Below are 53,827 nucleotides of genomic sequence, written 5' to 3'. Positions count from 1 at the left end.
GGCGAGATCGCGACGATCGACGAAATGTTGATTACCGCGCCGTGGCCACGGGCGACGAAGCCGGGCACGGCTGCATAGGTGAGGCGCGTGAGCGCGGTCACGTTCAGCTCGATCATCCGCGTCATCGCGTCTACGTCGCTGTCGAGCAGCGCGGCGTGCGTGCCGACACCCGCGTTGTTCACGAGGAGCGTGATGCTCGCGTCCTGCTTCAGCTTCGTTTCGACGGCGGCGAGCGCCGCGCGGTCGTTGAGGTCCGCGTCGACGATCTCGACGCTGCGCCGCGTGTCGTTCGTGATGCGCTCGGCGAGGGCGGCCAGCCGGTCGCGGTTGCGCGCGACCAGGATCAGGTCGTAGCCGCGGCGCGCGAGCCGGTCCGCGTAGATCGCGCCGATACCCGACGACGCGCCGGTAATGAGGGCGGTACCGCGATGTGCTTGAGTCATGATGTCGCTCCGTTTCGATGAAGGTGGCCGAATGGCGTGAATGCATTCTGGCTTCGAATCGCGGCGACACAAATGACGTAGATAGGTATGATTCAGGACATCGGGCCAAACGCACGCCCGGGACTGGAGAACACGCATGCACCGAATCGGCTTTCTGATCAGCGACGGTTTCCAGATCATGGCGCTCGCCGCGCAGTCGGTGTTCGAGTACGCGAACATGGGAGCTGGCGAGCCGTTCTACGTGATGGACAACTATTCGGTCGATGGCGGCGACGTGCGCTCGTCGCTCGGGCTGTCGGTCGCCACGCGCGCGCTGCGCGGGCGGATCGCCGTCGATACGTGGATCGTCGCGGGGGTCAACGATCCGCTCGCTGCGCCGGCGCCGGCCGGCGTGGTCGCGTTCCTGCGCCGCACGAACGTGCGCGCACGGCGGATCGCCGGCATTTGCACGGGCGCGTTCGTGCTGGCCGAGGCCGGGCTGCTTGCGCAGCGCCGCGCGACGACGCACTGGGCGTTCGGCCGCGACATGCAGCGGCACTACCCGGAGATTCGCGTCGAGGAAGACCGGATCTACATCGTCGACGGGCCGATCTGGACGTCGGCCGGGATGACGGCCGGCCTCGACCTCGCGCTCGCGATGGTGGAAAAGGATCTCGGCGCCGATGCCGCGCGCTCGGTCGCGCACAAGCTGGTGATGCACCAGCGTCGGGCCGGCGGCCAGTCGCAGCATTCGGAAATGCTGGAGCTCGCGCCGAAATCCGACCGGATCCAGAACGCGTTGAACTACGCGCGGCAGAACCTCGGCCGCGCGCTGACCGTCGAGGATCTGGCCGATGCCGTCCACCTGAGCCCGCGGCAGTTCAGCCGCGTGTTTACGCTCGAAACGGGGCAGTCGCCCGCGAAGGCGATCGAGCGGCTGCGGCTAGAGTCCGCGCGGCTGATGATCGAACAGAGTCGCCATCCGCTCGACGTGATCGCGAAGGAGAACGGTTTTCGTGATCGCCGCCATATGCGCGAGGCGTTCGTGCGCGGGTTCGGCGTGCCGCCGCAGGCGATGCGGCGCGATGCGCGCGCGGATGAGCGGGGAGGTCGCTAGGCCGGTGGTCGCCGCAGGCAGGGGCAGGCGGACGAATCGGGGCGGATCGGGCGGGCGTGAGGGTTGTTGCCGGTTGAATCCGCAACCCCGTCAGGCGCTGTCGCTTGATATTGGATCGGTATCGAATAGATCGGGGGCGCCGACGCCAGGCAGATCCTTCCTAGCGCTCGACGACCAACGAAGCATGCATGCCCATCGAATAATGACCTGGTCGATTGCAGATCAGTACGTATCGGCCGGGCGCCAGCTTCAGCGTAAGACGCTTGCTCGTCCCGGGCGCCACGTCCTCAACTTCTCCTATTTTCTTGAACTTGCTTTCCGCGACCGTCTCCTTTCGCACCGGCAGGCGATCGTGGGGTAAGTCTGTCTTCAGTACCACCAGTTCATGTGCCGTGTTGCCGTCCGCTGAACCGGTCACCTCGAACGTGACGGTTCCCGCCTTGACCGTGTCGGTATCGAGATGGATGGCGGTCGATGTCAGCTCGACTCGCAATGTCTCGCCTGCACTGACTTGCATCGAAGCAAGGCTGAACACAGCCGCACTCAAGAACACAGCGTGGCGTCTATTGATCATGATCGTTCCCCTCGAAAACGCGACTGGCATCCGGTCGTCGCTGGCCACCGGCGTTGCCGCGCCGACAAACCGTGCCCGCAACGTGGGCCTTTCCTACCGCTGAAGCTGGAGTATCCACACTCGTGAACGTATTCTGGCCGGGGCTGTAAGTGGGGAAAAGTAGGCGTGCCCGGCGAACGACATGGGTAAAGACCCGCTGCGTATCGACAACTGTGTGAGATGACAGGAAACCGCTGGCGGAGCGAAAAAGCCTGTGGCCAGGCTGCTGGAGCAAGCCGGCAAGGTCCGCGCAGGCGGGAAGCTCACTGTGAATATCGTCAAGGCACGGCGTGTCGAAATTGTCTGTTCACGAATTCCGGAAGCGGGCCGCTCGCGGCGGTCGCAATCGGTTAAACGCGACCGGCGGGTTTGGCACCGATGACCTGCCGAACGACTCGAAGGAATGAATGACCGCTGCACCCCTGAAAGCTGCCAATTAGGTAGCGCCTGATCCAGCGTCCGGACTGGGTCGCAATCCACCGGACGAAATTCCACACGCATTGCGCGAATCCCAGGCATCGAGACAGCGACCCATCCGACGCCACGCAAGCGCCGATACAGTGCCTCGGCACCGCCCACGGCAATGACGGCGATCAACCCGCGGCGAGCGCTCTAGCCAGCACGCGTGCGTACTCGGCGAACCGCTCGGCAACGGGGCTCCGTGTTCGGTTCCGCAGCGTGATCAGCATCGTCGGCACTGTCCAGGTCGGCAGATCGATCGGCAGCACCTTGATCCATTCCTGATCGGCGCCGAAGCGCAGCAGCGAGTGCGGCATGACCGTAACGAAACGCCCGGTGCGAAGCAACGTGCGCCGCAGATTCAGCGATCCGGTCAGCGCGCGGTTGGCGGAGCCGCGCCGATCGCCTGGAATGCTTCAACGATCGGCGAATGCAGCCCGACCTCGTTCGGCGACAGGATCCACGGTGCGTCGACAAGATCGGCGAGCGAGGGGCGGCGCCGTTTTCTGGCCCGTTCGCTGCGGTTCGACACGACGATCCGCAACTGTTCGCGAAACAGCGGTTCGCCGTTCATGTCCGGATCGGGTGCCGCAGCGAATGGCCTCGCAATCACCAGCTCGCAGCGTCGCTCGCGCAGGACATGGGCCTGCAGCACAGGCGCGTCGCCCGATGCGACCGAGAAATCCGCTTTCTGACATCCGCCGAGGCGACCGCGGTGCTGCGCAAGAAGGGGCTCGAGCGAACGACGCCATGACCGGCAGGCATCAACACGTCAATCCCGACCATCCGATTCGGTAATCGGCCACACGAAAGAAAACATCATCCGTTTTTCCCCGGTCCTGCACGCTCCGGCGCATGATGCGCCGGGACTTTGCCGAGACCCGGCGGGTGGTTCTTAACATGATCGATGAACGCGCGCAGCTTCGGCATGATCTGCCGACGGCCTGGATAGTAGAGAAACACGCCCGGCCTCACCGGCGCGAACGGCTCCAGCACGTGCACCAGGGTTCCCGCTTTCAGCGCTTCCGAGACCATGGGCTCAGGTAGCTGCGCGAGGCCCAGGCCTTCGACTGCCGCACCCAGTAGGGTGGGAAAATCATGCGCGATAAGCGGGCCCGATACGGCGACCTCGATCTCGCGGTCGTTGTCGTTGAATGACCACGGCGCGAGCGCACCGTTGGATCTCCGCCATCGCAAGCATGCATGTTCGCGCAGATCGTCCACGCGTTCGGGACGGCTGCGGCCTGCAAAGTAGGCCGGACTGCCGACGATGACGAGACGGAAAGGGGGCGTCAACGGCACCGCGACCATGTCGGCGGCGACGAACTGGCCCAGGCGGATGCCGGCGTCGAACCCTTCCGCCGCGAGATCGACCAGCGCCTCGTTTGCGGCAATCTCGACTTCGATCTCGGGATACGCCCGGCAGAAGGATGCAATCAGCGGTTCCAGCAGGATCGGCACCACCGCGCGCGGCACCGAAAGTCGCAACAGTCCGGTGGGCCGCTGGCCGAGACTGCGGGCTACCTCGCTGGCGGCGACGAGCTCTTCGAACGCTGGCTTGGCACGCGACAGAAATCGTTCGCCGGCTTCCGTCAGGCCGACACTGCGCGTGGTGCGGATGAAGAGTGCGGCGCCAATGCGTTCTTCAAGCATACGCACGGCCTGGCTGACGGCCGACGGCGTGACGCCGAGTTCGGCGGCTGCGCGGCGAAAACTGCGGTGCCGGGCAACGCTGAGGAACGCTTCCACACCATCGAGTGCGCCTTGCCTGACTGTGAAGTTCTGCTTCATGGCTCGTCAACATTGTGATGAATAGTCGCTCGCCAGCGGCCATGGTACACCTACGCATGCAGACGAGGCATCGCGCCGATTTCGGCACGCAAGCCCGGAACGATCTGCTCGAAACCATGGAGGAATCTCACCATGAACGATGCGCTTGATGGCGTGCGCGAGCACTATCGCGCGACCGGCCTGACCGAGCGGTTGAAAGCCGCACTCGCGGTGCTTGGACCGGAGGATCAACCGTTCGCACCGCGGCAACTGGACGCCGTCGACCAGTTTCACACCCGCGGGCTGGCTGCCACCGACGAGCTTGCCGAATTGGTCGGAATCACTGCCGACATGGCGGTGCTGGACGTCGGTTCGGGCATCGGCGGGCCGGCTCGCGTTCTGGCTGCAACCCGTGGCTGCCGGGTGACGGGCATCGACCTCAGCGAGCCGTTCGTGGATGCCGCGCGCTATCTCGCGCAGCGCACCGGACAGAGCGGGCAGGTGTCGTTTCGTACCGCCAGCGCGCTGGATCTTCCGTTCGACGACGGCCGTTTCGATGTCGTGCTGCTGCAGCATGTGGCGATGAACATCGCCGATCGAGCACGGCTTTATCGGGAGATCCGGCGCGTGCTGAAACCCGACGGCAAATTCGCGACGTACGACGTCGTCGCAAACGACAGCGAACTGCACTATCCCGTTCCGTGGGCGCGAACCCCGTCCACGAGCTTCCTGATGACGGCCGACGCAACACGCGAGGCCATCGAGGCAGCAGGTTTCCGCACACTGACATGGCAAGACGACACGGAGGCCGCAAAAGCGTGGATCGCCCAACGGCGCGCGTCCGGGCCGCCACCGTCGCCGAATCTCGGCATCGTGCTGGGGCCGGACTTCGCGCAACTGTTCGCGAACCTGGGACGCAATCTCGTCGAAGGCCGGATCGGCATTCTCACTGCGGTGTTCGAGGCCGACGCCACGAATACCCGGAACCGCATGGAGGCCCGCTGATGAAAGCCGCTCCTTTTCCTGCCGGTATCGTCCCGTCGAGTGCCGCCTGGCGCGGCCTGCTCTGGATCGCACCGCTGACGGTCTTGTGGATCGGCCTGATTTACTGGCAGCCGGCTATCCCGGCGAGCGGTGTTCCAGTCGCCGCTCACCAACTGGCGGTCCATGTCGTCGTCGCGATCGGTTTATGGCTCGGCCTCGAACGCACCGGCCTGACGCCGGGCCAACGCGGCACGACCTGGCTCGCGGTCATGATTCCGTACACGCTTTGGTTCGCTGTCGCGTGGAGCGCGGCCATCGATGGCACGTTCCGCGCGGGCACGCCGGACTCGCCGCCCTGGCTGCCGTTGGCGATTGTTCTGCCGGTGCTGATCGGCGCGCCACTGTTGCTGTTGTCGAGGCGGGTCGGGCAGGTGCTCGATGCGATGCCGGCGACGTGGCTCGTCGCGATTCAGCTTTACCGCGTATTTGGCGGTTGGGTGCTCGCCGCGTGGCTGCATGGAGGGATGCCCGGCGTGTTCGCATTGCCGGCGGGAATCGGCGACGTGCTGACCGGCGTGTTCGCCGTGCCGGCGGCAATCGCCGTCGCAACCGGCACGGCCGAGGGGCGGAAGGCGGCGATCATGTGGAATCTCTTCGGCCTCGCGGATTTCGCTATCGCGATCACGTTGGGAATGATCACGTCGCCCGGCCGGTTCCAGCTGATCGTTCCGAATGTGCCAAGCATCGGTGTCGGTGTTTATCCGGATGTGTTGACCCCGGCGTTCGTGGTGCCGACTTCGATCCTGCTGCACGCGCTGTCGTTGCGCCAGTTGATCTGACGGTCCGCTGACTAAGCACGTGCGGCGATGCGGCGCGGCCCCGGCATTTCGACGCCGAGCGCGCATGCGCCGATCGCGGAATCCGACCCTGCCGACGTCAGCGCGTGACAAACGGCGCAGCGGCTTCCGGCGCCGTGCGCGCATGCTTGCGCTGGCGCAGCAGCGCGACGCGGCAGTTCTCGCGCGCGGTCTCGCGGCCGTCGTCGTCGAGCAGCACGAGATCGCCGCGCATCACGTTGAGCGTGATCACGTCCTCGCCCGGCGCGCCGAGCGTTTCCGGCGTATGCACCGAGCCGGCCGGTTCGAGCACCGTCGAGCCGGCGTGCGCGACCCAGTCGTACTCCAGGTAGCGCCACGCACCCTGCAGCGTATGGACGAACACCTCGCCATCGTGGCGATGGCGCGGCAGCGTGCCGCCGGCCGGCATCTTCAGCAGCGCGGTCAGCGTGTCCTCGGCCGCATTGATGTGCAGATACTTGATCGCCAGCCCCGGCAGGTCGGCGCTCATCGGCAGCCACGGCAGCGCATCGCCGGGCAGGCACGAGATCGGCGGCAGGTCGGTGGAGAGCGGGGCGGACGGTTGCGTCATGGCGGGGCGGCGGAACGGGAATGGGGAGCCCGCATTATCGCAGAGCCGGATTGTGAGGCTGAACGGCGGTGGTTCGCGCGCGGCGCACGGCGCTGAACGCGATGCCCGCGCCGCCGTTCCCGCGCGGGGCGGGGCGGACCGTCGCGCCGGCTACGCTTTCACGTCGTGCGCGGCTTCCAGGCACGACTGGAACAGCAGCGCCGCCCGCGACGGCCGCGGCGAGCGCCGCAGCAGGCTCACGAACCGGCATCGGTAGTTGAACCGGTGCGGCGCGATCGGCTGCATCAGCCCCTTGTTTTCGAAGCTTTCCGCGTAATGGTCCGGCAGGAAGCCGAGATAACGGCCGGACAGGATCAGCGTCGCGATCGATTCCTGGTCCGACGCGGTCGCGCTGCGCGTGAGCTTCGCGCGATGGCTCAGTTCCATGTTCGGCGAATGGAAGCCGAGCCCCGCGAACGCGTGGTTGCGGATCGTCGTCCACGTGAGCTTGCCGTGCGGCGCATCGTAGAGCGGATGCTGGCGGCCGCAGTACAGCAGCATCCGTTCGTCGAACAGCTCCGAATACACGAGGCTGCCCGAGTTGCGGTGCGCGGGAATGATCCCGACCTGGTAGCTGTCGTCGATGATCCCGCGCTCGACCTCGTTGATCGACGCGACATGCAGGTTCAGCGCGACGTCGGGTGCCTCGTCCGTGAACTGGCGGATCGCGTCGCCGAGCCGCGCGTTCGCGTTGGTGGCCGTCTTGTCGAACACCGCGACGTGCAGTTCTCCGCCCATCCGCTCGTGAATACCGTCTATCCTGCTGCGAAAGGCCTCCATCGACGCGAGCAGGCGCAGCGTCTCCTCGTACACCGTCTGCCCCTCGGGCGTCAGCGTGAAGCCCGCGCGACCGCGCCGGCACAGCACGAGGCCGACGCGCGTTTCCAGATCCTTCACGTGCCGGCTGATCGTCGAGATGCCGATATTCAGTTCCAGTTCGGCCGCCGCCATCCCGCCGCACTGCACGACGCCCTTGAAGACCCGCAGCAGGCGCAGATCCATGTCGCTGAGCTGCCCGAGCAGCGCGCGGCTCTTCGGTTTCTTTGCTTGCATAGTTGAGCAAGTGAACATTGATATTGCGATATTGAAGAGACTAATTGGCCTCCCGACAATGTGCAACATCATCACAAGAAGGAGGGGCGCGCCGCGCCGACCGACATGACCGACATCACCACCGCCGCGCAGCAGGACGATACGACTATCCGCACCGACGCCGCGTGGCTCGACGCGCACTGGATGCCGTTCACCGCCAACCGCCAGTTCAAGGCCGATCCGCGCATGATCGTGTCGGGCAACGGCGCGTATTACACGGACGCCGAAGGCCGCAAGATCTTCGACGGCCTGTCGGGCCTCTGGTGCACGGGCCTCGGTCACGGCCGCACGGAAATCGTCGAAGCCGTGAGCCGCCAGGTCGCGCAGCTCGACTACGCGCCGGCGTTCCAGTTCGGCCATCCGAAGTCGTTCGAGCTCGCCAACAAGATCAAGGACCTGACGCCGGCCGGCCTCGACTACGTGTTCTTCACGGGTTCGGGCTCGGAAGCGGCCGACACGTCGCTGAAGCTGGCCCGCGCGTACTGGCGCGCGAAGGGCAAGGGCACGAAGACGCGCCTGATCGGCCGCGAGAAGGGCTACCACGGCGTGAACTTCGGCGGTATCTCGGTCGGCGGGATCGGGCCGAACCGCAAGCTGTTCGGCCAGGGCCTCGACGCCGATTTCCTGCCGCACACGCAACTCGCCGAGAACAAGTTCTCGCGCGGGATGCCCGAGCACGGCGCGGAGCTGGCCGACCGCCTGCTCGACCTGATCACGCTGCACGATGCATCGAACATCGCGGCGGTGATCGTCGAGCCGTTCTCCGGTTCGGCGGGCGTGGTCGTGCCGCCGAAGGGTTATCTGAAGCGGTTGCGCGACATCTGCACCGCGCACGACATCCTGCTGATTTTCGACGAGGTCATCACGGGCTTCGGCCGTGCCGGCGCGATGACGGGCGCCGACGCGTTCGGCGTGACGCCGGACATCCTGAACTTCGCGAAGCAGGTGACGAACGGCGTGCAGCCGCTCGGCGGCGTGATCGCGACGAAGGAAATCTACGACACGTTCATGGCGGCAGGCGGCCCCGAGTACATGCTCGAATTCCCGCACGGCTACACGTATTCGGCGCACCCGGTCGCGTGCGCGGCCGGCGTCGCGGCGCTCGACCTGCTCGTGAAGGAAGACGCGGTGGCCCGCGTGCGCGATCTCGCGCCGCATTTCGAGGCGGCCGTGCACGGGCTGAAGGGCCAGCGCCACATCGCGGACATCCGCAACTACGGCCTCGCGGCCGGCCTGACGATCGCGGCGCTGCCGGGCGAACCGGCACGGCGCCCGTACGAGATCGCGATGCGCTGCTGGGCAAAGGGCTTCTACGTGCGCTACGGCGGCGACACGATCCAGCTTGCGCCGCCGTTCATCTCGGAGAAGCGCGAGATCGACAACCTGGTCAACGCGCTGTCCGACGCGCTGAACGAAGTGGACTGAGCCGCGGCCCGCCCCCAAGCGACAACCGAATTCACGAAAGAGCCAGACAGATGAAACACGACAGCAAGGTGACTTCCACCGTCGGCCACCTGATCGACGGCAAGCGCGTCGACGGCGGCAGCCGCGTCCAGCCGGTGTTCGACCCGGCCACCGGCGAATCGGACAAGAGCGTCGCGCTCGCCGACAAGCTGACCGTCGAAGCCGCGATCGCGTCCGCGCAGGCCGCGTTCCCGGCATGGCGCAACACGCCGCCGCTGAAGCGCGCCCGCGTGATGAGCCGCTTCAAGACGCTGCTCGAGGAGCACGCCGACGAGCTGTGCGCGCTGATCACGGCCGAGCACGGCAAGGTGCTGGCCGACGCGATGGGCGAACTGCAGCGCGGGATCGAGAACGTCGAATACGCGACCTACGTGCCCGAGCTGCTGAAGGGCGAGCACAGCAAGAACGTCGGCCCCGCGATCGATTCGTGGAGCGAGTTCCAGGCGCTCGGCGTGGCGGCCGGCATCACGCCGTTCAACTTCCCGGTGATGGTGCCGCTGTGGATGTGGCCGATGGCCGTCGCATGCGGCAACACGTTCGTGCTGAAGCCGTCCGAGCGCACGCCGTCGTCGACGCTGCGCATGGCCGAGCTCGCGCTCGAGGCCGGCCTGCCACCGGGCGTGCTGAATGTCGTCAACGGCGACAAGGAAGCGGTCGACACGATCCTGACCGATCCGCGCGTGAAGGCAGTGAGCTTCGTCGGCTCGACGCCGATCGCCGAATACATCTACTCGACCGGCTGTGCGCACGGCAAGCGCGTGCAGGCGCTCGGCGGCGCGAAGAACTTTGCGGTCGTGATGCCCGACGCGGACATCGGCAACGCGGTGAACGCGCTGATGGGCGCCGCGTACGGCTCGTGCGGCGAGCGCTGCATGGCGATCCCGCTGGTCGTCGCGATCGGTGACGACACGGCCGACCAGGTCGTCGCGGGCCTGAAGGCGGAAATCGACAAGATGAAGGTCGGCCCGGGCAGCGGCGCGGGCGTCGACATGGGCCCGCTCGTCACGCAGCAGCACTTCGGGAAGGTGACGGGCTTCGTCGAAGCGGGCGTGGCAGCGGGCGCGACGCTCGTCGTCGACGGCCGCGGCGTGAAGGTCGACGGCCATGACGGCGGCTATTACCTCGGCCCGTGCCTGTTCGACAACGTGAAGCCCGGCATGCCGATCTACCAGCACGAGATCTTCGGGCCGGTGCTCGGCGTGATCCGACTGAAGTCGCTCGACGAGGCGATGGCGCTGATCGACGCGCACGAATACGGCAACGGCACGTGCCTGTTCACGCGCGACGGCGAGGCCGCGCGCTACTTCAGCGACAACATCCAGATCGGCATGGTCGGCATCAACGTGCCGCTGCCGGTGCCCGTCGCGTACCACTCGTTCGGCGGCTGGAAGCGTTCGCTGTTCGGCGACCTGCACGCATACGGCCCGGACGCCGTGCGGTTCTACACGAAGCGCAAGACGATCACGCAGCGCTGGCCGTCGGCCGGCGTGCGCGAAGGGACGGTGTTCAGCTTCCCGTCGAACCGCTGACGCGCATGCCGGCTGCATGCGTCGCCGGCCTGTCGGCTGGCGATGCAAGGTGGCCGGCGTGAAGATGTGAAGGCCCGCCCCGGTCGACGACGATCCGGGCGGGCTTTTTTACGTCCGCGCCGGTTGCGCGGACGGCGGCGCAACCACGCTTACGGCGCGACTACGTGCCACATGTCCTTGAAGTTGTCGCCGTTGCGATCGCCCTGTTTCATGTCCTTCGAGAAGAAGTACAGCGGCTTGCCCTTGTACGCCCATTGCGGGCTGCCGTCGTCGCGCTTGACGATCGTGTAGGGCCCGACCGGAACGTCGGTCGCGCTGGCCTTGTACGGCGGCCAGAAGGTTTCGCACTGGCCCGTGCACGCACTGGTGCCGGCGTTGGGCTTGTCCTTGTCGAAGGTGTAGACGGTCATCCCGTTCGCGGCGACGAGCGCGCCGTTTTCGACTTTCGTGATCGAACCTTGGGCCAAGGCCGAAGCGGATGCAATGGCGAGCAGGGCGGAACTGACGAGCAACGCGGCTTTCATGAATGCCTCCTGTAATCCGGTGGGCGGCCGCGATCGTGCGCACGGGCGAGCGGGCGCGACGATCGCGATGAATGGTGCCGGAACGCGGCACCGTTGCCGCTGGTGCGAGCGACGCAGGGTCGGATGGCGGCAAACGGAGCGCTTCATTCACGATAGGCGGTTTTTGGCAGGGCTGCGAGAAAGTCGGGGCGCGTATCGGCGGCGCGTAGGCGGCGCGCAACGGTGCTGCGAGTGCGGTCGCAATCCGGTATTCGGGATCCGTCCCCGAGCCTGCGCGGCGTGTGCGCCGCTGTGTCAGCGCCGTGCGCGATTGATCAGCGCGACGCCCACGATCACGAGCGCGCGCGGCCGACGATGTCGAACCGTGCGATGACTGGCCTGCAGGCTGATTCAGCGGGTATCGGGCGGGTGCGGCGCCGTCAGCGAAACGCCAGTGCCGACACGAGCGCCGTCAGCACGACCGGCATCGCGAGCGCCGCGGCGATCGTCTGGAACGCGGTGATGCCGGCCATCAGCGGTGCATCGCCGCCGAGCTGGCGGGCCATGATGTACGACGCCGCGACGTCGGCAGCGCCTGGAACAGCAGCGCGACCGTCAGCGCCGCATCGCCGAGCCCGAACAGGCGGCCGGCCGCGAGCGTGATCAGCGGCATCGCCATGAACTTGAACGCCGACGCGACGCACACCGGCTGCAGCCACGAACGGGCCGCGTCGAATCTCAGCGCCGCGCCCACGCAAAGCAGGCCGAGCGGCATCGACGCGGCGCCGAGCGCGCGCACGGCCGGCTCGACGGCAGCGGGAACGCGACGCCGCCGGCCTGCATCGAGATTCCGAGCGCGCACGCGACGACGAGCGGATTCGACAGGATCTGCCGCGCGAGCGCGCCCGCGCCGAACAGCGTGACGCTGGCTCGCTTCGATTTCATCGATGTCGCCGTTCACGGCGAGCACGTATTCGTCGTGTACGAGGCGGAAACGAGCAGCGTCAAGCGGTTCCGGAATGCAGAGCGGTTGCGCGTCCGCGACGGCCGGATCGTCGAGGCGGAAGTGTATTTCGGCTGGAACGTGCCGCACGATGCACCTGAAGGCGGCTTTGTCGACCCGCGCGGTTGAGTGGCGGCCGCGAGCGGGCCGTGCATTGCGAAACGGCTCACCAATGCGGGATCGGCCGCCGCCGCGTCACGCCCAGAGCCGGTACATCCAGAACGATTCGTCGTCGATGAAGCGTTGCGTGAATTCGCTCGGCGAGAATCCCGTGATGCGCTTGACCTCGCGGCTCAGGTGCGCCTGGTCGGCGAACCCTTCGTCCAGCGCCAGCGTCGCCCAGTTGAACGCGGCGCCGGCTTCGAACCGGTCGCGCGCCGCGAAGAACGCGCTTTCCGTCCTGACGAGCGCCTGCCACTCGCGCAGCGATCGGCCGCTGTAGGTCTTGATGCGCCGTTCGACCTGGCGCGGGCTGTGCGTGCCTCGCCATTCGCGCGCCTGCAGCGCGAGACGCTCGACGAAACGCTGCGCTTGTATCCGTCCGCGCCGATCCTGATCAGCCGCCGTGCATCGCGGCCGGTCGCGCTGGGCGCATGGCGGTTTCCCGCGCGCACGCTGTTCATGCTGCCGCTGCAGCTGATGCATCTCGACGAACGATGGTTTCCGGAGCCGCATGCGTTCCGGCCCGAGCGCTTCGCCGACGATGCGCCGGCGCTGCCGCGCGGCGCGTACATGCCGTTCGGCACGGGCCCGCGCGTATGCCTCGGGCAGCATCTGGCGATGATGGAGATGACGGTCGTCGCCGCCATGATCCTGCAGCGCCATGTGTTGTCGGTGCCGCCCGGCATGGCGCCGCCGCGCGCGGTGCTGAACGTGACGCTGCGGCCGGAGCGGGCGCTGCGTCTGGCGATCGAACCGACGGGGCTGACGGCCGATACGGTCCCCGCATGATGGGGGCATAAGCGGTCGATTCGACCCGGCCTGCATCGCGCGGGCGATTGCCGTTTGCGCGACGCGGTGTCATCGAATCGCCGGAATGTGAATGCGTGCCGGCAACTGCTTGCGGCGCCACTGGCGCGGCGTCGCGTAGCACCTATGCTTGAAGGGCCCAGGCCGGGCGGAGCCCAAGGAGGATGGTCATGCGCATGCTTCTCAACGTACGAATCCCTCACGAGCCGTTCAACACGCTGGTGCGCGACGGCAGCGTTGGCGACGTGATCTCGCGAATACTCGAAGCGGTCAGGCCGGAGGCCGTGTATTTCACGGAGCAGAGCGGCGGGCGCGGGGCGGTCGTGATCGTCAATCTGGATGACCCGTCGCAGATCCCGGCGCTCGCGGAGCCGTGGTTCCTGATGTTGAATGCAGACTGCGAGTTCCGCGTGGTGATGCTGCCGGACGATCTCCAGAACGCCGGGCTCGCACAACTCGGCGCGAAGTGGAAGTAGCAGGACGCTGCGCATGCCCGTGCCCCTGCCCGAAAACCGGGCGGGCGGCATGGCGCGGCGTTCGCGTGCCGGCTATTGCGCAGACTGTGACGGCTCGACGTTTGCTGCTTGCCTGTCTTTCGGCCGCAGCAGCAACAGCAGGCCGCTCAGCGCAGCCGCGCCCAGGAACATGAAAAAACACCGTTCGTTCCACACGGTCAGGCTGTCGGGAGCAACGCCGCCCGCACTCCCGGCCGCGGCACCGGCTTCCAGCAGGAACGTGAAGACCGCCGGCACCGGCGCGGAACCGAGGTAGGCCAGGAACGCGAACTGCAGCCGGCCGCGCGTCAGGATCGACCAGACATCCTTCCCCATCAGGCAGGCGACCAGCAGCAGCGGCGGCACGAGCACGATCGATGCGGCGCTGATGGCACACAGAAGCAACCAGCCGAGTCCGACGAGCGGAATGAGCGACATGGATCGGGATTCCTGTTTCCGGGCAACTTCATTGTCGACGGAACATCCGCGTGTGCTTCACCGGATGACCACGGATTGCGGCGATTCACGGATATTGCACGATTCCGCACCCGTTGCCATCCGTGCTGCGCGATGCGCTCATCCCGCCGCATCTTCTCCCAGCGCCTGAATGAACCGCGAAAACAGCTCGGGCTGCGACGAAATCCCGAGCTTCGCGTAAAGATGCCGCCGATGCACCTTCACCGTTTCCGGCGAGATCGTCAGCCGCTCGGCAATCGCCTTCGACGAATTGCCGCGTAGCACCATTCTCGCGATCGACATCTCGCGATCGGTCAGCACGCCCGCGCCGAAGCGCGCGAGCGCCTGCTCGACGCGCGCGCCGAGATCGGCGTCGGGCGTCGTGCGCGCGGCGTCGCCCACCAGCCGCCAGTGCTGCCGGATCGTCGCGAGCACCCACGGCATCGCGGCCGTCAGCTTGCCGAGCGGCTCGACGTCGAAGCGCGCGGCCGCGCCGAGCGACAGCGACAGCAGCGTGTCGGCGTTCGGTCGCACGAGGATCTGGATTTCGTCGTCGCCGACTGCATCGCGGAAGTAGCTCAGGAAATACTCGCTTTGCCGGAACAGGTCGGGCGCGACTTCCTCGAGCCGGTAGCAGCCGTCGGCGAGCCCGTCGTGCGCGGCCTGCAGGAACGGGTCGAGCAGATATAACCCGTTCAGGTAAAGCGGCACCGGCGACGCGGCGTCGGTGCCGCCGGTGTCGTATTCGTCGAGCACGAGCGGCACGCCGTCGCGGCCGATCGCGGTCGCGAGCGCATTGTCGAACGGCGCCATTTCATTGAGCAGCAGCACCAGGAACCGCCAGAAGCGCGGCTGGCCGAGATGATCGATTGCGCGGCCAAGCGCCTGGTGCATCGCGATTTCGGAAAAGAGACGATCCATACCACCACCGGAAGGGCGTAACACGAAGGGGGAATAGCGGTCCTGAAATTGGCTTCCTAGACTGCCACGCAATCAATCGGGCCCGAGTATGGGTGTTCAAAAAAGTGCAGCACAGGAGAACGAGATGGCGATGATGTCGGAATCGACGGGCACGCTGCAAGCGGCGCCTGCAACGGAAGACGCGCCGCGCGCGCTGTCGCAGACGCTCAGCGTGCGCGACGCGGTGATGATCACCGTATCGGGCGTGACCCCCGCAAGCTCGATCTTCGTGATCGCGCCGTTCGCGATCCAGCAGGCCGGCAGCGGCGCCGTGCTGTCGTTCCTGCTCGGCGGCGTGCTCGCGCTCGCATTCGCGCTCTGCTATGCGGAGCTCAGCGCCGCGCACCGCAGCGCGGGCGGCGAATACGTGATGGCCAAGCGCGTGTTCGGCACGCTGCCCGGCTACCTGACCTTCATCACCGTGCTGTCCGTCAGCGTGTTCATCCCGGCCGTGCTCGCGAGCGGCGCCGCGCCGTACCTGAACAACGCGCTCGGCACGCATTTCAGCAACCAGTCGGTCGCGCTGACGATCGTGCTGCTCAGCTACCTGCTCGGCATGCTGAACATCAAGACGAATGCATGGATCACCGGCGCGTTCCTCGTCGTCGAGATCGGCGTGCTGATGCTGATCGCGGGGCTCGGTTTCGGCTCGCTGCATCGCGGTGCCGACGTGCTGGTCGCGCCGGTCGTCGCGAGCGGCAACGCGCTCGTGCCGGCGACGCTCGCCGCCATCGTGCCCGCGATCGGCACGGCGATCTTCTGCTACAACGGTTTCGGCTCCGCTGCATACCTCGCCGAAGACCTGCGCGGCGGCAACCGCAACGTCGCGAAGGCCGTGATCTATTCGCTGCTCGTGATCCTCGTCGTCGAACTGGTTCCGCTCACCGCGATCGTGCTCGGCGCGCCGTCGCTGACGGAACTGACGAAAAGCGCCGACCCGATCGGTTATGTCGTGCGTTCGCTGAGCAACCCGGCCGTATCGCGCGTGGTCAGCGCCGGAATCTTCCTGTCGGTGTTCAACGCGATCATCGCGATCGTGATCACGATGGGCCGCCTGCTGTACAGCAGCGGCCGGCACGCGCTCTGGTCGCGCACCTGCAACCGCGCATTCTCGACGATCCATCCGCGGCTGGAATCGCCGTGGCTCGCGACGATCGCGCTCGCGGTGCCGTCGGCGGGGCTCGTGTTCGTGTCGAGCCTCGACGAGCTGACCGCGTTCACGGTCGACCTGCTGCTGCTGATCTATCTGGTCGTCGGGCTGGCCGCACTGGCGAGCCGGTTCGTGCGCCGCGACGTCGAACATCACTACCGGATGCCGCTGTGGCCCGTGACGCCGCTCGTCGCGGTGGCGGGCGCCGCGTACACGCTCTACACGACGCTCGCGACGGCGACGAAGCCGACCGACCTGATCATCATCGCGGGGCTGCTGATTGCCGCACTCGTGATGTATGTCGTCTGGGCGCGCCACAGCGAAGCATTCCGCGCGCTCTGAACGCCGGATCGTCACGTTGCAGCACCGAAACACCGAACCATTGAAAGACTGGAGGAATTGCATCATGCGCACGAGGGATCTCGGCATCCGCATCGGACTCGGCACGCCGGGCCGCTTCAACGCGATCACGGACGTTCCGGGCGTACGGGTCGGACATTGCACGCTGAACGTCGAGAACGGCGACGCATCGATCCGAACCGGCGTCACCGTCATCGAGCCGCGCGCGGGCGCCGCGCACGATTCGCCGTGTTTCGCCGGTGTGCACGTGCTGAACGGCAACGGCGACGCGACGGGGCTCGAATGGATCCGCGAGGCCGGCCTGCTGACGACGCCGATCGCCTATACGAACACGCACAGCGTCGGCGCGGTGCGCGACGCGCTCGTCGCGAACGAGCGGGAAGCGGCGGCCGGCCGCGTGTACTGGTGCATGCCGGTCGTGATGGAAACCTACGACGGGCTGCTGAACGATATCTGGGGGCAGCACGTGAGCGCCGCGCACGTGCAGCGCGCGCTGGCCGCCGCGCAGTCGGGGCCGGTCGCCGAAGGCGGCGTGGGCGGCGGTACGGGCATGATCTGCCACGAGTTCAAGGGCGGCATCGGCACCGCGTCGCGCGTGCTCGCGGCCGATGCGGGCGGCTGGACCGTCGGCGCGCTGGTGCAGGCGAACTACGGCGTGCGCGAGATGCTGCGCGTGGCCGGTTATCCGGTCGGCGAAGTGCTGCGGCACGTGCATTCGCCGTTCCGCGAGCCCGACGCGACAGGCGAGGCCGGCATGGGCTCGATCGTCGTCACGATCGCGACCGACGCGCCGCTGCTGCCGCATCAATGCACGCGCGTCGCGCAGCGCGCAAGCGTCGGGCTCGCGCGCGTCGGCGGCGGCACCGAGGATTCGAGCGGCGACATCTTCCTTGCGTTCGCAACGGGCAACGACGGGCTGCCGGCCGCGAATTACGGCAGCAAGGGCGCGCCGACCACCGGCGTGAAGATGGTCAACAACGACCATATTTCCGCGCTGTTCGTCGCGGCGGCCGAGGCGGTGGAGGAAGCGATCGTGAACGCGCTCGTCGCGGGCGGCGACGTCGAATCGCGTGGTGCGCGGGTCGAGGGGCTCGGGCAGGCGCGCCTGCTGGATGCGTTGCGCGAAGTCGGGTGGCGGCCGGGGCGCGGCGCCTGAAACGGCATGCGCCGCTTCAATCGAAGCGGCGTGGAGCGGGACGGCGGTGCGGCGATCGGCCGGTGCGCCGCCCGCCCGCGGACTCGATGCGGGCGGTGCGGGCCTGGCCGTGACGACGCGGCGTCATGCTCAGCTGCCGAAGTAGATGTTGCAGAAGCTGACGGGGCCGACACAGGCGTTCGGGTCTTCCTGCTTCGATTGCGCACGATCGACGCGGCCTGCGGCCTTGACGGCTTCGGCGCGGTTCGCCTGTTGCTGTGCGACGTCGGCCGGCGCGGGCTGTGCTTGGGCGACAGCAGCGGTCAGCGACAGGGCAACGAGGGCGAGGTGCAGCGGCTTCATTTTGTTTCTCCTGGGTGAGTGCCAGTCTCGCTGGCAGTGAGGAAACTATAGGCTCGCACTGCTTAAAGATTAATCACCGCGCCTGTAGAGCTTATTTCCATTCGGAACAAGGATCCCGTTGCGCGCGCATCGATGTTCAATGGCGGCGCCGGTTGAACGGCGCGTCCCTGTCGAGCAGCGCGCTGCGCATGAAGTGCAGGCAGCCGACGATCCGCTGCATGCGGCGGCGCTCGTCGGGCACCGCGTACCACGCCTGCAGCGTGTGCTGAGCGGCGCGGATCGCGAGATTCACCGATTTCAGCGTGCGCGCATGGTGGCCGGGCGTCGGATCGTCGAAGAAGCGCGGCAACTCTTGCAGTACCGCGTCGATCGAACCGGTCCAGCGCAGCATCTGCGGCGGTTTCGCTTCGCAGAACGCGTGCAGTTCGTCGCGCAGGTCGATCACCGCATGGCCGACCTCGAGCGTCGACAGCATCCAGCGCAGCGCGTCGCGATGCTGCCGCGTGCGTCGCACGAGCAGCGTGCGCAACTGCGCCATCAGGTCGTGCGTGCTCGACTGGAAGCGCTGCGCTAGGCCGTCCGGCGCGCCTTCGCACGCAAGCGTGACCTGGCGGCGCAGGTCATGCGCGATGCGGCCCGTGAGCCAGGGCATATGGGTGGGGAACACGACCGCGAACACGAGCGAGCACGCGAGCATCGCGACGACGACGGCCAGCCCGTTGTTGATCAGCACCTCGGGCGTATACGCGATTGCGTTGTCGGGGCCCGCGAGCAGGCAGAAGAACACCGCGAAGCCGATCCCGTAGCCGGACAGGCCCGGCCGCATCGCGAGAAACGCGCCGAGGCCGAGCACCGGCGCGAGCGTCGCGCACAGCAGCGGAAAGCCGTCGATGTTCGGATACACGTAGCACAGGAACAGGTAGCCGACGGCAGTCGCGAACGCCGCGCCGACGCCCATCTGAGCGACGAACTTCGGTGCGCGCGGCGACGTCGAGCTGAGCGCGCACGCGATCGCCGTGGCGATTACCGCGAGCGAGCCGCTCGGCCACTCCGACGCGATCCAGAACGCGCTCATCGCACCGACGGCGATGACCGTGCGCAGGAACGCGAAGCCGACGAAGAACGAATTGGTCTTCACCGCGTAATGCGTGACGGAGCGCTCGAATGCGTGATCGTCCTGGTCGAGCGACGCGTAGGTATCGGCGTAGCCGAGATACTCGCCGATGAAGCGGTACAGCAGCTCGATCGCGGTATCGAAATCGAGCAGGCCGCCGGCCGCGTGTTCCTCGATGGTCCGCCGCGACGCGCGCGCGGCCTTCGGCAACGCGCCGTGGAAGCGGCGCAGTTCGAGCAGCGCGCCGGTGGCCGGTGCGCTGCCGTGCTGCCGCTCGTCGCGCAATGCGGCGAACCGCTGCGCGAGCGCGTCGACGTGCGGCGCCAGCGCGTCGAGCACCGCGTCCGAGCCGTTCGCGCGCAGGCGCTTGACGAGCTGGTGCAGCGCATGCAGCCGCGTGCATGCGTTCATGAACTCGCTGTTCAGCCGTGCGAGCCGCCGGCTGCGTGCGCGAATGTGCGGATCCTCGAACGATGCGAATGCGCGGTTCGCTTCGAAGCCGACGATGTCGTCGACGAAATCGGCGAAGCGCCGCTCGAAATCGCCGCGTGCGACGTCGCCCGCGAGCGCGCCGGACGTGAACGCCGCGAACGTCGTGTGGCGTGTGTTCAGCGAGCGCATCAGCGCCTTCGCGGAACTGAGCGGCAGGATCAACGCGCTGACCGCGCCCGAGCATGCGATGCCGAGCGCGACTTCCGCGGCGCGCGTGAGCGCGGACTGGAACAGCGTCTGCGGCGTCATCACCGCCGGCAGGCCGATCAGCGCGGCCGTGTAGCCGGCGAGCACGAAGCCGTACCAGCGGAAGTGGCGGTTGCGCACCGCCAGCGCGATGCAGCCGCCGATCCACAGCGTGATGCCGGCCATGTACAGTTCGGGTTGCTGCGCGAACAGCCCGCCGAGCGCGAGCGCGGCGACGAGGCCGGCCGCCGTGCCGAGCATGCGGTAGAAACTCTTCGCGAACACCATCCCCGACAGCGGCTGCATCAGCACGAACACGGTCGTCATCGCGGTGCGCGGCTGCGACATCTCGAGACGCATCGCGATGCCCATCGCAAGGAGCGCCGCGAACACGGTCTTCGCGAGGTGCAGCCAGATCAGCCCGTCGCTGACGGCCCAGTCGCGTGCCGCGTCGCCGAGCGGATCGAGCCATGATCGCCATCGTGCCGGTTCGATGGAAGGTCGCTCGATCGCAGGTTGTGGCTTCATGAAAAGAGGGGACCCGTGCGGGGCCCGGCGAGGTGCCGCGGCGCGTCCGAACGGGTCCGTTCGACTGGTGAGGCGCCGATTGTAGGAGTGCGGCGCCCGCGCATTAACGCAGCTGTGGGGAAACGATAGTTGCAGCCGGAGTAACAATCTGTCGCATCCAGTGGAGGAAAATAGCGGCTCCGCTACAGGTTGCTCACAGGAATGGATACCCTACAAAACATGCGGGTGTTTTCGCGCGTCGTCGAGACAGGCAGCTTCACGGCCGCCGCGCAATCGCTGAATTCGACGACGGGCGCGATGTCGCGCGCGGTGTCGGAGCTCGAGGCGCGCCTGCGCACCCGTCTGATGAATCGCTCGACGCGCCGCCTCGCGCTGACGTCGGCCGGCGAAAGCTATCTGCGGCGCTGCCGCCAGATCCTCGCCGACGTCGATCGCGCGGAAGAAGAGGCGAGCTGCGCGCACGAACGGCCGGCCGGCGTGCTGCGCATGCACAGCTTCGCGAGTGTCGGCCATCACTATGTGTTGCCCGCGCTGACGCGCTATCACGCGCAGTTCCCGGGCGTGTCGATCGAACTGTCGCTGTCGCAGCGCATGCCCGACCTGTTCGACGGCACGAGCGATATGGCCGTCGTGACCGCGTCGTCGCTGCCCGATTCGGAACTGGTGTCGCATCTGCTCGGTTCGACGTTCAGCATCCTGTGCGCGTCGCCCGACTATGTGAAACGGCACGGCGTGCCGGCCCGTCCGCAGGATCTCGCCGCACATGCGTGCCTGACGCTGTGTACGCCCGCGTTCCCGACGCACGAATGGGTGCTCGAAGGGCCCGAAGGCGTCGAGCAGATCCACGTCGCCGGGCCGGTGCAGACCAATACGGCCGAATCGCTCGCACTCGCGATCCGCGACGGCATCGGGATCGGCATGCTGCCGCTGTACTCGGCAATCGACGCGCTGCGCGACGGCACGCTCGTGCGCGTGCTGCCCGCGCATATCCTGCAGAAGATGAACGTGTATGCGCTGTATCCGTCGCGCCGCTTCGTCGACGCGAAGGTGCGGACCTGGGTCGAGATGCTGCGCGCGCAGGTGCCGGGGATGATCGCGCGCGACGTCGAGATGCTGAACGCGATCGGCCGCGAACCGCAGGCCGCCTGAGCGCGGGGCGCGTATCGTCACGTCGATACGTTGTGCTGACTGTCGATTGCGCGACAGGCTTCTTCATGCAAACGCGACATGCGCGTCGCCCGCAGCACACGATTCATGCGGGCGACGCGCATCGTCACGTCGTCACAGCGCGGGTTTCGCCGCCGCGCCCGATTCGGTTGCCGGCTCGCCGGCCGGGCCGTATGCGGCCTGCGCAGCCTTCCGTGCCGCGAGACGCTTCGCCTGCAGTCGTTCCTGCGCCGCCATGATGTCTTCCGGATAGTTGCCGGCTTCACCGCGCGCGGGGTTGTAGCCGACCGACTCGAGATCGACCAGTTCCTGCAGCACCTGCGCGCGCGTGACGGGCGACTTCGCCGACTGGGCGAACGACAGGGCCGGTGCGGCAAGCAGGACGGCAGCGGCGGCGGTAACGACGAGCGATTTCACGAGGTTCTCCTGGGTGAGGGGTAGACGTTCGGTTCGACGCGCGATGCGCGCCCCGGACCTTCGATACGAGTCTACGCAGCGCTTGTGCGCGCAAAAACCCCGATTCCAGGCAGGCTGCCTTCCAGATGGAACAACATTGACGCGCGTCGCCCGCAGCGACCGAACCCGCGTGCGAAAGCGGGTTCGTTGCCGGTGGGCGACGTTGCGTCACACCGGTCAGAACCGCGTGCGCATGCCGATCGCGCCGACGATCTGGTTCGGCGTGCTCGACGCGCCGCCCGAACCGTTGATGAACGCCTGGTAGCCGCGTCCCGACGCATGTTGGTACATCGCTTCCGCATACAGGTCGGTGCGGCGCGACAGCTTGTACACGGCCTGCAGGTCGACCTGGTGCCACTTCGGATCGGTACCGTGCTTGCTGTCCGGGTTCGACACGCTGGCATCCGTGTACACGTAAGCCGCACCGAGGCTGACCGCCGGCGTCACCGCATAGCGCACGTTCACGTCGTAGTTGTTGAACGCGACCTGGCCGGTCGAGCCGAACGAGCCCGTGTTGTCGTACTGCGAGCGCGTATAGACGAAGCCGACGGTCGCCGGGCCGAACACGTAGCTGACGCCGCCGCCGTATGTCCGCATGCGGTCCGAACCGATCGACCAGCCGCCCTGGTTCACGCTCTTCGCCTCGGCCGAATCGGTCGCGCCGGGGCTGGCGCTCGTCGAGCCCTTCGTGCCGTTCATCTGCAGGTACGCGCCGGCCAGCTTCAACGGGCCGTTCGTGTAGCTCGCCGCGACACTGTACGCGCGGTTCGCGCTGAAGTTCGTCGAGTTGGAGAACGCGTACATCGCGCCGACCTTGAAGCCCGCGACCGTATCGCTCGTGTACTTGACCGCGTTGCTGATGCGCAGCGAGTGGTTCAGGTTGTCGTTGTCGAACGGATGCGCGAAGCCCGTATCGCCGAAGTCGCCGGCCGTCGCGGACAGCGGCGCGACGAAGTCGACCATCGTGTCGTACTGGCGGCCGAGCGTCAGCGTGCCGTAGCCGTTACCGCTCAGGCCGACATACGCATAGCGGCCGAACAGCTTGCCGTCCTGGCCGAGCGCGCCGTTGTTCGCGTTGAAGCCGTTCTCCAGCACGAACAGCGCCTTCACGCCGCCGCCGAGATCCTCGGTGCCGCGCAGGCCGAAGCGGCTGCCGTTGATCGTGCCGGTGGTCAGGCGCCACAGCGATGCGCCGCCGGCGTTGTTGGTATACGCAATGCCGGCGTCGATCAGGCCGTACAGCGTGACCGAGCTTTGCGCGTGGGCGAGCGGGGCGAACAGCGCGGCCGCGCAAGCGCCGGCGATGAGGTTTTTTTTCATGGTGAAGCTCCTGCGTGTGGGACGGGAAACGAAAGTTCGGCGCAAGTATAGGAATGCACGGCGCGCGCAAGGCCGCCGGCGCGGCGTGCGCACCTTTCCGGATCCGGCAAGAGTCCTTCACAAAACTGACACGACGCGCCGCGCGCACCCGGGGCCGGCCGTTTTTGCGCGATGGCCTGCACGCGGCATTCGCCCGGCGCGACCCGGCTGTCGCGCCGTTGCAACATGCGCGGGACGCGGCACGGCGGTTGATCCGCACGGCCGACGCGCGGAGAATGAGCCGCTCGTGCCCACGACCGGAGACATACGATGCCCCAGCCCGACCGCCATCCGCCGATCAGCGCCGCCGTGTACTACCGCGATCCGCGCACCGCACTCGAATGGCTGGAGCGCGCATTCGGCTTCGCGCGCGGCATCGTCGTCCGTACGCCTGAAGGCGAGGTCACGCATGCGGAGCTCACGCATCGCGGCGGCGTCGTGATGATCGGCGGACACTGGGCCGATTTCGTCGCGAGCCCGCAAGAGATCGGCGGCAGGAACACGCAAAGCGTGCACGTGCAGCTTGCCGACGGCCTCGACGCGCATTGCGAACACGCGCGGCAGGCCGGCGCGGAAATCCTGCAGGAACCGGCCGACCAGTTCTATGGCGACCGCACCTATCGCGCGCGCGATCCGGAGCAGCACGTGTGGACGTTCGGTCAGCACGTGCGCGACGTGACGCCCGAGCAGGCCGCTGCCGAAACCGGCCTGACGTTCGAAGGCTGGTCCTGATGCGCGACGCGTGCGTGCTTTTCATCCATACATGCGGCGCGAACCGGAGCACGTCACGTATCCGGATGGATGGGGTTGATGCGGACGGCGGTTACAGGCCGTCCGCGCTCATTCATTCATGAAATGCATGAGTCGATTCGAAAAATACGTTTGTCGCATGAGACGCGCGAGGCTACGATGCGGTCCTGATGACGGCGCGCGTGTTGCGCGCCGTCCTTTCGATCCCAGTTCGCCGACCTCATGCGCCTCGACCTCCCGTCCGCTCCCGCATCCGCTTCCCCGCCCGCCAGCCCGTTCGCGCGCGTGGCCGTCGTCACGATCCTGACCGGCGTCGGCGCGGGCCTCGGGGGCATGCTGATCGCGTTGCTGCTGCATGCGATCCAGCACGTTGCGTACGGTTACAGCATCGCGCACGTGATCGGCACCGAGAGCTTCCTCACCGGCGTGACCGATGCCGATCCGCTGCGCCGGCTCGCGGTGCTCGTCTTCTGCGGAATCGTCGCCGGCGGCGGCTGGTGGGCGCTTTACCGGTACGGCCGGCCGCTCGTCAGCATTCGCCGCGCGGTGCGTGCGGCCGATCCGCGGATGCCGTTCGTCAGCACGACGATCCACGCGCTGCTGCAGATCGTCACCGTCGCGCTCGGTTCGCCGCTCGGCCGCGAAGTCGCGCCGCGCGAGATCGGTTCGCTGCTTGCCGGGCAGCTCGCGCATCGCGCGGGGCTCAAGCCCGACGACTGCCGGCTGATGGTGGCGTGCGGCGCGGGCGCGGGCCTCGCGGCCGTCTACAACGTGCCGCTCGGCGGCGCGATCTTCGTGCTCGAAGTGCTGCTCGGCACGTTCGAACTGCGCGCGCTGATCGTCGCGGTCGTGACGTCCGCGATCGCGGCGGCTGTCGCGTGGCTCGGCCTCGGCAACGAACACCAGTACACGGTGCCTGCGTTCGCGCTGAGCACGCCGCTCGTCGCCTGGTCGATCGTTTGCGGGCCTCTGTTCGGCTTCGCCGCGTACGGCTTTGTGCGGCTCACGACCCGCGCGCGGGCGAATGCGCCGAAAGACTGGCGGCTGCCGGTGCTTGCGCTGGTCAACTTCGCGGTGATCGGCATGCTCGCGATGCGGTTTCCGCAACTGCTCGGCAACGGCAAGGGGCCGGCGTCGCTCGGCTTCGACGGCACGCTGACGATCGGCCTCGCGGCGACGCTGCTCGTGCTGAAAGTGCTGATCGAGGCGGGCAGCCTGCGGGCGGGCGCGGAGGGCGGCCTGCTGACGCCGGGCCTCGCGAACGGCGCGCTGCTCGGCGTCGTGCTCGGCGGGCTGTGGAGTCTCGTCTGGCCGGGCGCATCGATCAGCGGGTGTGCGCTGATCGGCGCGACCGCGTTTCTCGCCGCGTCGATGCAGATGCCGATTACGGCGGTCGTGCTGCTGCTCGAATTCACGCGCGCGAATCACGACAGCCTTGTGCCGATGCTGCTTGCAGTGGCCGGAGCGCTTGTTGCGTACCGGTTTGCGCAGCGGCAGGCCGAGCGGCGGGTGAGTGCGATTGCGATGGTGAGCGAGCGCGCAGCGGCGACGCGCTAACGCGCACGAATGCTCAAGGGCCGGACAACGTCGACGCATTCGTCGCCAGCAAGCCACCAAAAATTAACGATTTGCATTCGTTCTGGTGCATGCCGTTGCGGTGGTACTCGCGCGGAACGACGAAGCTGTAACGATCGGGAGCGCAAGCCGGAATTCGCTTCAAAGGAACAGCACGAGATCGATCAATTGCGCCCGAACGCGTTCCCGTATCGACTCCCGACCCGATGAGCCTGTTGTCCTCTCTGCGTCGTTCGCGATAGCCTTGCCCGCTCGTTCGAATTCAAACTATCTGAGAGAAAATGGCGCATTCGTACAAGTACGGCATTCATGACGGCTTGAGCCGCGAAGCGTTGCTCTTCCTGATCTTCATCGAAGAGACTGGCAAGCAGTTTGGGGGTAGATGATGCAGTCGGTATCGCGATGGTGTTGCTGGGCCAGCGCTTTATCCCGACGCGCGGGAAGTTTGCGATCGCCGTCAAGGGCACCTCCATCGCGTCTGTCGTTTCCCGTCGCTTGCTGCCGTACGAGCTGAAGCATCGGATTTTGCCTACCGTTACATCGTTCACGAGTCTTATCATGTTGCGCATCAAGTTCACGCGGAATATCGGCGCATTCGTTGGGCGCGCGATTCCAGGAGCAGGTTGGGTACTCTTGGCAACGGATGTATCGCTGATCACTTATCGCACGGTTATCACCTACAACAGCATGGTGAAGCCTGAGGATCGTCTGTATGGCTGACGCATGGAAGAGTCTCGAAGCGTTTATTGCGACCGATATCGGCAGGCTTCCGGTCGATCGAATCGAACTGACGCGGGACACGGACCTCTATCACGACCTCGACATGGAGCCGGGCGATATCGACGAATTCGTCAGGCAATGGGCCGTGACGTTTGGCATCGACCTCTCTGCGTTCGACATCCACTATTACTACCCGTCCGCGAAACTCGGCATCGGATCGTTCCTTGCGGCGGTCGTCAAATCCCCGTTCAGCAACGACGCGCGCGAGACATTGGGCGGCCGGTCGCTGACGCTCGGAATGATGGAACAGGCGATGGAGCGCGGACGCTGGGAGTTGTGACCCGTCAGGCGTTGCACGTTGCGGGCCGGATGCCTGTTTTTGCGTGCGCGCCTTCCCCCACGAATGCCGGCCCGCGACGTGTTTTTCATTGAGCGTCGCCGATAGGCTATGACCACTGCTATTTCAACGAACCGGGCGCACGGTATCGTACGGATCGTGCGAATTTCTGGAGTCTGTCATGAAGGGAGCCTGGATCGCGGCCGTGCTGGCGTGCGTCGCGCTGCATCCCTCGGTGGTTTCGGCGAAGGATGCAGCGCAAGCGTCACCGGCGGCCAGCTCACGAACGTATCTCCAGAACTTCAAGGACATGGTGCTCGCGGAGTGCCTGGCAACCGCTTACAAGCAGGAGCCCGGCACGAGCAAGGATCTCGGCAGCAGCACCAGCGCATTGCGCGACTGGACCTACTACGACATGGAGCGCGCGCCGGACGTCATTCACGCGCTGGTGGCGAAGTATCTCGCGCTCGATTACCGGAATCCCGTGGTCGAATCGGAAGTCGGGGATGTGAAGTTCGACTTCCTTAAGTGCGTCGACATGTATCACGGCAAGGAACTGGACGCCGCGGCGAAGAACCTCGTATTGCGCCCGAACAGTACCTATCGGACGGAGAACCCGCGGAAGCCGCGGTAGTGATGCGATCAAGCACCGTTGCGCAATGCAGCCGTCTGCCGTCTGCCGTTTACCGTATCGCAGACACTATTCGAGCGTCCTGATCGAATTGCTGATGCCGCGCGCGCAGTCGATCACGGCCGGCGCGAGCTTGCGGCGCGCGTCGTCGAACGTCCAGCGGCTCGTCGGCGCGACCACATGCACGGCCGCGACGGGCTGCCCCTGGCTGCCGAGCACGGGCGCCGCGATCGACATGTCGCCGATGAACAGTTCTTCCTGATTGGTGGCGTAGCCTTCGTGCCGCGCGCTGTCGAGCAGTGCGACGAGTGCGTCGAGCGCCGTGACCGTGCGCGGCGTGTGCGGCGTGCGCGCCATGCCGTCGAGCCGCGCGCGCGCATCGTCGGGCGGCAGCGCGCTCAGGAACGCGCGGCCGCTGCCGGTGCAATACATCGGGATGCGGCTGCCGATCGGCATGTGGATCGGCACGAACTTCGTCGACACGAAACGCGCGACGTACACCATCTCGTCCTCGTCCGGCTCGGTGAGGTTGGTGGTTTCGCCGGTCAGGTTCGTGAGCTCGGACAGGAACGGATTCGCGACGTCGATCAGCGTGTCGGCCGCGAGGTAGTTGAAGCCGATCCGCATCACGTGCGGCGTGAGCTGGTAACGCCGCGTGACCGGATGCTTGCGGATATAGCCGAGCTTCTCGAGCGTATAGACCATCCGCTGCGCCGAGCTCTTCGTCATTCCCGCCGCGTCGGCCACTTCCGCAAGCGTCATCGTGCGCCGCTTCGCGCTGAACGCGCGCAGCACGTTCAGCCCTTTCTCCAACGATTGGTTGAACAGCAGGTCGTTCGACTGATCGGGCAAAGTTTCCATGAGCAGGGGCTTGATCGATTCGATATCGAATCATAGCGTATCGAATATCGATACGCAAAAATCTATTTGCGATATTTTTGATTCGTTTTAAGATCGGATCATCGTCGCAACGTCGATCGGCGACTGGCGGCGCACCGGATTATTCGAGAAGGGGACATCATGGTTTCGTTCATCAAGCAGTTCGGCGCACTGGCCGCCGGTTTCGCCACCTGTATCGCCATCTCCGCGGCATCGGCGGGCGCCGTCGCGGCCGAGCCGACGCTGAAGGTCGGCGCGACGGCCACCGGCGTGCCGTTCACGTTTCTCGACGTGAAGAGCAATTCGATCCAGGGAATGATGGTCGACGCGATCACCGCGGCCGGGAAATCGGCCGGTTTTCGCGTCGACGTGCAGCAGACCGTGTTCTCGGCGCTCATTCCGTCGCTCACCACGCAGAAGATCGACATCATCTCGGCCGCGATGCTGAAGACGCCGGCGCGCCAGCAGGTCGTCGATTTCTCCGACACGATCTATTCGTTCGGCGAAGGCCTGATCGTGAAGGCGGACGACCCGGGCCGCTATACGTCGATGGACGATTTCAAGGGGCAGGTGGTCGGCGCACAGGTCGGCACGGCGTTCGTCGATGCGCTCAACAAGAAGGGCATCTTCAAGGAAGTCCGGACCTACGATTCGATCGCCGACATCATGCGCGACGTCGCGCTCGGGCGCATCAAGGCCGGCTTCGCCGACCAGCCGATCGTCGCTTACCAGATCGAGCACGGCGTCAACCGCCAGGTGCGGCTCGCGCCCGAATACCAGAGCGTCGTGAAGGGGCAGGTCTGCTTCATCGTGCGCAAGGGCGATACCGCGACGCTCGAGCAGCTCAACGGCGCGATCCGCAAGATGAAGGGCGACGGTACGCTGCAGCAGATCCTGCAGAAGTGGCACATGAGCTGAGCGCCGGCCCCCGGTTCCACGCCGGTATCGCCCGCGTCTCGCGGGCACCCGCTGCTGCGGCCCGCTCGGCTGTCGCATAGGAGACCTCATGTTTTTTCAGAATGCGATCGATTTCCTGCCGATCCTGTTGAAGGGGGCGGTGGTCACGATCGAGATCACGGCATGCGCGTTCGTGCTCAGCTCGGTGCTCGGGCTGGTCCTCGCGCTGCTGAAGGTGTCGCGCAACCGCGCCGTGTCGACGGCCGGCAGCACGATCGTCAACGTGATCCGCGGGCTGCCGATCATCGTGCAGCTGTTCTACATGTACTTCGTGCTGCCCGATCTCGGCGTGCAGTTGTCGGCGTTCCAGGCCGGCGTGCTCGGCCTCGGCATCGCGTATTCGGCCTACCAGGCGGAAAACTTCCGCGCCGGCATCGAGGCGATCGACCGCGGCCAGATCGAGGCCGCGCACGCGATCGGCATGCGCGGGCCGATGATCATGCGGCGCGTGGTGCTGCCGCAGGCGTTCCGGATCGCGCTGCCGCCGTACGGCAACACGCTCGTGATGCTGCTGAAGGATTCATCGGTCGCGTCGACGATCACGGTCGCGGAGATCACGCGCGCCGGCCAGTTGATCGCGTCGTCGACGTTCCAGAACATGAGCGTCTATACGCTTGTCGCGCTGCTGTATCTCGCGCTCGGCCTGCCGCTGATGTTCGGCGTGAACCGGCTCGGCAAGCGGCTCGCGCTGAGGAGAGGCGCATGATCCGGATCGATTCGATACACAAGCGCTTCCAGCAGCACGCGGTGCTGAAGGGCGTGAGTCTCGACGTGCGGCAGGGCGAAGTCGTGTGCCTGATCGGGCCGTCCGGCTCGGGCAAATCGACCGTGCTGCGCTGTATCAACGGCTTCGAGACCTACGACGAAGGCTCGATCACGATCGACGGCGTGAAGGTCGATGCGCATTCGAAGCGTATCCACGAACTGCGGATGCGGGTCGGCATGGTGTTTCAGCGCTTCAATCTGTTCTCGCACCGCACGGCGCTCGAGAACGTGATGGAAGGCCCCGTGCACGTGCGGCGGATGCCGGCCGCGCAGGCGCGCGAGCAGGCCCGCGCGCTGCTCGACAAGGTCGGGCTCGCGCACCGGATGAATGCGTACCCGTCCGAGCTGTCGGGCGGCCAGCAGCAGCGCGTCGCGATCGCACGCGCGCTGGCGATGGAGCCGCAGGCGATCCTGTTCGACGAGCCGACGTCGGCGCTCGACCCCGAACTCGTCGGCGAAGTGCTCGGCGTGATGCGCGGGCTCGCGCGCGACGGAATGACCATGGTGGTCGTCACGCACGAGATGGGGTTTGCGCGCGAGGTGGCCGATCGCGTGTGCTTCCTGCACGACGGCACCATCTGCGAAAGCGGGCCCGCGCGCGACGTGCTCACGCAGCCGACGCATCCCCGCACGCAGGAATTCCTGCGTCGCCTGCTGGCGTCGGACGGCGCCGCCAACCCGGATCGACCATGAGCGACAGGAAACCGGCACCCGCATGGCCCGACTCCCGGTGGCCGGATTCGCTGTGGGCGGCGACGGCCGTGCCGGCGCCTGACACCCCCGCGCTCGATGCGTCCGCGTCGTGCGACGTGGCGATCGTCGGCGCCGGCTTCACGGGTCTGTCGACCGCGCTCCACCTGGCCGAACGCGGCGCCAACGTGCGCGTGATCGACGGCGCGCAGCCGGGCTGGGGTGCGTCGGGCCGCAACGGCGGGCAAGTGATCCCCGGGCTGAAATATGACCCCGACGAACTGATCCGCCGGTTCGGCGACGAGGCCGGCGAGCAGCTTGCCGGCGTGGTCGGCGGCGCGGCCGACACGGTGTTCGACCTGATCGCGCGGCACGCGATCGATTGCGATGCGCGTCGCCACGGCTGGATCCAGCCGGCGCCGACCGCCGCGATGCTCGATACGGTCGCGCGTCGCGCGCAGCAGTGGGCCGCGCGCGGCGCACCGGTCGACGTGCTCGGCCGCGACGACGTCGCGCGGCGGCTCGGCACGCACGCCTATGCGGGCGGCTGGATCGATCGCCGCGCAGGCAGCGTGCAGCCGCTCAGCTACACGCGCGGCCTCGTGCGCGCCGCGCAGACGAGCGGGGCGGTCGTGCACGGGCTGACGCGCGCCGTCGGGCTGACGCGTGCCGACGGCCGCTGGCGGATCGCGACGGCCGGCGGCGCGACGCTGTCGGCGGATCGCGTCGTGATCGCGACCAACGGCTACACGGACGGGCTGTGGCCCGGCTTGCGCCAGTCGGTGATCGCCGCGAACAGTTTCATCGTCGCAACGCAGCCGCTCGCGCCGGATCTCGGTCGCGACATTCTCGCCGGCGGCGAGGTCGCATCGGATGCGCGGCGCCTGCTGCTGTATTTCCGCCGCGACTCGGCCGGCCGCCTGCTGATGGGCGGCCGCGGCCCGTTCGCGGAGCCGCGCGCGACGAGCGACTGGCGCCATCTCGAGCGCGCGACGACGCTGCTGTATCCGCAACTGAAGGGTGTCCGGTTCGAATACCGCTGGGCGGGGCGCGTCGCGATCACCGCGGATTTCATGCCGCACGTGCACGAGCCCGCGCCGGGCGTGACGATCGCGCTCGGCTACAACGGCCGCGGCATCGCGATGGCGACGACGCTCGGCAAGCATCTGGCCGCGCACCTGTCGGGCGATGCGCAACTGCCGCTGCCGTTCCGCGCCACGCCGATCCGGCCGATTCCGTTTCACGGGCTGCAGCGCTTCTACATCGCCGCCGGGGTGGCCTGGTATCGGCTGCTCGACAGCCTTTCCTGACGGGGCGCGGGCGCGGGTCGCCATCCATCGTCCGATCGGGCAGAATCGACACTCCCAGTTTCCGCCGACGGATGCCGCATGACCGACTCGATCGATTCCCCCGGCCGCCGCGCGTACGCGAGCTTCGCGCAACGCTATGCGGACATCGCGCCGACCAAGGCGCACAACGCGCTCTACGAGCGTCCGGCGACGATGGCGCTGCTCGGCGACGTCGACGGCCTGACGGTGCTCGACGCCGGCTGCGGGCCCGGCATCTGCAGCGAGCACCTCGCGCGCCACGGCGCGACCGTGCACGCATTCGACGTGACGCCGGAGATGGTCGCGCTTGCCCGCACGCGTTGCGCGGGTCTTGCGGTCGAGGTGACGGAAGGCGATCTGTCGGTGCCGCTTGACTGGCTGCCCGACGGCCGTTTCGACAAGGTGCTGTGTTCGCTGGCGTTCGATTACGTGCGCGACCTCGAAGCGCCGCTGCGCGAATTCCGGCGCGTCGCGCGGCCGGGAGCGACGCTCGTGTTCTCGATGGCGCATCCGATGCGCGACTGGATGGACGAACGCACGCGCGGCGAGGGCACGTATTTCGACACGTCCCGGTTCGGCTTTCACTGGTCGGGCTTCGGCGAACCGAAGCCGTATGTCGAAGCCTGGCGGCGGCCGCTCGCCGACATCCTGAACGCGGTAGCCGACAGCGGCTGGCGGCTCGACCGGTTCGTCGAACCCAAGCCGCTGCCGGAGATGAAGGCCGCGTCCGAACGACTCCATGCGGAGCTGTCGCTGGCGCCGGCCTTCCTTTGCATCCGCGCGCGCCGCTGACGCAGCGCGGCGGTCAAGCGGCGCTCAATGTTTCACCGGCTCATCGTTCAGCGTTCCGAGAAACGCTTCGATATCCTTGATATCCTGCGCCGTCATCGCGGGTTTGTCGCCCGGCTTGCGATCGAACGGCGCATCGGTCACGTCGACGTTCGCGCGATACTTCGGCGGAATATCGTCGTACTCGTCGACCTTGCCGTCCGCGCCGCGCGAATAGAACTTCTGCGGCGAGATGCTGCGCTCGTTGTAGAACGCCATCACCTGGTCGAGCGTGTGGAACACGCCGTTGTGGAAGAACACCCGGCGCGTCGCCGAGTTGCGCAGCGTCGGCGTGAGGAACATCCCGCAATACTGCGTCTGGTCCTTCAGGTCGTCGCGGAACGGTCCGCACACGCCGAGATCGTAGAAAGCCGCGTTGCGGTTCTGCGCGAGCTGCTTGTTGCGCGGCGCGCCGAGCGCCTCGTACTGGTAGTCGGTAAACATCGGCGGCAGCCCGTCCTTGCCGGGCTTCGACAGGTGGCAGCCCGCGCAATTCGCCTTGTCCGGATCGTTGAACAGGCGCAGCCCGCGCAGCTCGGCCTGCGACAGGCGCGCGCGGCCTTCGAGCCAACGGTCGTACTTGCTGTTGTACGGATGGAACGACGGATCCTCGACCTGATACCGCGCGATCGCGAACATCGCTTCCGACACCGCGAGCTGCGGGCTGTCGAACACGCGCACTCCGAACAGCTGCTCGAACTGCGCGCGGTGCGACGACTGCGCGAGCTTGTGCGCGACGTCGTCGATGCTCGCGTTCGCCATCTCGACCGGATTCAGCAGCGGGCCGAACGCCTGCTGCTGCAGCGTATCGGCGCGGCCGTCCCAGAACATCCCGCCCTGCGGCACGAGCTGCGGCGCGGCTGACGTGCCGGCCACCTTCTGCGCCTTGACGACGCCGGCCGCCGCCGCGGCCTGCTGCGCGACACTCGGCGCGGCGTCGTTTTCACCGGCATCGGGGCCGATGCTGAAGTTTGGCTGGCGGTACAGATACATCAGCGACGGCGGTGGGCGATATCCGTGCTGCGTCATCGCGAGGCCGCCCGGCTGCACGTCGAGCGCGTTCGGCGGGCCGTACGCATGATCGGGGCTGTGGCACGACGCGCACGACTGCTTGCCCGACGCGGACAGCGACGGATCGACGAACAGCGCCCGCCCGAGCTGCGCGACCGCCGACAGCGGCTGCGCGGCGGGCCGCTGCAGCACGACCGGATGCGGATTCGCGCCCGTCCAGTCGGCGACGACGGTGCCGATCGCCGCGGGCACCCGCGCGGGGAACGCGACCGCGAACGCGCCATAGCCGAGCACGGCCGCGCCGAGCACGAACGCCGCGCGGCGCAGCAGGCGGGAAGGGGAACGCGGCGCGGCGGTGCCGGAGGCGTCGGGAGACGGGAACGCGGGGCGAGCTGTCATGCTGTCGGTCGGAAATCGGGCGCCGCGCGAAGCGGCGCGTTAAATGGAAACGGCCGGCGCGTGATGCGCCGGCCTGCGGTCAACGGAAGCCGATCAGATCGACGGTGCCGCGCTCAATGCCGTGCCGAGCGTCGGGTCGAGGTACAGCGGCGTCGTGTTCGGCTTCGACGTGAAGTCGAACAGCCCGCGCAGGTCGCCCGCCGTCGCATCGAACGAGCCGCCGCCGATGCGCTGGCCGCCGAGCCAGTTGTCCTCGATGAAGCGCACGACCGATGCCTGGTCGAGCATCGTGTGGTCGACGTAGTTCTGCTTCGCGTACGGCGAGATCACGATCAGCGGAATGCGCACGCCCGGGCCGCAGCGGCCGTTCACGGTGCCGCCGTTCACGCCGGTGGTGCCGCCCGTGCCGCACTTGCCGTTGCCGTTGACCTGGTCGACGGCGTCGGACGACGAACGGGTCGGCGCCGTGTACGCGTGGTCGTACCAGCCGTCCGAGTCGTCATAGGTGACGATCACGGCCGTGTTCTGCCAGTCCGGCTGCTGCTGCAGGAAGTTGACGACCTTCGTCACGAACGCCTGCTCGTCGAGCGGATCCGAGTAGCCCGCGTGCGCATCCTGCGCGGCCGGCGCCTTCAGGAAGCTGACCGACGGGAAGTTGCCGGCTTTCACGGCCGCGAAGAAGTCGTCGCTGTCGTACTGGTGGTTCGCGGGTTCCGCTGTCTTGCCGTCGGTCTGGACGCTCGAACCGATCGCCGCGATCGAGCTCGGGCGCGTGTGCTGCGGGTTCGACGTCGACGCGTAGTACTGGAACCAGTTGTGGTGCGGGATGTAGTCGGCCGTCGCGGCGTTCACGGCGGTGGCGACCGTGCTGCGGCTGCAGCCCGTCGTGCCGTTGCCGTTGGTCGTCGACAGGTTGAAGCCGCCCATGAAGCCGCCCCACGTGATCTTCGCGCCGTTCAGCAGGTCGCCGATGTTCTTGCCGGTCATCATCGCCTGGTCGGTCGTGCTCGAGCACACGTCGAAGCCGGGGTCGACGTCGTTGATCATCGTGAAGCCGCCCTGGCCGTCGTTGATGTAGTACGAAGTGGCTGCGAGCGTCGAAGGCTGCTTCGACGTCTTCACGATCTGCATCCCGTTGGTCTGCCCCGACACGACGTTCAGCGCGCCCGGTGTCGACGGGCCGTAGACCGTCGTGTATGCGTTGTCGCTCATCGCGAAGCGCTGCGCGTAGTTCCACAGCGCGGTCACGGTGTTGCCGTCGAAGTAGCCCATCACCTGGCCCTTCGTGCCGAACGCGCCGGCGCCGCCGGACGAGCCCTTGCCGGTGTATTTCGGGAACAGGTCGGCGAGGCCGTTGTCCTCGGCCAGCTGTTCGGCCGTGTACGCGTGGTTCTGGTCGGCGGTCGCGGCCTGCGTGCGGTCGAGGCGGAACGGGTTCGCCGCGCCGGTGCCGTTGGCCGTGTTCGTGAAGTTCGGGTTCGCGGTCAGCAGCGTGCCCGTCAGACCGTTCGGCGTCGGCGTGCCGGGCTTCGCGGTGAACGCCGGTTCGCCCGACGGGTTCGTCGCGTTCGGGTAGGTGCCGAAGTAGTGGTCGAACGAGATATTTTCACCGTAGATCACGACGACATGCTTGATTGGCGTGGCGGTCTGCAGCGCATCCTGCGACGACACCGCGGGCGTCGACGTCGGATCGTCGCTGCCGCCGCAGGCGAACAGCGCAAGCGCTGCGGCTGCGCAGGCGGTGACGAGCAAGGCTTGACGGAACATCGGGAAACTCCAGGTAAGGCCTTCGATGGTGGAGAGCGGCCCCGTCGCCGTGTCGGTTCGGCGCGGAGCTCGCGAGAGAGCACGCGCATTGGAACAGTTGCGCATGAAGATATGGGGACGGAGCGGTTTCGCGACGGTTGCGCTGCGGTATCGATTCCATTACGGCGCAACGCGGTGCGAAAGAGAACGGAAAGGGGCGGACCGCGCGCAACCTCGACGACACATTTCGCGGTGCGCGGGGCCGTTGCCGTGAATGCCGTGCGAGGCGGGCGAGAGGGTGCCGTCGGCCGGTTCGCGCGTAATGCCGTGGTTACCGCGTTTTTGACAATCGTGTGACGTATTCATACGATGAACGCCCTGCGGCGACGATTTCATGTTGCCGACCGTTACCGAGAGTTCAGCGTGCCGATCCCCGTTCTGTTTGCAGTTTTGTGTGCGGCGTTCCTGCATGCGTCATGGAATGCGCTCGTCCGCAGCAGCGGCGACCGGCTGCGGTCGGCCACGGTGCTGCAGATCGCGATCGGGCTGTTCGCGCTGCTGTTCCTGCCTGCCGCCGCGCCGATCACGCCCATGAGCTGGCTCTGTGTCGTCGCATCGGCCGTGATCCATGTGGTCTATACGTTGCTGCTGGTACGCGCCTACGAGCACGGCGACCTGACCGTCGCATACCCGGTTGCGCGCGGCACCGCGCCGCTGCTCGTCACGCTCGGCGCGGCGGCGTTCGCGGGCGAGCACCTGAACGCCGGCGCGCAAGGCGGGCTCGTGCTGATCTGCGCGGGCATCATGGCGATCGGGCTGGAGGGCGGGCGTGGCGCGAAGCACCGGATGACGCAGGTGCTGCCGACCGCGTTCGCGACCGGCGTGTCGATCGCGGCCTATAGCGTGGTCGACGGGATCGGCGTGCGGGAAAGCGGCGGCACGGTCGGCTATACCGCGTGGATGTTCGTGTTGACGGGCGTGATGATGGCCGCGTACTACCGGCTGCGCGCGGGGCCGCTGCGGCTGACGCAGGATGTCGGCGAGACGGCGAAGGCTGCGTGCGGCGGCGTGTTCGCGGCGCTCGCGTACGGCATCGTGATCTGGGCGATGGAACGCGCGCCGATGGGCCCCGTGTCGGCGCTGCGCGAAACGAGCGTGGTGTTCGCGGCGCTGATCGCACGCGTGTATCTCGGCGAGCGGCTGACGCCGCGCCGTGCTGTGGGATGTACGGTGATTGCGGCGGGGGCGTTGCTGATCAGTGCGTTCGAGGCGGTGCGGTGAAGGCGTCCCGGGATGTGCAATGCGTATATGGCTGGGTGCTGATTTTCAGAACCGAAATCCGAAAGCTGGCTAGCCGAAAAGACCAGGCGCGGGGAGCGCGTAGGTCGCAAGATGAAAGAGAACAACAAATAGCGTAGCTGCAATGAACGTGATACCCCACTTGCGCGACGACCAACGTCGGTAAGCGAAGGCATTGAGTGCGGCAAAGACGACCGAAGGCCACAAGGTCAGAGCGAACAGGCCGACGATGAATACTGCGTGTGGAGCGCAGTGTTCCATGTCGTTGCAGCCGGTCGAGTGCGACGGCGGAGCAGGCCAGTGAATACGGCTGAACGTGTAAAGGGACGCCCATGTGATGAGCAAACCCCATAGGAACCCCGGAACTGCAACCGCCAGTCGTTTCATTTAACTTCCCGGAAAAGGATTTCTTTCGAGTCGGCCAGATCTGAATACCAATTCCCGCGTCGGCCCCGAAGGTAATCAAGTGGGGTTAATCATGCTCGGCACGCCTATGCGAAACCGCCAGAACGAAGCGGTAGATGGCGGAAGGGTATCCTTGTTCCATGGGTCGCATCAGTCAACTCTCGTATTGTTTTTCAATGGCTTCGTCGCCCCAATAAACCGTGTACTCATCGGGCTTGTTGCCGGTATCGATGCGGGGTAATTCTCCGCTTGGATCGAGTCGGCCGTCGTACGTGCGGCCATCGGCCGTTTGGCGTTTCACTTCGGCATCCGGCAGTTCCGCATCAGCGTCTCCGACGGCCTCGCGGGGTCGCCTATTAATTAGTGATTCCCTAATGATCGAGGTGCGTTTTGTAATGGATCGGGATGGGCGGCGCGCCCGCAGCCGCTGGCGCGACAGCACGGCGATCACCTGCTGGGTGGGGGCGCCGGAAGGGAGTTCGTTGCGGATGCGGTCGGCCACCATCGGCAGACCCGCGCGCTGCCGGCGCAGCGCCTTCGCGATTGCCCGGCGGCATTCGTCCCCGTGGCAGTCCCATTCGTCACGGATTCTCTGGCAATAACGGCATGTGTCCATGGCGGACAGTCTGACGCGCCTCGCGTTGCCGCGACCCTGGCCAACAAAGGGTTGAGAATCCGCGACGTGTTCCGCTGCGCTCACGCTCCCAGCTCGGGCTGGCGCGTGTCCGGCGGCGCGGCGAGCGGGGCGGCGGCGGCTTGCGGCGCTTTCGCGTTTTCGCGCCTTTCGAGGAAATGCATCGCGAGCGCGGTGATCGTCAGCAACGCGAACGCGGCGGGGCCCGTCATCGCCGCATGGCTGATCTGCAGCAGGTATCCCGCTGCGGCGAGCAGGATGCCGAGCACCACGGCGGCCCGCGTGCGCCGGCGCAGCCAACGTTCGAGCCCGACGAACGCCGTCGCGAAAAACGCGGCCCAGGACCCGGTCAGGCTGATGAACGACCCGACACCGCCCGTCCAGCGGTCGACCCAGAAGTTGTTCAGCAGCGTCTCGATGGCCGTGTGCTGGTCGGGCGTCATCTGCGATGCGATCTGCAGCAAGCGCCCGAGCCCGATGCCGCCGACCGCGTCGAGCACCGTGTAGGCCACCAGGAAAACGAAGGTCGACAGGCGCGCGAGCCATGCGACCGGACCCGGATCGTCGCCGACGAGCAGCCACAGCCCGATGCAGACGAGCACGACGCACGGCGTCTGGATCATGTGCAGCGCAAACCACCAGGCGGGGCCGAAATACGCCAGCGCGTCGTGATTGTGATCGTATTCGGGCTTCGACAGGTAATCGAACATGCCGGGGTCATGCGTGAATCCGGCAGGATGAAACAGTTCGATCGTCGCCAGCACGAGCGGCGCGATGAAAAGGCACAGCCACCACAGCACGGCCCGGGTTGTTCGGTTCATGTTCGGCTCCTTCCTGAATGGCTCAAGAATCGCATCGACGACGAACCGCGAGGCGCGCAGGCCGGCAGTATGCGATATCGGTCAAGGAATAAAAATGATCGAACGAACGGCACGTTCCATTCGATCTCAGTCAGCATAGGACACGCACAAGCGAATGTTAAGAAGTAATCTTGCGCCGATATTGGAATGCTATATAAGTTTGAGATTCGCCGTTTTATTTTCCGATGCAATTGGAATATTTGTTATAAGCGGCGCGTGAACGCTCCAATCTTCCTCAATGACCGTCTCATGACCTCGGCACACTAAAAATCTGACAGGCTCATGTCTTTGATTCAGATCAAATCGACTCGACGGCTTGAACAGTCAGACGAGCCAGCTCAAGCCAAGCTGCTGGCTACGCTCGATATCTCATCTGTTAAGCAAAATTTAGAAGCCTTCAGAGCCGGGCAAGGACTACCCATGAAAAGATGTCTTACTCTGTTTCCACTCACTCCTCTGTGCACATCGAATCGCACGTGATCGATTTTGCTCCCACGCCACCAAAGCGGCGTCGGACGTGATACCTAAGCGGCCGGGTGTACAGAACCCACAACTGCACTCATGCAAAACTTGAGGAGAAATCCATGGCGTTCAACTTTGACCCAACCGACTGGCAAATCGTCCCGGCTCGTACTTTCTCGGAACTGCGCGTCGGCGAGATTTACCGCGCACCGAGCCGTACGCTGACGGATGCTCACGCTTCGGCGTTTCAAACGGTCTCCTGCGACAACCATCCGATACACTACGACGAAGTCTACGCGAAGCGCTACGGCCATTCGGCGCCGGTCGTCCATGGCCTTCAAATTCTGGCTTTCACCGCGCCGGGGGCAACACTCTTGCCACATAATTTTGGCGCAATTTTCGTCGCATTCACTGAATTGTCGGCGAAGTTTCACGCAGAGGTTCACGCCGGCGACACGCTTTTCTCAGCACTCGAAATTGTCGCACTTGAACCCAACGGCGAGCACGGTGAAGTCAGCACGGCAGTCACCGTCCACAATCAACGCGGAGAACTGGTGCTATCGGGGCATCACAAGTACCTACTCCGAACGACTGGCTAATCTGGCAGGCTGTTGAAATACACCTCGAGGATGCGCGGCATGCCTTTCCAAAGAACTGCTGCGTCGGTTTGGTTCGTGCCGATTTGATGCCGAGCGTCCTTAATTCAGGTGAAACCAATGCTGTCTCCTCGCCGATTTGTGCTTCTACGCCGTTCTGCCCGCGAGCGTACGCATGCGCGTGAGGTTGTAGGCCGCCTGAGTCAGAAGGAACAACTGCTCGACCCGCTCGCGGCCACGGTACATCGCCTGACGAATCCGGCCGACCGTCACTTACGGCCGTCTGACGTTGCGCGAATTCCATGTCGACACCGATCGCCACGTGGCGGCAACGCCGCTGTCGATCTCGCCGGCGCCCGTCTGCGAATGACCGGCAGGCGCGCCGGCTGTCACGCTTCAACCGGCATCGCGCTCGTGCACTTGATCTCGTCCAGGCACACGCTAGAATGCACGCCGCTCACGCCGGGAATCCGCATCAGCGTTTCGAGCAGGAACTGCGACAGCCCCTTCAGGTCGTGCGCCACGACCTTCAGCACATAGTCGATGTCGCCCGTCACCGAGAAACATTCCTGGATCTGCGCGAGATCGGACACCAGTTTCTGGAATTTCGACAGATCGCGGATATGCCCGCGCTCCATCGTCACGTGCACGAACGCGGTGACGCCGAAGCCGAGCGTGTCGGGGCAGAGCCGGGTTTCATAGCGGCGGATCGCGCCGATCTCTTCCAGCCGCCGGTGGCGCCGCAATGTCTGCGCGGGCGACAGGCCGACGGCCTTCGCCAGATCGAGGTTCGACGCACGGCCGTTCTCCTGCAGGATCGAAAGCAAGTGGCGATCGATGCGGTCGAGAACCGGTTCAGGCATTTTTATTTCCTCATTTGTCTCCTGGATGCAATCTTATCTCATAATGTAGGGTTTGCATGAACGGGTTACGAAACCCGATTTCGCCGTCGCGACGCTAAACTGACGCCGGATTTTCGTGTGTGGCCGCAGCAATGCGGCGTGGGCGACAAGTCGGCGGCCGGTCTGGCGGGCACGCGGACGCGAATCGGGCGCCGCCACGCGAAGATTGCAGTCCCCAACCCGGCGGCTCCACGAACGCCGCCGACACAGCAAAAACAGCGCCCGGCACACCGAGGCGCGCCGCACCGCTTCAGGCGGAGGCGGACAGAGTGGAGAAGACATGGTTTCTGGAAACGAGAGCGACGGCCTGAAGCGCGGGCTGAAGAACCGGCACATCCAGCTGATCGCGCTCGGCGGCGCGCTGGGCACGGGGCTGTTCCTCGGCATCGCGCAGACGATCAAGATGGCCGGCCCGTCCGTGCTGCTCGGCTATGCGGTGGCCGGCATCGTTGCGTTCTTCATCATGCGCCAGCTCGGCGAGATGGTCGTCGACGAGCCCGTCGCAGGTTCGTTCAGCTACTTCGCCAACAAGTATTTCGGCCACTTCACGGGCTTCCTGTCGGGCTGGAACTACTGGGTGCTGTACATCCTCGTCAGCATGGCCGAACTGTCGGCCGTCGGGATCTACGTGCAGTACTGGTGGCCGGGCGTGCCGACCTGGGTGTCGGCGCTCGTGTTCTTCGTCGTCATCAACCTGATCAACCTGACCAGCGTGAAGTCGTACGGCGAGACGGAATTCTGGTTCTCGATCATCAAGGTCGCGGCGATCGTCGGGATGATCGGCTTCGGCGGCTGGCTGCTCGCCAGCGGCAATGCCGGGCCGGAGGCCAGCGTCAGGAACCTGTGGCAGCACGGCGGCTTCTTCCCGAACGGCGTGTCGGGTCTCGTGATGTCGATGGCCGCGATCATGTTCTCGTTCGGCGGGCTCGAACTCGTCGGCATCACGGCGGCCGAGGCCGACGATCCGAAGCACAGCATCCCTCGCGCGACCAACCAGGTCATCTACCGCATCCTGATTTTCTACATCGGCGCGCTCGCCGTGCTGCTGTCGCTGTATCCGTGGGAGAAGGTCGTCAGCGGCGGCAGCCCGTTCGTGCTGATCTTCCACGCGCTGAGCAGCAACCTGGTCGCGAACGTGCTGAACGTCGTCGTGCTGACCGCCGCGCTGTCGGTCTACAACAGCGGCGTGTACTGCAACAGCCGGATGCTGTTCGGCCTCGCGCAGCAGGGCAATGCGCCGAAGGTGCTGTGCTCGGTGAACAAGCGCGGCATTCCGCTCGCCGCGCTCGGCGCGTCGGCGCTCGCCACCGGCGCGTGCGTGCTGGTCAACTACTTCATGCCGGGCAAGGCGTTCGAGGTGCTGATGGGCCTCGTCGTGTCGGCGCTGATCATCAACTGGGCGATGATCAGCCTGATCCACCTGAAGTTCCGCCAGGCCAAGCGCGCAGCCGGGGAGAAGACTTCCTTCCGCAGTCTGGGCTATCCTTTCACGAATTACCTGTGCCTGGCATTCATGGCCGGCATTCTCGTCGTGATGTACCTGACGCCCGATCTCCGCCTGTCGGTGTACCTGATCCCGGTATGGCTCGCGGTGCTCGCGATCGGGTATCGCTTCCGTCAGAAGGATGCAGGCTATGCGGTGCGCGACGGCGCGTCCGCAGGCTGACGCAGGCCACCACCGACCATTCTTCCAAACGAGACCGACTCAAGCCATGTTCGAACACATCGACGCGTACCCGGGCGACCCGATCCTGACGCTCAACGAGAACTTCCAGAAAGATCCGCGCGACCGGAAGGTCAACCTGAGCATCGGCATCTACTTCGATGCCGAGGGCCGGATTCCGGTGATGGGCGCCGTGCGCGAAGCCGAAACCGCGCTGCAGCGCGAGAGCGGCCCTAAGCCGTATCTGCCGATGGTCGGCCTGGCCGCGTATCGCGACGCCGTGCAGGCGCTCGTGTTCGGCGCCGATCACCCGGCCCGCGCGGCCGGCCGCATCGCGACCCTGCAGACGCTCGGCGGCTCGGGCGCGCTGAAGGTGGGCGCCGATTTCCTGAAGCGCTACTTCCCGGACGCGCAGGTGTGGCTCAGCGATCCGAGCTGGGAAAACCACCGCTTCATCTTCGAGCGCGCCGGCTTCACGGTGAACACGTATCCGTACTACGACGAGGCGACCGGCGGCCTGAAGTTCGACGCGATGCTCGCGGCGATCGACGCGCTGCCGGCGCGCAGCATCGTGCTGCTGCACGCGTGCTGCCATAACCCGACCGGCGTCGACCTCGACGAAGGCCAGTGGGAAAAGCTGATCGACGTGATCGAGGCGCGCGGCCTGCTGCCGTTCGTCGACATGGCATACCAGGGCTTCGGCGCGGGCCTCGACGCGGATGCGTTCGCGGTGCGCGAGCTGGCCCGCCGCGGCGTGCCGGCGCTGGTCGCGAACTCGTTCTCGAAGAACTTCTCGCTGTACGGCGAGCGCGTGGGCGGCCTGAGCGTCGTCTGCGAGGATGCGGCCGCGGCCGAGCGCGTGCTCGGCCAGCTGGCCGGCGCCGTACGCTCGAATTACAGCAACCCGCAAACCTACGGCGCGAAGGTCGTCGCGGCCGTGCTCGACACGCCCGCGCTGCGCAAGCAGTGGGAAGAGGAACTGTCGGCGATGTGCCGCCGCATCGCGCGGATGCGCCAGTCGATCCATGACGGCCTGCGCGACCACGTCAGCGGCGAAGCGCTCACGCGCTACGTGAAGCAGCGGGGGATGTTCACGTACACGGGCCTGACCGAATCGCAGGTCGACGCGCTGCGCGAAGTGCACGGCGTGTACATCCTGCGTTCCGGCCGGATGTGCGTGGCGGGCCTGAACGACTCGAACGTCGGCATCGTTGCCGACGCAATCGGCAAGGTGCTGAAGAGCGGCGTCTGATCGTCGCGCGCCCGGCGCGCAACGCTGCCGGCCGAACCGGCTGTCTCCCGTCGCGGAGGCAGCCGGTTTTTTGTTGCACGGCCGCGATGCGTGCTGCCCGGCTGACGCGCGCCCAGGCGCGGCAGTACGATCACGGAATCGGACACAGGACAGAGGAGCGACATGGGCATCCGGATCATCCAGCTCGGCACGCCGCGCGCGGCCGGCGAGGGCCTGCGGATCGGGACGGTGCGGCGACCGCCGCGCGGCGTTCCGAAGGCGGAATTCGCGTCGCGCAACTACTATGATGTATGGTTGCCGACGCTGTCGCCGAGCCCCGAGCTCGTCGCGCAGGCGCAGGCGGCCGAAACGGACGCCGAATGGAACGCGTTCAAGCGCCACTTCCGCGCGGAGATGGCGCATGGCGATCCGGCAAAGGTGCTGGACCTGCTGGCGGCGCTGTCGGCGACCACCGCGTTCTCGATCGGCTGTTACTGCGACGACGAGCGCCATTGCCACCGCAGCGTGCTGCGCGAGCTGCTCGCGGAGCGCGGCGCGGCGATCGAGCCCGATGCGGGCTGAAGCGAGCTGAATCGGACCGACGCGGCGGCACGATACCGCACTGCGATCGTGCGGTGCAGCGAACCGGTTGACGTGGGTCAAGCGGGCGGCCGCGCGCGCCACTATGCTCTCGTCATGGAGTCATCACGACAATGACAGGCGGACAGATGCACATTACCTTCCCGCCCGAGCCGGCCGAATATTGCGCGCGCGACCTGGTTGTCGCGTTTTCGGCGCTGGTCGACGGACGTTGCGTGCAGTGCGCGGTCACGGCCGAGGCACTGGAAGACCATTTCGGCGCGCCGTCGCTGCTCGAACGCGACCTGCTGGCCGCGTTCGACGCGCACCGGCCGGCGATCGAAGCGATGGCACGACGGATGCTCGAGGAAATCGGCGGCCGGCCGGTGCTGCTGCACAGCGGCCACTTCAGGCTCGGCGATTGACACCGCGGGAGGGCATATGACTCTGCAGGGCAACATTCACGAACGCGACTGGTCGGTCGAAGTCGAGACGCGCCCGTGCGAATCGGGGGAATTCCGCTGCCGCGTGTCGGTCGAGCACGGCAGCGGCGCCGCGCGCTTTCATCATACGTTCGAGCACAGCCATGCGTATCCGACCGAGCGCGAGGCGATGATCGAAGGGCTGCGGGCCGGAATGACGTGGATCGAGATGAAGACGTCGCAGGTATTCAACGTATGAACGGTGCCGCGCCGGCAGAGGTGCGGACAGACTTATCGGCAGGCCAGCGATCGAAGAATTCGCGCCACGCTACGGGAAATACGCACCGCCGCCTTTCGGCGCGGGCGGTGCATGCAGGCGGTCGACGAGCGGGCGGCCCCGTCAGGAGAAACGACATGGGCGTGGGCATGCAGATCGCCTGCCTCGGATTCACGGGTTCGGCCGCGATCGAAGCCGAAGCCGGCGCGCAACTGGTGCGGCTCGAACGGTTTCGCGCGCTGATCGACGGCTGTCACCTCGCAATCGAATCGCGCGTGGCGGCCGACGGTGCGCGCACATACGACGTGCGGCTCGACCTGGTGTTTCACGACGAGGCGCTCAGGCCGCTGCCGCCGTGCAGCGGCGATGACGTGGACGATGCGCTGCACCGCGCGTTCGCTCAGGCCGAACAGGCGTTGATCGCGTGGCAGGCGGACGGCGGCAGGGTGATGCTGCGCGACGCGGCGACCGATGGCACGGCTCGGTGACGCATGGCGCGCGACGCCGCGCGGACGATGCCGGCGCGTACGTCAGTCCGACCCGAGTCAGACCCGCGCGAGCGCTTGCGCGTCGATGATGCGCACGCGCTTGCCGCGCGTTTCGACCAGCGCATCGCGATGGAACCGCGAGAACATCCGGCTGACCGTTTCCAGCTTCATCCCGAGATAACAGCCGATTTCCTCGCGCGTCATCCGCAGGTTGAATTCGGTCGCCGAATAGCCGCGCGCCTCGAAGCGCGACGACAGGTTCAGCAGGAAATGCGCGACGCGCTGTTCGGCCGACATCGTGCCGAGCAGCAGCATCTGGCTCGATTTCCGCGCGATCTCGCTGCTCAGCATCTGATAGAGGAAGTGCTGCATCGGCTTGATCTCGCGGCACGCCGCTTCGAGCGCACCGAACGGGATGACGCACACGACGCTGTCTTCGAGCGCGATCGCGTCGCAGCAGTGCTGGCCGCTGCCGATGCCGTCCATCCCGAGCGTGTCGCCGGCGATCTGGAAGCCCGTCACGTGTTCGCGGCCGTCGCGATGCATCATCACCGTCTTGACCGAACCCGCGCGCACCGCATAGATGCTCTGGAATGGATCGTCGGTGCGGAACAGCGCGTCGCCCTGGCGAACCTGCCGGGTCGTGCAGATGATCGCGTCGAGCCGGCCGTATTCGGCGGCCGTCAGTTGCGGCGGCAGGCACATCGAGCGCATCGCGCAGGCCGAGCAGCGTGCGGCGGGATGTTTGGCGGCGTCGGCGCGCGTGACCGCACGAAGCGGAGTCGTCGGCCGGGGCGCGACGGGTACGTCGGCGGGGCAGGCGGTGGCGGTGGACATGAGTCGCTCCGGCTTGTCAGGGGTGGTGCACGCGAGCGTGCACCAGGGATTCGATGACACGGCACGCGGCGTCGAATTCGACGGTCTTGTCGAAGAAGTAGTCGGCTCCGGCCGTCGCGCATGCCTCTCTGAATGCCGGCGCCGAATGATTCGTCAGCACGATCGTGACGATGCGCGGCGCGGCCTTCGACAGCATCCCGATCAGGTCGAGGCCGCTGCCGTCCGCGAGCCGCAGGTCGACGATCACGACGTCCGCCCGGCTGCCGCGGATCTGCGTCAACGCGTGCTGGCCGTCTTCCGCTTCGCCCACGACGGCGACACCGCGAATCGCGCCGACGAGCAGCGCGATCCGCTGCCGGACGGCAACGGCGTGATCGACGAGAAACACCCTGAGCGGGGCGGGCGACAAGCTGGCATTCATGCCGGCAGTATCGTGTTGCGCCGCCGGAAATGAAATCGGCCGAATTGGAAGTTGGTGTAGGCCGCTTCGACGCGTTGTAGGGCGTTTCCTACAACGCGTGCGGAAAAGTGTCAGAGCGCTCCGGATGTTGCAACGCCGCACCGGCGCCGCGCGCGCGGCCGGTGGGCTTCGCTGCCGGGTCAGCCGGCCAGGCGCGCGTCCAGCGCATCGCGTGCGGTGCGGCACGCGGCGAGATCCCACGCGGCGCAGCCGACGCTCTTGAACAGCAGCGGTCCGCCGACGGCGAACGCGCCGCTCAGCACGTCGGCGAGCGACGCGACCTGCTGCCAGTCGACCTGCGCGACGATCAGGTCGCCGGCCTCGTGACGCGCGCCGGCCGGATCGTCGACGACGAGCCGGCTGCCGCGCACCGTGTTCGCATCGATCTCGGCCGCATCCGCGGTGAACGCGCCGACGCCGACCACGAGCCGGCCTTCGCGCGCGGCTTCGCGGTAGACGGGCGTGCGGCTCGTCGTCAGCGTGACGACGACGTCGATCGCATCGGGAATCGCGTTGCCGTCGAGCGGTGCGAGCCGCGGCGCCTGCGCGCGGTGCGCGGCGCAGAAGGCGGCCGTGCTGTCGGCGCTGGTGCCACGCACGTGAAGGCGCGCGTCGGGAAAGATCGCCGCGAGCGCTTCCGCGTGATTGGCCGCCTGCTTGCCCGTGCCGATCAGCAGGATGTCGCGCGGCGCGGCGCCATGCAGCGCGTCGATGCCGAGCGCGGTGACGGCCGCCGTGCGGCGGCCGGTGACCGTCGGGCCGTCGAGCGCGAAGCGCATCTCGCCGGTGGTCGCGTCGTACGCGGTCACCTGGCCGAGGATCGTCGGCAGCCCGCGCGCGCCGTTGCCGGGGCATACGTTCACGAGCTTGTGGGTGGCAAGGTCGCGCGCGCTCGACGGCATCGACAGCATCACGCCGCCGGCCTGCAGCGGCACGACCAGGCGTTCGGGGCTGACGATCTCGCCCGCCGCGTACTCGGCGACGGCCTGCCTGAGCGTGGCGAGCAGCGCCGGGTAGTCGAGCAGCGCGGCTGTGTCGGCCGCATCGAAAACGGGAATCCGGGAAAGGGCGGTCATCGTGTACGTCGCAGGTGTCGGTGAGCGTGGGCGACGGGCGCATGACGCGCCCGCCAAGGGGCTGCCGGATACCGTGACACGGTGGCAGTGTGGATCGAATCTATACCACTTTCCGTCGCACCGGCAACCCGTAAAATAAACCGAAGCGCCGGTTTTGGTTCTAATATCTGTCCAGAAGGGTCGCCGTGGTCTCGATGCCGGCGCCGCTCCGGTATAGTGCGAACCCATTCCAAGTCCACGCCCGCGACCGGGCAGGAGCCATACGATGATGTCCGCGCGTCCCGAATCACTCGAAGGCGGTTTCAGGCCGCTGCAGATCTACGAGCAGGTCGCCGAGAAGATCCGCGACGAGATTCGCGCGGGGCGCTACGCGGCCGAATCGCGGCTGCCGTCCGAGCGCGAACTGGCGGTGCTGTTCCAGGTCGGCCGGCCGGCCGTGCGCGAGGCGCTCGGCGCGCTGCAGAATGAAGGGCTGGTGTTCACGAAGCGCAATTCGGGCACCTACGTCGTCGCGTCGCCGCTCGACGTGCTCGCGGAACGCGGCGACACGCGTGCGGCGTCCGAAGCCGACTTCAGCCCGACGTCGACGCTCGACGTGCGGCTGATCCTGGAACCCGCGATCGCGCGCCTCGCTGCCTCGCACGGCCGCGCCGATCCGGGCGCCGAGCGCTATCTCGCGCAGATGGAAACCATCACCGACGTCGACGATCCGCACCAGCGCGCGCTGTGGAACGAGAGCGACCGGCTGTTCCACCGGCAGCTCGCGCTGATGACCGGCGATCCGCTGATCGTGAAGATCGCGGACGAGGTCGCGAAGACGATGGACCAGCCGCTATGGAAGCGGCTGAAGGACGACGGCATCTACGACGCGGGCCGGATCCGGCTCTACGTGTCCGAACACCGGCTGATCTACGAGGCGATCGTGTCCGGCGATGCCGATGCGGCTGCGTTCTATGTCGAGCAGCATATCCGCCGCGTGCGGCGCGACATCGCGCCGAAGTGATGCGCACGGTTTCGTTCTGGTCTGAAATATGACCAGAATCGCGAAAATTATTTTGAAATTGCTTGCGATGTGACCACGCGTGTCCTACATTGGTTTCACACAAAACCAATCAGGAGACATCATGCGACACCTCGTTACCGCGCTCTCGGTGGCCGTTGCCGCCGGCGCGCTGACTTCCGCGCACGCGCAGGAAGTCGTGATGATCGGTCATTCGGCGCCGTTGACGGGCCCGCAGGCCGCGAACGGCAAGGACAACGAAAACGGCGCGCGTCTTGCCATCGACGAACTCAACAAGGCTGGCGTGAAGGTTGGCGGCAAGACCGTCACCTTCAAGCTGATTTCAGACGACGACCAGGCCGACCCGAAGGCCGGCGTGCAGGTCGCGCAGAACCTCGTCGACAAGGGCGTCGTCGCGGTGCTCGGGCCGTACAACTCGGGCGTCGCGATCCCGGCATCGCGCGTGTACTCGAATGCGGGCGTGCCGATCCTGCCGGTTGCGTCGAATCCGGCACTCACGAAGCAGGGCTTCAAGAACATCTTCCGGATCGGCGCGAGCGACGAGCAGCTCGGCGGCACGATGGCCACGTTCGCCGCGAAGACGCTGAATGCGAAAACCGCGGCCGTCGTCGATGATCGCACCGCGTACGGGCAGGGCGTCGCCGAGCAGTTCATGAACGTCGCGAAGGCGAACGGGATCAGGATCGTCGACCAGGAATACACGAGTTCGTCGGCCACCGATTTCTTCGGCATTCTCACCAAGATCAAGGCCGGCAACCCCGACGTGATCTTCTTCGGCGGCTATGCGGCGCAGGGCGCGCCGATGGCCAAGCAGATGAAGCAGCGCGGGCTGCGCGCCAAGCTGCTCGGCGGCGACGGCATCTGCTCGGCCGACATGGGCAAGGTGGCTGGCGATGCGGCATCGATCGTCTACTGCGCGCAGGGCGGCGTCGCGCTCGAGAAGACGCCGGCCGGGCGCGAATTCCTGAAGAAGTACCACGACGCCTATCACACGGACACGCAGGTCTACGGCGTCAACTACTACGACGGCGTGAAGCTGCTCGCCGACGCGATGGTCAAGGCCGGCACGACCACCGACAAGGCGAAGCTGATCGCGCAGCTCGCGAAGTCGAACTATGCGGGCGTCGCGGGCACCTATTCGTTCGACGCGAACGGCGACCTGAAGGGCGCGCCGACGTCCGTCTACGTGATCCGCAACGGCCTGCCCGAGCCGTACGCGAAGTAACGGCCAGCCTGCCATCGGACGGCGGCCCGGCCGCCGTCCTTCGTTTCAATGCATTCGACCGAACATGAAAATTTCCCGATCCCTTTCCACCGTCGAAGTCCATACGGGCGGCGAAGCGTTCCGCATCGTCACGAGCGGGCTGCCTCGCCTGCCGGGCGACACGATCGTCCAGCGCCGCGCATGGCTCAAGGAGAACGCCGACGAGGTCCGCCGCGCGCTGATGTTCGAACCGCGCGGCCACGCCGACATGTACGGCGGCTACCTGACCGAGCCCGTGTCGCCGAACGCCGATTTCGGCGTGATCTTCGTGCACAACGAAGGCTACAGCGACCATTGCGGGCACGGTGTGATCGCGCTGTCGACCGCCGCGGTCGAGCTCGGCTGGGTGCAGCGCACGATGCCGGAAACGCGGGTCGGCATCGACGCGCCGTGCGGCTTCATCGAGGCCTTCGCCAGGTGGGACGGCGAGCATGCGGGGCCCGTGCGCTTCGTCAACGTGCCGTCGTTCATCTGGCGGCGCGACGTGTCGGTCGATACGCCGTCGTTCGGCACCGTGACCGGCGACATCGCATATGGCGGCGCGTTCTATTTCTACGTCGACGGCGCGCCGTTCGACCTGCCGGTGCGCGAATCGGCGGTGGAAAAACTGATCCGCTTCGGTGCGGAAGTGAAGGCCGCCGCGAACGCGAAGTACCCGGTCATGCATCCGGAGATTCCGGAAATCAACCATATCTACGGCACGATCATCGCGAACGCGCCGCGCCATCCGGGCTCGACGCAGGCGAACTGCTGCGTGTTCGCGGATCGCGAGGTCGACCGCTCGCCGACCGGCTCCGGCACCGGCGGGCGCGTCGCGCAGCTGTACCAGCGCGGGCTGCTCGCGGCCGGCGACACGCTCGTCAACGAATCGATCGTCGGCACGATCTTCAAGGGGCGCGTGCTGCGCGAGACGACGGTCGGCGACATTCCGGCCGTGATCCCGGAAGTGGAGGGCAGCGCGCATATCTGCGGTTTCGCGAACTGGATCGTCGACGAGCGCGATCCGCTGACCTACGGCTTTCTCGTGCGCTGAGCAGCGGTACAGATCGGCCGCCGTCGCGCGGCTACCCGGTTGTCGTACCAGGCCTGGCGCGTCGTTCCCGTTGCGGGGGCACGCGCCTTTTTTGCGTGCGACCGGTCGCGAAGCCGTGCGGTGCGCGCCGGCGCAAGGCCGCCACGGCCGGCGGGCCGCGCGAGTTTTGGTACGATGCACCCTTTTCAGCCGAGCTCCACCCGCGTGAATCGCCGAAACGTGTCGTCAGTGCGTGACTTCTGTGCCAGCTGGGTTGCGCGCGCCCAACCCGTCGCGGCTGCCGCCGTCGCGAGGGTCAAGCCTCTCGCCGCCGTCGCGTGGCAGCATCTCCGTCGTCCCACGCGCCGCGGCGTACTGCTCACGGCCGCCGGCGTGCCGGTGCTGTTCGTGCTGTACGTGATCGTGCTGATCCCGTTCACGCCGGGCATCGGCGACATCCGCAAGGCGCGCGTCGACCAGCCCGCACAGGTGCTGTCCGCCGACGGCAAGCTGCTGGCCGAATTCAAGCCGTCGAACCGCGAGTGGGTGCCGCTCAAGCAGATCTCTCCGCACATGGTCGACGCGCTGATCGCGACCGAGGATCATCGCTTCTACGAGCATCACGGCCTCGACTGGAAACGCACCGCATCGGCCGCGCTTCATACGTTCTCGGGCAGCCGCCAGGGCGGCTCGACGATCACGCAGCAGCTCGCGCGCAACCTGTATCCGGACGAGATCGGCCGCGCGCCGACGCTCACGCGCAAGGTGAAGGAAGCCATCACCGCGCTGAAGATCGAGGCCGTCTACAGCAAGGACCAGATTCTCGAGACCTACCTGAACACGGTGCCGTTCCTGTACAACGCGTACGGCGTCGAGATGGCCGCGCGCACCTATTTCGACAAGTCGGCCGACGAACTCGACGTGCTCGACAGCGCGACGCTCGTCGGAATGCTGAAGGGCAACAGCTACTACAACCCGGTGCTGAACCCTGAGCGTGCGCTGCAGCGGCGCAACACGGTGCTCGGCCAGATGGTGAAGTACGGCAAGCTGTCGGCGGCGCAGTTCGCGCAGTTGCAGCGCAGGCCGCTGCGCATCGACTTCGAGCGCCAGAAGGAGCCGCCGGGGCCGGCGCCGCATTTCGCGCAGCAATTGCGCAAATGGCTGATCGCGTGGGCCGACCGCAACGACTACAACATCTACTCGGACGGATTGATCGTGCGCACGACGATCGATTCGCGGCTGCAGCAGATGGCGACGCAGGCGCTCACGCTGCAGGGTAATCAGTTGCAGGGCATCGCGAACAACGCGTGGAGCGGCCGCGACGGCTGCGGCACCGACAACGAGGTGTTCCGCACCTTCATGCGCGAGTCGCCCGAGTACAAGGCCGCGCAGGACACCGGCAAGGACGACGCGGCCGCGATGAAGCTGCTCGCGGCCGACCGCGGCTTCATGCGCGCGCTGTGCAAGACGAAGACCGACGTGCAGGCCGGCTTCCTCGCGATCGATCCGCGCGACGGGCAGATCCGCGCATGGGTCGGCAGCCGCGACTTTACCAACGAGCCGTTCGACCACGTCGCGCAGGCACGGCGCCAGCCGGGCTCGACGTTCAAGCCGTTCGTCTATGGCGCTGCGTTCGCGGGCGGGATGAAGCCGGACGACACGTTCATCGACCAGCCGGTCGAGATCCCGCTGAAGGGCGGCGAGATCTGGCGGCCGAACGACGACGTGCCGCCGACGGGCAAACCGATGACGCTGCGCGACGCGGTCGCGCTGTCGCGCAACCGGATCACCGCGCAGGTGATGGAGAAGGTCGGGCCCACGGCGGTCGCGCGGCTCGCGCGCGACATGGGCGTGCGCGAAAGCCCGCTCGAACGCGTGCCGTCGCTCGCGCTCGGCACGAGCCCGGTCACGCTGAAGGAGATGGTCGCGTCGTACGCGACGATCGCGAACGGCGGCCTCTACGTCGAGCCGCAGATGGTGACGCGCATCGAGAACCGCCAGGGCGACGTGCTCGCCGAGTACGCGCCGGCGCCGCCCGAGCGCGCGCTCGACGCCGAAACCGACAAGACGCTGCTCGACGTGATGCGCGATGTCGTGACGCGCGGCACGGG

General features: G+C 66.6%; 53 protein-coding genes and 7 pseudogenes (2 of these 60 only partly in view). 33 read left to right on the top strand and 27 right to left on the bottom strand.

Annotation, left to right across the window (positions count from 1 at the left end; genetic code table 11):
- A protein-coding gene (locus AC3WLY_RS12435; protein ID WP_492308306.1) for an SDR family NAD(P)-dependent oxidoreductase crosses the window boundary here: on the bottom strand, positions 1–443 show its 5' portion. It extends 358 nt beyond the left edge of the window; 443 of the gene's 801 nt are visible here — the first part of the coding sequence; the start codon lies at positions 441–443; its stop codon lies off the left edge, out of view.
- Between the two features lie 136 nt (positions 444–579).
- On the opposite strand from AC3WLY_RS12435, the gene AC3WLY_RS12430 reads away from it, so the two are divergent.
- Positions 580–1,539, top strand: a complete 960-nt coding sequence (locus tag AC3WLY_RS12430; protein WP_492308307.1) for a GlxA family transcriptional regulator — start codon at positions 580–582, stop codon at positions 1,537–1,539.
- A 160-nt stretch (positions 1,540–1,699) separates the two neighbouring features.
- On the opposite strand, the gene AC3WLY_RS12425 is transcribed toward AC3WLY_RS12430, so the two are convergent.
- From AC3WLY_RS12425 to AC3WLY_RS12410, 4 genes are all read right to left on the bottom strand, one after another.
- On the bottom strand, positions 1,700–2,113 hold the full coding sequence (locus AC3WLY_RS12425) for a plastocyanin/azurin family copper-binding protein (protein WP_175959049.1): 414 nt from the start codon (positions 2,111–2,113) through the stop codon (positions 1,700–1,702).
- Positions 2,114–2,745: 632 nt separating this feature from the next.
- Complete coding sequence (locus tag AC3WLY_RS12420; protein WP_175959050.1) at positions 2,746–2,928, bottom strand: type 2 periplasmic-binding domain-containing protein; 183 nt, start codon at positions 2,926–2,928, stop codon at positions 2,746–2,748.
- Positions 2,929–2,984: 56 nt separating this feature from the next.
- Entirely contained in the window at positions 2,985–3,224 is a 240-nt protein-coding gene (locus AC3WLY_RS12415; RefSeq protein WP_244137197.1) for a LysR substrate-binding domain-containing protein, read from the bottom strand.
- 206 nt (positions 3,225–3,430) lie between these two features.
- A complete protein-coding gene (locus tag AC3WLY_RS12410; protein ID WP_175959052.1) occupies positions 3,431–4,402 on the bottom strand; it encodes a LysR family transcriptional regulator in 972 nt (323 codons plus the stop codon).
- Between the two features lie 132 nt (positions 4,403–4,534).
- On the opposite strand from AC3WLY_RS12410, the gene AC3WLY_RS12405 reads away from it, so the two are divergent.
- The gene (locus AC3WLY_RS12405; protein WP_175959053.1) at positions 4,535–5,386 is read left to right on the top strand and encodes a class I SAM-dependent methyltransferase; all 852 of its coding nucleotides are present in this window, start codon (positions 4,535–4,537) and stop codon (positions 5,384–5,386) included.
- Positions 5,386–6,204 carry a DUF8737 domain-containing protein gene (locus AC3WLY_RS12400; protein ID WP_175959054.1) on the top strand — a complete coding sequence of 273 codons (819 nt, stop codon included), beginning with the start codon at positions 5,386–5,388 and terminating at the stop codon, positions 6,202–6,204. Before AC3WLY_RS12405 ends, AC3WLY_RS12400 begins: the two co-directional genes overlap by 1 nt.
- 97 nt (positions 6,205–6,301) lie before the next feature.
- On the opposite strand, the gene AC3WLY_RS12395 is transcribed toward AC3WLY_RS12400, so the two are convergent.
- Positions 6,302–6,793 (bottom strand): 2,4'-dihydroxyacetophenone dioxygenase family protein, encoded by a 492-nt coding sequence (locus AC3WLY_RS12395; RefSeq protein ID WP_175959055.1) that lies wholly within the window; start codon positions 6,791–6,793, stop codon positions 6,302–6,304.
- A gap of 150 nt (positions 6,794–6,943) precedes the next feature.
- Entirely contained in the window at positions 6,944–7,885 is a 942-nt protein-coding gene (locus AC3WLY_RS12390; RefSeq protein WP_492308308.1) for a LysR family transcriptional regulator, read from the bottom strand.
- 105 nt (positions 7,886–7,990) lie between these two features.
- Between AC3WLY_RS12390 and aptA the strand changes: the two genes are divergently transcribed.
- Both aptA and AC3WLY_RS12380 read left to right on the top strand, forming a co-directional pair.
- Positions 7,991–9,349, top strand: coding sequence for an omega-aminotransferase AptA (gene aptA / locus AC3WLY_RS12385; RefSeq protein ID WP_492308309.1), 1,359 nt, complete (start codon positions 7,991–7,993; stop codon positions 9,347–9,349).
- A 50-nt stretch (positions 9,350–9,399) separates the two neighbouring features.
- On the top strand, positions 9,400–10,917 hold the full coding sequence (locus AC3WLY_RS12380) for a CoA-acylating methylmalonate-semialdehyde dehydrogenase (protein ID WP_492308310.1): 1,518 nt from the start codon (positions 9,400–9,402) through the stop codon (positions 10,915–10,917).
- Positions 10,918–11,066: 149 nt separating this feature from the next.
- Here AC3WLY_RS12380 and AC3WLY_RS12375 read toward each other — a convergent pair whose 3' ends face one another.
- The gene (locus tag AC3WLY_RS12375) at positions 11,067–11,441 is read right to left on the bottom strand and encodes a COG4315 family predicted lipoprotein (RefSeq protein WP_175959059.1); all 375 of its coding nucleotides are present in this window, start codon (positions 11,439–11,441) and stop codon (positions 11,067–11,069) included.
- Positions 11,442–11,860: 419 nt separating this feature from the next.
- Positions 11,861–12,341, bottom strand: a pseudogene (locus AC3WLY_RS12370) (AEC family transporter); the annotation flags it as partial.
- Here AC3WLY_RS12370 and AC3WLY_RS12365 point away from each other — a divergent pair.
- A pseudogene (locus AC3WLY_RS12365) lies at positions 12,271–12,552 on the top strand (nuclear transport factor 2 family protein); the annotation flags it as partial. The pseudogenes AC3WLY_RS12370 and AC3WLY_RS12365 sit on opposite strands and share 71 nt — an antisense overlap.
- Positions 12,553–12,618: 66 nt before the next feature.
- Here AC3WLY_RS12365 and AC3WLY_RS12360 read toward each other — a convergent pair.
- Positions 12,619–12,942: pseudogene (locus AC3WLY_RS12360) on the bottom strand (helix-turn-helix domain-containing protein); the annotation flags it as partial.
- Here AC3WLY_RS12360 and AC3WLY_RS12355 point away from each other — a divergent pair.
- Both AC3WLY_RS12355 and AC3WLY_RS12350 read left to right on the top strand, forming a co-directional pair.
- A pseudogene (locus AC3WLY_RS12355) lies at positions 12,934–13,374 on the top strand (cytochrome P450); the annotation flags it as partial. The pseudogenes AC3WLY_RS12360 and AC3WLY_RS12355 sit on opposite strands and share 9 nt — an antisense overlap.
- 188 nt (positions 13,375–13,562) lie before the next feature.
- Positions 13,563–13,868 (top strand): panthothenate synthetase, encoded by a 306-nt coding sequence (locus tag AC3WLY_RS12350; RefSeq protein WP_174418037.1) that lies wholly within the window; start codon positions 13,563–13,565, stop codon positions 13,866–13,868.
- 72 nt (positions 13,869–13,940) lie between these two features.
- On the opposite strand, the gene AC3WLY_RS12345 is transcribed toward AC3WLY_RS12350, so the two are convergent.
- Both AC3WLY_RS12345 and AC3WLY_RS12340 read right to left on the bottom strand, forming a co-directional pair.
- The gene (locus AC3WLY_RS12345) at positions 13,941–14,324 is read right to left on the bottom strand and encodes a hypothetical protein (protein WP_310139907.1); all 384 of its coding nucleotides are present in this window, start codon (positions 14,322–14,324) and stop codon (positions 13,941–13,943) included.
- A 138-nt stretch (positions 14,325–14,462) separates the two neighbouring features.
- Positions 14,463–15,263, bottom strand: coding sequence for a LuxR C-terminal-related transcriptional regulator (locus AC3WLY_RS12340; protein ID WP_310139909.1), 801 nt, complete (start codon positions 15,261–15,263; stop codon positions 14,463–14,465).
- 124 nt (positions 15,264–15,387) lie between these two features.
- Between AC3WLY_RS12340 and AC3WLY_RS12335 the strand changes: the two genes are divergently transcribed.
- Both AC3WLY_RS12335 and AC3WLY_RS12330 read left to right on the top strand, forming a co-directional pair.
- Positions 15,388–16,794 carry an APC family permease gene (locus AC3WLY_RS12335; RefSeq protein ID WP_492308311.1) on the top strand — a complete coding sequence of 469 codons (1,407 nt, stop codon included), beginning with the start codon at positions 15,388–15,390 and terminating at the stop codon, positions 16,792–16,794.
- 64 nt (positions 16,795–16,858) lie between these two features.
- Positions 16,859–17,968, top strand: a complete 1,110-nt coding sequence (locus tag AC3WLY_RS12330) for a DmpA family aminopeptidase (protein ID WP_492308312.1) — start codon at positions 16,859–16,861, stop codon at positions 17,966–17,968.
- 129 nt (positions 17,969–18,097) lie between these two features.
- On the opposite strand, the gene AC3WLY_RS12325 is transcribed toward AC3WLY_RS12330, so the two are convergent.
- Together AC3WLY_RS12325 and AC3WLY_RS12320 are read right to left on the bottom strand one after the other, a co-directional pair.
- Positions 18,098–18,310 carry a hypothetical protein gene (locus AC3WLY_RS12325; RefSeq protein ID WP_492308313.1) on the bottom strand — a complete coding sequence of 71 codons (213 nt, stop codon included), beginning with the start codon at positions 18,308–18,310 and terminating at the stop codon, positions 18,098–18,100.
- Positions 18,311–18,446: 136 nt separating this feature from the next.
- A complete protein-coding gene (locus AC3WLY_RS12320; RefSeq protein WP_492308314.1) occupies positions 18,447–20,630 on the bottom strand; it encodes an FUSC family protein in 2,184 nt (727 codons plus the stop codon).
- A gap of 201 nt (positions 20,631–20,831) precedes the next feature.
- Here AC3WLY_RS12320 and AC3WLY_RS12315 point away from each other — a divergent pair, with 201 nt between their 5' ends.
- Entirely contained in the window at positions 20,832–21,779 is a 948-nt protein-coding gene (locus AC3WLY_RS12315; RefSeq protein ID WP_310139922.1) for a LysR family transcriptional regulator, read from the top strand.
- Positions 21,780–21,911: 132 nt separating this feature from the next.
- Here AC3WLY_RS12315 and AC3WLY_RS12310 read toward each other — a convergent pair whose 3' ends face one another.
- Both AC3WLY_RS12310 and AC3WLY_RS12305 read right to left on the bottom strand, forming a co-directional pair.
- Positions 21,912–22,214: a DUF4148 domain-containing protein gene (locus AC3WLY_RS12310; protein WP_175959067.1), complete on the bottom strand. Its 303-nt coding sequence runs from the start codon at positions 22,212–22,214 to the stop codon at positions 21,912–21,914.
- A 216-nt stretch (positions 22,215–22,430) separates the two neighbouring features.
- Complete coding sequence (locus AC3WLY_RS12305; protein ID WP_492308315.1) at positions 22,431–23,573, bottom strand: porin; 1,143 nt, start codon at positions 23,571–23,573, stop codon at positions 22,431–22,433.
- Positions 23,574–23,882: 309 nt separating this feature from the next.
- Between AC3WLY_RS12305 and AC3WLY_RS12300 the strand changes: the two genes are divergently transcribed.
- From AC3WLY_RS12300 to AC3WLY_RS12280, 5 genes and pseudogenes are all read left to right on the top strand, one after another.
- Positions 23,883–24,344 (top strand): VOC family protein, encoded by a 462-nt coding sequence (locus AC3WLY_RS12300; RefSeq protein WP_492308316.1) that lies wholly within the window; start codon positions 23,883–23,885, stop codon positions 24,342–24,344.
- 240 nt (positions 24,345–24,584) lie between these two features.
- Complete coding sequence (locus AC3WLY_RS12295) at positions 24,585–25,919, top strand: chloride channel protein (RefSeq protein WP_492308317.1); 1,335 nt, start codon at positions 24,585–24,587, stop codon at positions 25,917–25,919.
- 299 nt (positions 25,920–26,218) lie between these two features.
- Positions 26,219–26,657 (top strand): annotated as a pseudogene (locus AC3WLY_RS12290) (STM2901 family protein).
- Positions 26,650–26,997 (top strand): DUF1493 family protein, encoded by a 348-nt coding sequence (locus tag AC3WLY_RS12285; RefSeq protein WP_310139933.1) that lies wholly within the window; start codon positions 26,650–26,652, stop codon positions 26,995–26,997. The pseudogene AC3WLY_RS12290 and the gene AC3WLY_RS12285 overlap by 8 nt, the downstream one beginning before the upstream one ends.
- Positions 26,998–27,175: 178 nt before the next feature.
- Positions 27,176–27,628, top strand: a complete 453-nt coding sequence (locus AC3WLY_RS12280) for a type VI secretion system amidase immunity protein Tai4 (protein WP_492308318.1) — start codon at positions 27,176–27,178, stop codon at positions 27,626–27,628.
- A 66-nt stretch (positions 27,629–27,694) separates the two neighbouring features.
- On the opposite strand, the gene AC3WLY_RS12275 is transcribed toward AC3WLY_RS12280, so the two are convergent.
- The gene (locus AC3WLY_RS12275) at positions 27,695–28,486 is read right to left on the bottom strand and encodes an IclR family transcriptional regulator (RefSeq protein ID WP_034179587.1); all 792 of its coding nucleotides are present in this window, start codon (positions 28,484–28,486) and stop codon (positions 27,695–27,697) included.
- A 159-nt stretch (positions 28,487–28,645) separates the two neighbouring features.
- Here AC3WLY_RS12275 and AC3WLY_RS12270 point away from each other — a divergent pair, with 159 nt between their 5' ends.
- The 5 genes from AC3WLY_RS12270 (at position 28,646) to AC3WLY_RS12250 (ending at position 33,036) form a co-directional block, all read left to right on the top strand.
- Positions 28,646–29,422, top strand: a complete 777-nt coding sequence (locus AC3WLY_RS12270; RefSeq protein ID WP_175959074.1) for an ABC transporter substrate-binding protein — start codon at positions 28,646–28,648, stop codon at positions 29,420–29,422.
- Positions 29,423–29,510: 88 nt separating this feature from the next.
- Positions 29,511–30,167: an amino acid ABC transporter permease gene (locus AC3WLY_RS12265; RefSeq protein ID WP_111018094.1), complete on the top strand. Its 657-nt coding sequence runs from the start codon at positions 29,511–29,513 to the stop codon at positions 30,165–30,167.
- The gene (locus AC3WLY_RS12260; protein WP_492308319.1) at positions 30,164–30,919 is read left to right on the top strand and encodes an amino acid ABC transporter ATP-binding protein; all 756 of its coding nucleotides are present in this window, start codon (positions 30,164–30,166) and stop codon (positions 30,917–30,919) included. Before AC3WLY_RS12265 ends, AC3WLY_RS12260 begins: the two co-directional genes overlap by 4 nt.
- Positions 30,916–32,226, top strand: a complete 1,311-nt coding sequence (locus tag AC3WLY_RS12255) for an NAD(P)/FAD-dependent oxidoreductase (RefSeq protein ID WP_492308320.1) — start codon at positions 30,916–30,918, stop codon at positions 32,224–32,226. The genes AC3WLY_RS12260 and AC3WLY_RS12255 overlap by 4 nt, the downstream gene beginning before the upstream one ends.
- A gap of 78 nt (positions 32,227–32,304) precedes the next feature.
- Positions 32,305–33,036, top strand: a complete 732-nt coding sequence (locus AC3WLY_RS12250) for a class I SAM-dependent methyltransferase (protein ID WP_492308321.1) — start codon at positions 32,305–32,307, stop codon at positions 33,034–33,036.
- Positions 33,037–33,060: 24 nt separating this feature from the next.
- Here the strand turns inward: AC3WLY_RS12250 and AC3WLY_RS12245 are convergent, their stop codons facing one another.
- Complete coding sequence (locus AC3WLY_RS12245) at positions 33,061–34,482, bottom strand: cytochrome-c peroxidase (RefSeq protein WP_492308322.1); 1,422 nt, start codon at positions 34,480–34,482, stop codon at positions 33,061–33,063.
- A 93-nt stretch (positions 34,483–34,575) separates the two neighbouring features.
- The gene (locus tag AC3WLY_RS12240) at positions 34,576–36,249 is read right to left on the bottom strand and encodes a phospholipase C (RefSeq protein WP_492308323.1); all 1,674 of its coding nucleotides are present in this window, start codon (positions 36,247–36,249) and stop codon (positions 34,576–34,578) included.
- Positions 36,250–36,597: 348 nt separating this feature from the next.
- On the opposite strand from AC3WLY_RS12240, the gene AC3WLY_RS12235 reads away from it, so the two are divergent.
- On the top strand, positions 36,598–37,509 hold the full coding sequence (locus tag AC3WLY_RS12235) for an EamA family transporter (protein ID WP_175959080.1): 912 nt from the start codon (positions 36,598–36,600) through the stop codon (positions 37,507–37,509).
- A gap of 69 nt (positions 37,510–37,578) precedes the next feature.
- Here AC3WLY_RS12235 and AC3WLY_RS12230 read toward each other — a convergent pair whose 3' ends face one another.
- From AC3WLY_RS12230 to AC3WLY_RS12220, 3 genes and pseudogenes are all read right to left on the bottom strand, one after another.
- Complete coding sequence (locus AC3WLY_RS12230; RefSeq protein ID WP_175959081.1) at positions 37,579–37,914, bottom strand: hypothetical protein; 336 nt, start codon at positions 37,912–37,914, stop codon at positions 37,579–37,581.
- A gap of 334 nt (positions 37,915–38,248) precedes the next feature.
- Positions 38,249–38,548: pseudogene (locus AC3WLY_RS12225) on the bottom strand (hypothetical protein); the annotation flags it as partial.
- 80 nt (positions 38,549–38,628) lie between these two features.
- Positions 38,629–39,387 (bottom strand): hypothetical protein, encoded by a 759-nt coding sequence (locus AC3WLY_RS12220; protein ID WP_492308324.1) that lies wholly within the window; start codon positions 39,385–39,387, stop codon positions 38,629–38,631.
- Positions 39,388–40,010: 623 nt separating this feature from the next.
- Between AC3WLY_RS12220 and AC3WLY_RS12215 the strand changes: the two genes are divergently transcribed.
- Complete coding sequence (locus AC3WLY_RS12215) at positions 40,011–40,487, top strand: MaoC family dehydratase (RefSeq protein ID WP_492308325.1); 477 nt, start codon at positions 40,011–40,013, stop codon at positions 40,485–40,487.
- Positions 40,488–40,631: 144 nt separating this feature from the next.
- Here AC3WLY_RS12215 and AC3WLY_RS12210 read toward each other — a convergent pair.
- A pseudogene (locus tag AC3WLY_RS12210) lies at positions 40,632–40,754 on the bottom strand (IS5/IS1182 family transposase); the annotation flags it as partial.
- 119 nt (positions 40,755–40,873) lie between these two features.
- Positions 40,874–41,347, bottom strand: coding sequence for an Lrp/AsnC family transcriptional regulator (locus AC3WLY_RS12205; protein ID WP_034179576.1), 474 nt, complete (start codon positions 41,345–41,347; stop codon positions 40,874–40,876).
- A 319-nt stretch (positions 41,348–41,666) separates the two neighbouring features.
- Between AC3WLY_RS12205 and AC3WLY_RS12200 the strand changes: the two genes are divergently transcribed.
- The 6 genes from AC3WLY_RS12200 (at position 41,667) to AC3WLY_RS12175 (ending at position 46,046) form a co-directional block, all read left to right on the top strand.
- Positions 41,667–43,052: an amino acid permease gene (locus AC3WLY_RS12200; protein ID WP_175959084.1), complete on the top strand. Its 1,386-nt coding sequence runs from the start codon at positions 41,667–41,669 to the stop codon at positions 43,050–43,052.
- Positions 43,053–43,098: 46 nt separating this feature from the next.
- Positions 43,099–44,301, top strand: coding sequence for an amino acid aminotransferase (locus tag AC3WLY_RS12195; protein WP_175959085.1), 1,203 nt, complete (start codon positions 43,099–43,101; stop codon positions 44,299–44,301).
- 162 nt (positions 44,302–44,463) lie between these two features.
- On the top strand, positions 44,464–44,862 hold the full coding sequence (locus tag AC3WLY_RS12190; protein ID WP_072436759.1) for a DUF488 domain-containing protein: 399 nt from the start codon (positions 44,464–44,466) through the stop codon (positions 44,860–44,862).
- A gap of 131 nt (positions 44,863–44,993) precedes the next feature.
- Positions 44,994–45,284 carry a DUF1488 family protein gene (locus tag AC3WLY_RS12185; protein ID WP_072436760.1) on the top strand — a complete coding sequence of 97 codons (291 nt, stop codon included), beginning with the start codon at positions 44,994–44,996 and terminating at the stop codon, positions 45,282–45,284.
- A gap of 16 nt (positions 45,285–45,300) precedes the next feature.
- Positions 45,301–45,540, top strand: coding sequence for a hypothetical protein (locus tag AC3WLY_RS12180; protein ID WP_034179571.1), 240 nt, complete (start codon positions 45,301–45,303; stop codon positions 45,538–45,540).
- Between the two features lie 155 nt (positions 45,541–45,695).
- Positions 45,696–46,046, top strand: a complete 351-nt coding sequence (locus AC3WLY_RS12175; protein WP_492308377.1) for a metal ABC transporter ATPase — start codon at positions 45,696–45,698, stop codon at positions 46,044–46,046.
- 57 nt (positions 46,047–46,103) lie between these two features.
- On the opposite strand, the gene AC3WLY_RS12170 is transcribed toward AC3WLY_RS12175, so the two are convergent.
- The 3 genes from AC3WLY_RS12170 to lhpI all read right to left on the bottom strand — a co-directional run bounded on the left by AC3WLY_RS12170 (position 46,104) and on the right by lhpI (position 48,419).
- Positions 46,104–46,883, bottom strand: coding sequence for a helix-turn-helix domain-containing protein (locus AC3WLY_RS12170; protein WP_175959086.1), 780 nt, complete (start codon positions 46,881–46,883; stop codon positions 46,104–46,106).
- Positions 46,884–46,899: 16 nt separating this feature from the next.
- Positions 46,900–47,304, bottom strand: coding sequence for a response regulator transcription factor (locus AC3WLY_RS12165; protein WP_175959087.1), 405 nt, complete (start codon positions 47,302–47,304; stop codon positions 46,900–46,902).
- A 179-nt stretch (positions 47,305–47,483) separates the two neighbouring features.
- On the bottom strand, positions 47,484–48,419 hold the full coding sequence (gene lhpI, locus AC3WLY_RS12160) for a bifunctional Delta(1)-pyrroline-2-carboxylate/Delta(1)-piperideine-2-carboxylate reductase (RefSeq protein ID WP_492308326.1): 936 nt from the start codon (positions 48,417–48,419) through the stop codon (positions 47,484–47,486).
- A 265-nt stretch (positions 48,420–48,684) separates the two neighbouring features.
- Between lhpI and AC3WLY_RS12155 the strand changes: the two genes are divergently transcribed.
- From AC3WLY_RS12155 to AC3WLY_RS12140, 4 genes are all read left to right on the top strand, one after another.
- Positions 48,685–49,422: a FadR/GntR family transcriptional regulator gene (locus AC3WLY_RS12155; RefSeq protein WP_492308327.1), complete on the top strand. Its 738-nt coding sequence runs from the start codon at positions 48,685–48,687 to the stop codon at positions 49,420–49,422.
- A gap of 121 nt (positions 49,423–49,543) precedes the next feature.
- Complete coding sequence (locus tag AC3WLY_RS12150; RefSeq protein ID WP_310139973.1) at positions 49,544–50,665, top strand: branched-chain amino acid ABC transporter substrate-binding protein; 1,122 nt, start codon at positions 49,544–49,546, stop codon at positions 50,663–50,665.
- Positions 50,666–50,729: 64 nt separating this feature from the next.
- The gene (gene lhpH / locus AC3WLY_RS12145; protein ID WP_492308328.1) at positions 50,730–51,737 is read left to right on the top strand and encodes a trans-3-hydroxy-L-proline dehydratase; all 1,008 of its coding nucleotides are present in this window, start codon (positions 50,730–50,732) and stop codon (positions 51,735–51,737) included.
- A gap of 174 nt (positions 51,738–51,911) precedes the next feature.
- Positions 51,912–53,827: the 5' portion of a penicillin-binding protein 1A gene (locus AC3WLY_RS12140; RefSeq protein WP_492308329.1), read on the top strand. 664 nt of this gene lie beyond the right edge of the window; 1,916 of the gene's 2,580 nt are visible here — the first part of the coding sequence; its start codon is at positions 51,912–51,914; its stop codon lies off the right edge, out of view.

This window comes from Burkholderia sp. FW306-1C-G01B (genome assembly GCF_058781685.1).
Note: the sequence above shows the minus strand (reverse complement) of the source record. Positions and strands in the feature narration are given on the sequence as shown.

What these genes read in the sequence shown, in the direction of transcription:
- AC3WLY_RS12430 (WP_492308307.1), top strand. Translation starts at nt 580, where the DNA reads ATGCACCGAATCGGCTTTCTGATCAGCGACGGTTTCCAGATCATGGCG.
- AC3WLY_RS12425 (WP_175959049.1), bottom strand. Translation starts at nt 2,113, where the DNA reads ATGATCAATAGACGCCACGCTGTGTTCTTGAGTGCGGCTGTGTTCAGC.
- AC3WLY_RS12420 (WP_175959050.1), bottom strand. Translation starts at nt 2,928, where the DNA reads ATGCCGCACTCGCTGCTGCGCTTCGGCGCCGATCAGGAATGGATCAAG.
- AC3WLY_RS12410 (WP_175959052.1), bottom strand. Translation starts at nt 4,402, where the DNA reads ATGAAGCAGAACTTCACAGTCAGGCAAGGCGCACTCGATGGTGTGGAA.
- AC3WLY_RS12405 (WP_175959053.1), top strand. Translation starts at nt 4,535, where the DNA reads ATGAACGATGCGCTTGATGGCGTGCGCGAGCACTATCGCGCGACCGGC.
- AC3WLY_RS12400 (WP_175959054.1), top strand. Translation starts at nt 5,386, where the DNA reads ATGAAAGCCGCTCCTTTTCCTGCCGGTATCGTCCCGTCGAGTGCCGCC.
- AC3WLY_RS12395 (WP_175959055.1), bottom strand. Translation starts at nt 6,793, where the DNA reads ATGACGCAACCGTCCGCCCCGCTCTCCACCGACCTGCCGCCGATCTCG.
- AC3WLY_RS12390 (WP_492308308.1), bottom strand. Translation starts at nt 7,885, where the DNA reads ATGCAAGCAAAGAAACCGAAGAGCCGCGCGCTGCTCGGGCAGCTCAGC.
- aptA (WP_492308309.1), top strand. Translation starts at nt 7,991, where the DNA reads ATGACCGACATCACCACCGCCGCGCAGCAGGACGATACGACTATCCGC.
- AC3WLY_RS12380 (WP_492308310.1), top strand. Translation starts at nt 9,400, where the DNA reads ATGAAACACGACAGCAAGGTGACTTCCACCGTCGGCCACCTGATCGAC.
- AC3WLY_RS12375 (WP_175959059.1), bottom strand. Translation starts at nt 11,441, where the DNA reads ATGAAAGCCGCGTTGCTCGTCAGTTCCGCCCTGCTCGCCATTGCATCC.
- AC3WLY_RS12350 (WP_174418037.1), top strand. Translation starts at nt 13,563, where the DNA reads ATGCGCATGCTTCTCAACGTACGAATCCCTCACGAGCCGTTCAACACG.
- AC3WLY_RS12345 (WP_310139907.1), bottom strand. Translation starts at nt 14,324, where the DNA reads ATGTCGCTCATTCCGCTCGTCGGACTCGGCTGGTTGCTTCTGTGTGCC.
- AC3WLY_RS12340 (WP_310139909.1), bottom strand. Translation starts at nt 15,263, where the DNA reads ATGGATCGTCTCTTTTCCGAAATCGCGATGCACCAGGCGCTTGGCCGC.
- AC3WLY_RS12335 (WP_492308311.1), top strand. Translation starts at nt 15,388, where the DNA reads ATGGCGATGATGTCGGAATCGACGGGCACGCTGCAAGCGGCGCCTGCA.
- AC3WLY_RS12330 (WP_492308312.1), top strand. Translation starts at nt 16,859, where the DNA reads ATGCGCACGAGGGATCTCGGCATCCGCATCGGACTCGGCACGCCGGGC.
- AC3WLY_RS12325 (WP_492308313.1), bottom strand. Translation starts at nt 18,310, where the DNA reads ATGAAGCCGCTGCACCTCGCCCTCGTTGCCCTGTCGCTGACCGCTGCT.
- AC3WLY_RS12320 (WP_492308314.1), bottom strand. Translation starts at nt 20,630, where the DNA reads ATGAAGCCACAACCTGCGATCGAGCGACCTTCCATCGAACCGGCACGA.
- AC3WLY_RS12315 (WP_310139922.1), top strand. Translation starts at nt 20,832, where the DNA reads ATGGATACCCTACAAAACATGCGGGTGTTTTCGCGCGTCGTCGAGACA.
- AC3WLY_RS12305 (WP_492308315.1), bottom strand. Translation starts at nt 23,573, where the DNA reads ATGAAAAAAAACCTCATCGCCGGCGCTTGCGCGGCCGCGCTGTTCGCC.
- AC3WLY_RS12300 (WP_492308316.1), top strand. Translation starts at nt 23,883, where the DNA reads ATGCCCCAGCCCGACCGCCATCCGCCGATCAGCGCCGCCGTGTACTAC.
- AC3WLY_RS12295 (WP_492308317.1), top strand. Translation starts at nt 24,585, where the DNA reads ATGCGCCTCGACCTCCCGTCCGCTCCCGCATCCGCTTCCCCGCCCGCC.
- AC3WLY_RS12285 (WP_310139933.1), top strand. Translation starts at nt 26,650, where the DNA reads ATGGCTGACGCATGGAAGAGTCTCGAAGCGTTTATTGCGACCGATATC.
- AC3WLY_RS12280 (WP_492308318.1), top strand. Translation starts at nt 27,176, where the DNA reads ATGAAGGGAGCCTGGATCGCGGCCGTGCTGGCGTGCGTCGCGCTGCAT.
- AC3WLY_RS12275 (WP_034179587.1), bottom strand. Translation starts at nt 28,486, where the DNA reads ATGGAAACTTTGCCCGATCAGTCGAACGACCTGCTGTTCAACCAATCG.
- AC3WLY_RS12270 (WP_175959074.1), top strand. Translation starts at nt 28,646, where the DNA reads ATGGTTTCGTTCATCAAGCAGTTCGGCGCACTGGCCGCCGGTTTCGCC.
- AC3WLY_RS12265 (WP_111018094.1), top strand. Translation starts at nt 29,511, where the DNA reads ATGTTTTTTCAGAATGCGATCGATTTCCTGCCGATCCTGTTGAAGGGG.
- AC3WLY_RS12260 (WP_492308319.1), top strand. Translation starts at nt 30,164, where the DNA reads ATGATCCGGATCGATTCGATACACAAGCGCTTCCAGCAGCACGCGGTG.
- AC3WLY_RS12255 (WP_492308320.1), top strand. Translation starts at nt 30,916, where the DNA reads ATGAGCGACAGGAAACCGGCACCCGCATGGCCCGACTCCCGGTGGCCG.
- AC3WLY_RS12250 (WP_492308321.1), top strand. Translation starts at nt 32,305, where the DNA reads ATGACCGACTCGATCGATTCCCCCGGCCGCCGCGCGTACGCGAGCTTC.
- AC3WLY_RS12245 (WP_492308322.1), bottom strand. Translation starts at nt 34,482, where the DNA reads ATGACAGCTCGCCCCGCGTTCCCGTCTCCCGACGCCTCCGGCACCGCC.
- AC3WLY_RS12240 (WP_492308323.1), bottom strand. Translation starts at nt 36,249, where the DNA reads ATGTTCCGTCAAGCCTTGCTCGTCACCGCCTGCGCAGCCGCAGCGCTT.
- AC3WLY_RS12235 (WP_175959080.1), top strand. Translation starts at nt 36,598, where the DNA reads ATGAACGCCCTGCGGCGACGATTTCATGTTGCCGACCGTTACCGAGAG.
- AC3WLY_RS12230 (WP_175959081.1), bottom strand. Translation starts at nt 37,914, where the DNA reads ATGAAACGACTGGCGGTTGCAGTTCCGGGGTTCCTATGGGGTTTGCTC.
- AC3WLY_RS12220 (WP_492308324.1), bottom strand. Translation starts at nt 39,387, where the DNA reads ATGAACCGAACAACCCGGGCCGTGCTGTGGTGGCTGTGCCTTTTCATC.
- AC3WLY_RS12215 (WP_492308325.1), top strand. Translation starts at nt 40,011, where the DNA reads ATGGCGTTCAACTTTGACCCAACCGACTGGCAAATCGTCCCGGCTCGT.
- AC3WLY_RS12205 (WP_034179576.1), bottom strand. Translation starts at nt 41,347, where the DNA reads ATGCCTGAACCGGTTCTCGACCGCATCGATCGCCACTTGCTTTCGATC.
- AC3WLY_RS12200 (WP_175959084.1), top strand. Translation starts at nt 41,667, where the DNA reads ATGGTTTCTGGAAACGAGAGCGACGGCCTGAAGCGCGGGCTGAAGAAC.
- AC3WLY_RS12195 (WP_175959085.1), top strand. Translation starts at nt 43,099, where the DNA reads ATGTTCGAACACATCGACGCGTACCCGGGCGACCCGATCCTGACGCTC.
- AC3WLY_RS12190 (WP_072436759.1), top strand. Translation starts at nt 44,464, where the DNA reads ATGGGCATCCGGATCATCCAGCTCGGCACGCCGCGCGCGGCCGGCGAG.
- AC3WLY_RS12185 (WP_072436760.1), top strand. Translation starts at nt 44,994, where the DNA reads ATGACAGGCGGACAGATGCACATTACCTTCCCGCCCGAGCCGGCCGAA.
- AC3WLY_RS12180 (WP_034179571.1), top strand. Translation starts at nt 45,301, where the DNA reads ATGACTCTGCAGGGCAACATTCACGAACGCGACTGGTCGGTCGAAGTC.
- AC3WLY_RS12175 (WP_492308377.1), top strand. Translation starts at nt 45,696, where the DNA reads ATGGGCGTGGGCATGCAGATCGCCTGCCTCGGATTCACGGGTTCGGCC.
- AC3WLY_RS12170 (WP_175959086.1), bottom strand. Translation starts at nt 46,883, where the DNA reads ATGTCCACCGCCACCGCCTGCCCCGCCGACGTACCCGTCGCGCCCCGG.
- AC3WLY_RS12165 (WP_175959087.1), bottom strand. Translation starts at nt 47,304, where the DNA reads ATGAATGCCAGCTTGTCGCCCGCCCCGCTCAGGGTGTTTCTCGTCGAT.
- lhpI (WP_492308326.1), bottom strand. Translation starts at nt 48,419, where the DNA reads ATGACCGCCCTTTCCCGGATTCCCGTTTTCGATGCGGCCGACACAGCC.
- AC3WLY_RS12155 (WP_492308327.1), top strand. Translation starts at nt 48,685, where the DNA reads ATGATGTCCGCGCGTCCCGAATCACTCGAAGGCGGTTTCAGGCCGCTG.
- AC3WLY_RS12150 (WP_310139973.1), top strand. Translation starts at nt 49,544, where the DNA reads ATGCGACACCTCGTTACCGCGCTCTCGGTGGCCGTTGCCGCCGGCGCG.
- lhpH (WP_492308328.1), top strand. Translation starts at nt 50,730, where the DNA reads ATGAAAATTTCCCGATCCCTTTCCACCGTCGAAGTCCATACGGGCGGC.